At 39.3% G+C, this 57,671-nt stretch carries 45 protein-coding genes (2 of these 45 cut by a window edge); 20 read left to right on the top strand and 25 right to left on the bottom strand.

The genetic code is table 11. The annotated features are described in order from the left end of the window. On the bottom strand, positions 1-1,752 hold the 5' portion of the coding sequence (locus tag UABAM_RS05215; RefSeq protein WP_151966945.1) for a DUF4062 domain-containing protein. The gene continues 1,620 nt to the left of window position 1, outside the view; 1,752 of the gene's 3,372 nt are visible here — the first part of the coding sequence; it begins with the start codon at positions 1,750-1,752; its stop codon lies beyond the left edge, outside the window. A gap of 514 nt (positions 1,753-2,266) precedes the next feature. Here UABAM_RS05215 and panB point away from each other — a divergent pair. The 4 genes from panB to UABAM_RS05195 are packed head-to-tail and all read left to right on the top strand — an operon-like array spanning position 2,267 to position 6,119. Further along, on the top strand, positions 2,267-3,055 hold the full coding sequence (gene panB / locus UABAM_RS05210; protein WP_151966944.1) for a 3-methyl-2-oxobutanoate hydroxymethyltransferase: 789 nt from the start codon (positions 2,267-2,269) through the stop codon (positions 3,053-3,055). Continuing rightward, the gene (panC, locus tag UABAM_RS05205; protein ID WP_151966943.1) at positions 3,052-3,822 is read left to right on the top strand and encodes a pantoate--beta-alanine ligase; all 771 of its coding nucleotides are present in this window, start codon (positions 3,052-3,054) and stop codon (positions 3,820-3,822) included. The genes panB and panC overlap by 4 nt, the downstream gene beginning before the upstream one ends. After that, positions 3,806-4,576 (top strand): type III pantothenate kinase, encoded by a 771-nt coding sequence (locus UABAM_RS05200; protein WP_151966942.1) that lies wholly within the window; start codon positions 3,806-3,808, stop codon positions 4,574-4,576. Before panC ends, UABAM_RS05200 begins: the two co-directional genes overlap by 17 nt. Positions 4,577-4,583: 7 nt before the next feature. Beyond that, entirely contained in the window at positions 4,584-6,119 is a 1,536-nt protein-coding gene (locus UABAM_RS05195) for an aminotransferase class V-fold PLP-dependent enzyme (protein ID WP_151966941.1), read from the top strand. Between the two features lie 76 nt (positions 6,120-6,195). On the opposite strand, the gene UABAM_RS05190 is transcribed toward UABAM_RS05195, so the two are convergent. Then, positions 6,196-7,137 carry an alpha-ketoglutarate-dependent dioxygenase AlkB gene (locus tag UABAM_RS05190; protein ID WP_151966940.1) on the bottom strand — a complete coding sequence of 314 codons (942 nt, stop codon included), beginning with the start codon at positions 7,135-7,137 and terminating at the stop codon, positions 6,196-6,198. Positions 7,138-7,265: 128 nt separating this feature from the next. On the opposite strand from UABAM_RS05190, the gene UABAM_RS05185 reads away from it, so the two are divergent. Further along, positions 7,266-8,384 carry a hypothetical protein gene (locus UABAM_RS05185; RefSeq protein ID WP_151966939.1) on the top strand — a complete coding sequence of 373 codons (1,119 nt, stop codon included), beginning with the start codon at positions 7,266-7,268 and terminating at the stop codon, positions 8,382-8,384. Between the two features lie 234 nt (positions 8,385-8,618). Here the strand turns inward: UABAM_RS05185 and UABAM_RS05180 are convergent, their stop codons facing one another. Continuing rightward, positions 8,619-11,432: an alkaline phosphatase family protein gene (locus tag UABAM_RS05180; RefSeq protein ID WP_173013143.1), complete on the bottom strand. Its 2,814-nt coding sequence runs from the start codon at positions 11,430-11,432 to the stop codon at positions 8,619-8,621. A 119-nt stretch (positions 11,433-11,551) separates the two neighbouring features. Here UABAM_RS05180 and UABAM_RS05175 point away from each other — a divergent pair, with 119 nt between their 5' ends. Continuing rightward, the gene (locus UABAM_RS05175; RefSeq protein WP_151966937.1) at positions 11,552-11,746 is read left to right on the top strand and encodes a hypothetical protein; all 195 of its coding nucleotides are present in this window, start codon (positions 11,552-11,554) and stop codon (positions 11,744-11,746) included. Between the two features lie 15 nt (positions 11,747-11,761). Next, positions 11,762-12,349: a DUF1990 family protein gene (locus UABAM_RS05170; RefSeq protein ID WP_151966936.1), complete on the top strand. Its 588-nt coding sequence runs from the start codon at positions 11,762-11,764 to the stop codon at positions 12,347-12,349. A 64-nt stretch (positions 12,350-12,413) separates the two neighbouring features. Here the strand turns inward: UABAM_RS05170 and UABAM_RS05165 are convergent, their stop codons facing one another. Both UABAM_RS05165 and UABAM_RS05160 read right to left on the bottom strand, forming a co-directional pair. Continuing rightward, on the bottom strand, positions 12,414-12,716 hold the full coding sequence (locus tag UABAM_RS05165) for a hypothetical protein (protein WP_151966935.1): 303 nt from the start codon (positions 12,714-12,716) through the stop codon (positions 12,414-12,416). Next, the gene (locus tag UABAM_RS05160) at positions 12,716-13,984 is read right to left on the bottom strand and encodes an NPCBM/NEW2 domain-containing protein (protein ID WP_151966934.1); all 1,269 of its coding nucleotides are present in this window, start codon (positions 13,982-13,984) and stop codon (positions 12,716-12,718) included. The genes UABAM_RS05165 and UABAM_RS05160 overlap by 1 nt, the downstream gene beginning before the upstream one ends. Positions 13,985-14,340: 356 nt before the next feature. Here UABAM_RS05160 and UABAM_RS05155 point away from each other — a divergent pair, with 356 nt between their 5' ends. The 3 genes from UABAM_RS05155 to UABAM_RS05145 are packed head-to-tail and all read left to right on the top strand — an operon-like array spanning position 14,341 to position 18,476. Next, a complete protein-coding gene (locus UABAM_RS05155) occupies positions 14,341-15,852 on the top strand; it encodes a serine/threonine protein kinase (protein WP_151966933.1) in 1,512 nt (503 codons plus the stop codon). Between the two features lie 20 nt (positions 15,853-15,872). After that, positions 15,873-16,859 (top strand): hypothetical protein, encoded by a 987-nt coding sequence (locus UABAM_RS05150; protein ID WP_151966932.1) that lies wholly within the window; start codon positions 15,873-15,875, stop codon positions 16,857-16,859. A gap of 24 nt (positions 16,860-16,883) precedes the next feature. After that, a complete protein-coding gene (locus UABAM_RS05145; RefSeq protein WP_151966931.1) occupies positions 16,884-18,476 on the top strand; it encodes an ArnT family glycosyltransferase in 1,593 nt (530 codons plus the stop codon). On the opposite strand, the gene UABAM_RS05140 is transcribed toward UABAM_RS05145, so the two are convergent. Next, positions 18,451-22,407: a serine/threonine-protein kinase gene (locus UABAM_RS05140; protein ID WP_151966930.1), complete on the bottom strand. Its 3,957-nt coding sequence runs from the start codon at positions 22,405-22,407 to the stop codon at positions 18,451-18,453. The genes UABAM_RS05145 and UABAM_RS05140 overlap by 26 nt on opposite strands. Positions 22,408-22,560: 153 nt before the next feature. On the opposite strand from UABAM_RS05140, the gene UABAM_RS05135 reads away from it, so the two are divergent. Beyond that, entirely contained in the window at positions 22,561-23,919 is a 1,359-nt protein-coding gene (locus tag UABAM_RS05135; RefSeq protein ID WP_151966929.1) for an aminopeptidase P family protein, read from the top strand. 77 nt (positions 23,920-23,996) lie between these two features. Here UABAM_RS05135 and UABAM_RS05130 read toward each other — a convergent pair whose 3' ends face one another. Continuing rightward, positions 23,997-25,139, bottom strand: coding sequence for an NAD(P)H-dependent glycerol-3-phosphate dehydrogenase (locus UABAM_RS05130; protein ID WP_151966928.1), 1,143 nt, complete (start codon positions 25,137-25,139; stop codon positions 23,997-23,999). Positions 25,140-25,295: 156 nt separating this feature from the next. Here UABAM_RS05130 and UABAM_RS05125 point away from each other — a divergent pair, with 156 nt between their 5' ends. Genes UABAM_RS05125 through mutS form a run of 4 tightly spaced genes read left to right on the top strand, consistent with a single transcriptional unit; the run spans position 25,296 to position 33,060 of the window. Further along, the gene (locus UABAM_RS05125; protein ID WP_151966927.1) at positions 25,296-27,806 is read left to right on the top strand and encodes a tetratricopeptide repeat protein; all 2,511 of its coding nucleotides are present in this window, start codon (positions 25,296-25,298) and stop codon (positions 27,804-27,806) included. 41 nt (positions 27,807-27,847) lie between these two features. Continuing rightward, a complete protein-coding gene (locus UABAM_RS05120) occupies positions 27,848-29,329 on the top strand; it encodes a TolC family protein (protein WP_151966926.1) in 1,482 nt (493 codons plus the stop codon). 10 nt (positions 29,330-29,339) lie between these two features. Then, positions 29,340-30,464 (top strand): cysteine desulfurase family protein, encoded by a 1,125-nt coding sequence (locus tag UABAM_RS05115; RefSeq protein ID WP_151966925.1) that lies wholly within the window; start codon positions 29,340-29,342, stop codon positions 30,462-30,464. 1 nt (position 30,465) lies between these two features. Then, positions 30,466-33,060, top strand: coding sequence for a DNA mismatch repair protein MutS (gene mutS, locus UABAM_RS05110; protein ID WP_151966924.1), 2,595 nt, complete (start codon positions 30,466-30,468; stop codon positions 33,058-33,060). A gap of 25 nt (positions 33,061-33,085) precedes the next feature. Here mutS and UABAM_RS05105 read toward each other — a convergent pair whose 3' ends face one another. From UABAM_RS05105 to ygeW, 3 genes are all read right to left on the bottom strand, one after another. Further along, entirely contained in the window at positions 33,086-33,538 is a 453-nt protein-coding gene (locus tag UABAM_RS05105) for a hypothetical protein (RefSeq protein ID WP_151966923.1), read from the bottom strand. 149 nt (positions 33,539-33,687) lie between these two features. After that, positions 33,688-34,845 carry a leucine-rich repeat domain-containing protein gene (locus UABAM_RS05100; RefSeq protein WP_151966922.1) on the bottom strand — a complete coding sequence of 386 codons (1,158 nt, stop codon included), beginning with the start codon at positions 34,843-34,845 and terminating at the stop codon, positions 33,688-33,690. A gap of 376 nt (positions 34,846-35,221) precedes the next feature. Further along, the gene (gene ygeW / locus UABAM_RS05095; RefSeq protein WP_151966921.1) at positions 35,222-36,406 is read right to left on the bottom strand and encodes a knotted carbamoyltransferase YgeW; all 1,185 of its coding nucleotides are present in this window, start codon (positions 36,404-36,406) and stop codon (positions 35,222-35,224) included. A gap of 276 nt (positions 36,407-36,682) precedes the next feature. On the opposite strand from ygeW, the gene UABAM_RS05090 reads away from it, so the two are divergent. After that, positions 36,683-38,071, top strand: a complete 1,389-nt coding sequence (locus UABAM_RS05090; RefSeq protein WP_151966920.1) for a M20/M25/M40 family metallo-hydrolase — start codon at positions 36,683-36,685, stop codon at positions 38,069-38,071. 79 nt (positions 38,072-38,150) lie between these two features. Here the strand turns inward: UABAM_RS05090 and UABAM_RS05085 are convergent, their stop codons facing one another. The 6 genes from UABAM_RS05085 to UABAM_RS05060 form a co-directional block, all read right to left on the bottom strand. Next, complete coding sequence (locus tag UABAM_RS05085; protein WP_151966919.1) at positions 38,151-38,699, bottom strand: hypothetical protein; 549 nt, start codon at positions 38,697-38,699, stop codon at positions 38,151-38,153. Between the two features lie 301 nt (positions 38,700-39,000). After that, positions 39,001-40,356 (bottom strand): endonuclease domain-containing protein, encoded by a 1,356-nt coding sequence (locus UABAM_RS05080; RefSeq protein WP_151966918.1) that lies wholly within the window; start codon positions 40,354-40,356, stop codon positions 39,001-39,003. Positions 40,357-40,370: 14 nt separating this feature from the next. After that, positions 40,371-41,624, bottom strand: a complete 1,254-nt coding sequence (locus UABAM_RS05075) for an AAA family ATPase (protein WP_151966917.1) — start codon at positions 41,622-41,624, stop codon at positions 40,371-40,373. A 5-nt stretch (positions 41,625-41,629) separates the two neighbouring features. Further along, positions 41,630-43,084, bottom strand: a complete 1,455-nt coding sequence (locus UABAM_RS05070) for a methylmalonyl-CoA mutase family protein (protein WP_151966916.1) — start codon at positions 43,082-43,084, stop codon at positions 41,630-41,632. Between the two features lie 191 nt (positions 43,085-43,275). Continuing rightward, positions 43,276-47,022 carry a protein kinase domain-containing protein gene (locus UABAM_RS05065; RefSeq protein WP_151966915.1) on the bottom strand — a complete coding sequence of 1,249 codons (3,747 nt, stop codon included), beginning with the start codon at positions 47,020-47,022 and terminating at the stop codon, positions 43,276-43,278. 5 nt (positions 47,023-47,027) lie between these two features. Beyond that, complete coding sequence (locus UABAM_RS05060) at positions 47,028-48,374, bottom strand: serine/threonine-protein kinase (protein ID WP_151966914.1); 1,347 nt, start codon at positions 48,372-48,374, stop codon at positions 47,028-47,030. A gap of 146 nt (positions 48,375-48,520) precedes the next feature. Between UABAM_RS05060 and UABAM_RS05055 the strand changes: the two genes are divergently transcribed. From UABAM_RS05055 to UABAM_RS05040, 4 genes are read left to right on the top strand one after another with little or no spacing between them, the layout of a single operon-like run. Continuing rightward, on the top strand, positions 48,521-49,639 hold the full coding sequence (locus UABAM_RS05055) for an aminopeptidase (protein ID WP_151966913.1): 1,119 nt from the start codon (positions 48,521-48,523) through the stop codon (positions 49,637-49,639). Continuing rightward, entirely contained in the window at positions 49,629-50,006 is a 378-nt protein-coding gene (locus tag UABAM_RS05050; protein ID WP_151966912.1) for an acyl-CoA thioesterase, read from the top strand. The genes UABAM_RS05055 and UABAM_RS05050 overlap by 11 nt, the downstream gene beginning before the upstream one ends. A 1-nt stretch (position 50,007) precedes the next feature. Further along, a complete protein-coding gene (locus UABAM_RS05045; protein ID WP_151966911.1) occupies positions 50,008-50,901 on the top strand; it encodes a UbiA family prenyltransferase in 894 nt (297 codons plus the stop codon). Positions 50,902-50,955: 54 nt separating this feature from the next. Continuing rightward, on the top strand, positions 50,956-51,129 hold the full coding sequence (locus UABAM_RS05040; RefSeq protein WP_151966910.1) for an Rdx family protein: 174 nt from the start codon (positions 50,956-50,958) through the stop codon (positions 51,127-51,129). A 448-nt stretch (positions 51,130-51,577) separates the two neighbouring features. Here the strand turns inward: UABAM_RS05040 and UABAM_RS05035 are convergent, their stop codons facing one another. The 9 genes from UABAM_RS05035 to UABAM_RS04990 form a co-directional block, all read right to left on the bottom strand. Next, a complete protein-coding gene (locus tag UABAM_RS05035) occupies positions 51,578-51,793 on the bottom strand; it encodes a hypothetical protein (RefSeq protein WP_151966909.1) in 216 nt (71 codons plus the stop codon). After that, on the bottom strand, positions 51,794-52,822 hold the full coding sequence (locus UABAM_RS33330; RefSeq protein ID WP_173013141.1) for a tetratricopeptide repeat protein: 1,029 nt from the start codon (positions 52,820-52,822) through the stop codon (positions 51,794-51,796). It abuts the gene before it with no gap. Between the two features lie 8 nt (positions 52,823-52,830). After that, on the bottom strand, positions 52,831-53,487 hold the full coding sequence (locus tag UABAM_RS05020; protein ID WP_151966906.1) for an MBL fold metallo-hydrolase: 657 nt from the start codon (positions 53,485-53,487) through the stop codon (positions 52,831-52,833). Between the two features lie 192 nt (positions 53,488-53,679). After that, positions 53,680-54,201, bottom strand: a complete 522-nt coding sequence (locus tag UABAM_RS05015) for a hypothetical protein (protein ID WP_151966905.1) — start codon at positions 54,199-54,201, stop codon at positions 53,680-53,682. Between the two features lie 8 nt (positions 54,202-54,209). Next, positions 54,210-54,818 carry a hypothetical protein gene (locus UABAM_RS05010; RefSeq protein ID WP_151966904.1) on the bottom strand — a complete coding sequence of 203 codons (609 nt, stop codon included), beginning with the start codon at positions 54,816-54,818 and terminating at the stop codon, positions 54,210-54,212. A gap of 1 nt (position 54,819) precedes the next feature. After that, a complete protein-coding gene (amaB, locus tag UABAM_RS05005) occupies positions 54,820-56,352 on the bottom strand; it encodes an L-piperidine-6-carboxylate dehydrogenase (protein ID WP_151966903.1) in 1,533 nt (510 codons plus the stop codon). 92 nt (positions 56,353-56,444) lie between these two features. Further along, positions 56,445-57,056, bottom strand: coding sequence for a superoxide dismutase (locus UABAM_RS05000; protein ID WP_151966902.1), 612 nt, complete (start codon positions 57,054-57,056; stop codon positions 56,445-56,447). A gap of 111 nt (positions 57,057-57,167) precedes the next feature. Beyond that, the gene (locus UABAM_RS04995) at positions 57,168-57,629 is read right to left on the bottom strand and encodes a HEAT repeat domain-containing protein (RefSeq protein ID WP_173013140.1); all 462 of its coding nucleotides are present in this window, start codon (positions 57,627-57,629) and stop codon (positions 57,168-57,170) included. 19 nt (positions 57,630-57,648) lie between these two features. After that, positions 57,649-57,671, bottom strand: the 3' portion of a protein-coding gene (locus UABAM_RS04990) for a C40 family peptidase (RefSeq protein ID WP_173013139.1). Its footprint extends 1,147 nt past the window's final position; only the last 23 of its 1,170 coding nucleotides appear in the window; the start codon falls outside the window, past its right edge; the stop codon is at positions 57,649-57,651.

Raw genomic sequence — 57,671 nt, 5'->3', positions numbered from 1 at the left:
GTTTAGCAAAATATTGTTGCCACATTTGGCTTCAAGAAATTTTAAATCACTAAGCGTTTTCAAAAGCGTATCGTATTTTTCGGCCCATTGTAGTTGGTAAGGTAACTCAAAGAGAGAACGCTCATACTCATACGTTTGTTGTAAAAGGTAATGTGAAAAACGATTGTGCGCCCAACGCATTCCCGCTTTACCAAGAAACATTTTTACTGTTCTTTCGAATTCAGGGTGGAAAAAATTCAAAAGACCTTCGCGCTTCACAATAAAATTGTCAAGAGATTTATGAATGCGAATCATGAAATCGTCGGATATAGACCGTTGATGTTCTTCTAACATAATTTGTTCTAGCTCAATTTCGGCAATACCACCACGTCCAGAAGCAATCAACCCCAGGTAATTCTCAATGGCCTTCTCTCCGTATGACTGTTGCAAACGTTTGAGTATTTGATGAAATAAACCATCCACGGTTTCTGCTAACTGTGCAATAGCAGTTCCGCCCGCAGTCATTTCATCAAGTGCCACCTTTAAAAATAATGGATTTCCCGTAGCTCTTTTCAGTAAAATATCTTTTTCTGTAGGGGTAAGCGAAATGTTGCGTTCACGCTGATAATTATCGATGATTTCTAAAATTTCTTGGTCCTGTAGTGTCGGTAAGTCTAACTGCTCCACTTGTGGATAGCTTTTTAGTTTTTCCCAAGCTCCCACAGCGCGTGTGGTAATCACCATACGTATATTATGTGGTAGATTTTCAGGAAGCCACGATAACTCGTCTTCTTCCATTTCATCAAGACCATCGATCGCAATGACGACGTGCCGCTTTGTATTCATCAAACCACTACGTAAAAAGTAAATCATTTCCTCTGTGGTCGTTTGTGATTTTTCTTCTAGTATGTTTAGTCTAATGAGTTGCTGAGTAAGACTATGGACGATACCACTGACACTACGACTGTCTCCCGCCATACTCATATAATGAGCCGCAATAGGTATTTGCATATTTTTGCGCCAGCGACAAATAAAGTTGGCCAGCAGGGCGGACTTTCCTGTTCCCGCAACCGCGTTTACCGCAAGGTAGTTTTTTTCGTTTTGTTTTTCGCAAAAATCTTCGAGTTTATTCAGATATGATACGCGACCGACGAAACCCTTGTTTTTTTCATTGATAATTTCTTGCAGTGCGCTCTCACGATCAACAACGCCAGTTTCGACTTGTTTACCAGGGCGAAAATCGCTATCGATGATTGTTTGTAGTTCTTTATGCATATGCTGTAAAACGCTTTGTGAGTCTTTGTAACTAAAAACTTTTTCATTGCGTAAGTCATCTTTGAGTTTTTGTAGTGACTCTAAATCTTCAGGGGCTTCACTCGCAAGTTGTTCCTCGTTGTACTGTTGCAAGTCACCAAAGCAAAAAAAGCGTTTACTTGGAGGTATTACCTCTAGGGCTTTGCGAATTTCCATTTCGGTAATGGATAATTTTTGGTTATTGGGTTTGCCTTCTGCTGTATGTGGAGGTCGCCATCCATAACGATATCCTAAAATGCCGATAAAGTAATCGCACTCTTCGACCATGTCCAAACACCAATTTACCAAGTCTTTCTCACTTCGCTCGCGCCACCTTAAGTCGTAGGGAATAAGTTGCAATTTTCGTGAAAATATAGAACGTTGTATTTCGGCAAACACTTTTGCAAGTTGATCGCGTTCCAATTCGAGATCCTTAAACGTCGAGCTGACAAAGACTTTCAAAGTTTTCCATGGTTGCATGGTATTTCCTTTTGTATATGGTTATTTGATTCTTATTTATCGCAAGCCTCATCTAACTGAGATTAGTGTTTGTTGTGAGTTTATAGAAAAAGACATGCTAATATTTATTTCTCATTTAAACGTACAAAAAAAGTGAGTGTTTGTTTATATCTAAATTCTTTCAATGAGTAACTTTGATGCTGTATATGGATTTTTGATTTTAGAGGTCTCATTGACAAATAAATGTTTTTAATGTATTATTTGAGTACGAGTTGATCTCTTAGAGACGGCTACGTAGTAAAAACCCAAAAACAAAAAACAATTAGGACTTGATCCAGAAAGGACAGGTACCATGTTCAATATAATCATACAAAACTACACATCACAAACCAACATATATTCTTCTTACAATTATCTACACTTTTTTTCCCAAACTAACATACGCGTTTTTTTATCGATGCGATAAAAAGCCATACATTTTAGATAAATACCGTTATGTTAATTTGTATTCAATTTTATTGAGCGAGGAAAAAGTATGGATAGTATCTATGACTTTGGCAAAGCCAAACAAAAAAATCGTAAAATCTCCATGGTAACTTGCTATGACTTTTGGAGTGCTAAAATTATTGACGCATCGCAAATCGACTGTGTTTTAGTTGGAGACAGTTTGGCGATGGTTATGCACGGTTTCGAATCTACATTACATGCCACAACAGAGATGATGGCTTTACATGCAAGTGCTGTTTGCCGTGGAACATCTAAGTTTGTTGTTGTTGATATGCCTTTTCTTTCTTACCGTAAGGGCGTTGCTCAGGCAATAGACCATGTACAAACTCTCATGCACAGTGGAGCAAAAGCCATCAAATTGGAAGGTGTTACCGGACATGAAGACGTAATACAACATATTGTTCACTCTGGTGTACCGGTCATGGGTCATATTGGCCTTACTCCACAATCCATTCACCAAATAGGTGGTTTTCGCGTCCAAGGTAAAAATGAGGAAAGTGCAAAAATATTGCTACAAGAAGCGCAAACATTGGAAGAGCTGGGGTGCTTTGCTATTGTCCTGGAGTGCGTTCCTTCTCATGTTGCCGATGAGATTACCAAAAAACTACAAATTCCGACAATTGGAATTGGTGCAGGAATCGAAACCGATGGCCAAGTACTGGTTTTACAGGATCTTCTGGGAATGGATGACCAATTTCGTCCTAAATTTTTGAAACATTACTTGGCAGGGAAAACACATTTGTCATCTGCCCTCAATCAGTTTGATACAGAAGTAAAGGAACGAATATTCCCTAGTAAAAAGGAGAGTTATTCGTGAAAATCATTACCTCTATTGAGCAGTGGAAAGCCGTACGCAAAAACGGTGATATTGGCTTTGTGCCAACAATGGGTGCTTTACATCGCGGCCATATATCGCTTGTAGAAAGAGCACGCCACGAAAATTCCACATGTGTTGTGAGTATTTTCGTCAATCCAACACAATTCAATGATAAAGCGGATTTCAATACATACCCCCAAACCTGGGAGGAAGATATTGCCAAATTAGAAAAGGCAGATATTGACTACGTGTTTTCTCCAAAATATGAAGAACTTTATCGCGATAATTATCGTTATAAAGTGGCTGAAAATGAAATGTCCTCTGTGTTATGTGGGGAAAGTCGTCCAGGACATTTCGATGGGGTACTCACCGTTGTGATGAAGCTGCTAAACATTGTGTGCCCTACACGTGCATACTTCGGGAAAAAAGATTACCAACAATATATGCTCATTTGCGATATGGTGGAGGCCTTTTTTATGAATATCGAAATCGTTGGTTGCGAAATTATTCGCGAAGAGGATGGCCTGGCGATGAGTTCGCGCAATTTGTTACTTTCCAATGAACAACGAGTGATAGCGCCACAGTTACACCAAATTATTTGTAAAGCGACTAGCACCGAAGAAGCAAAGCACATGCTGACGAAATCAGGTTTTCGCGTTGATTATGTTGTCGAACTTTGGCAACGCCGATTTGCCGCTGCTTTTTTGGGAAATGTACGCCTAATTGACAATATTCCTTTAGGAGAACAACATGATTCTAGTTCTTGATGTTGGTAACACGCAAATACATGGAGGAGTTTTTGTCAAAGACGAGCTACGTTTACAGTTTCGTACGGGGACAAAAGAAGGACTCACCTCCGACGATTTAGGAGTTTTTCTGCGTCAGGTACTGCGCGAAAATAGTTTTCAAACAAAAGAATTGCAAAAAATAGCCATATGCTCCGTTGTGCCAGACTTAACACATTCTATCCGCAACTGTACATTGAAGTACTTTGCGATGGAACCATTTTTTCTACAAGCAGGTGTTAAGACAGGACTTAAAATCAAATACCGCAATCCCATTGAAGTGGGAGCGGATCGTATAGCAAATGCCATTGCAGCAACAACTTTATATCCCAAACAAGATATTGTCATTGTCGATTTTGGTACAGCGACAACCGTATGTGCCATCTCACAAAAAAAAGAATATCTTGGGGGCATTATTCTACCTGGGCTGCGCATTGCAATGGAGATGCTGGACCTCAAAACGGCAAAATTGCCCAAAGTACAAATTCTAAAACCCAAAGAACTCGTAGGACGTTCTACAGAAGAGAGTATACAATCAGGCCTTTACTATGGATATCTAGCGATGGCCACACAACTAACATCCGAAATAAAACGCGATTACTTTGCGGGCAACGATGTGGTTATTATTGGTACAGGGGGATTCGCTCGCCTTTACGAAAATGAAAAAGTCTTCGATGATTTTGTCCCCACACTCTCTTTACAAGGGCTCAAAATCGCATTGTCTTTAAACAGTTGAGGTAAATATGGAGAATACAATAAAAAAACTTTTCTCTTCCACGTTTACCTATGATATACCTAAGGACCAAGTGACACGGAAGAGTATTGTCGATATAAATGGCGGTGAAATAGAAGATATCTCAGAAAATGCCATGGGGTTTTCTGAATATTGGCAAAAATTACAACAGGATATTGTTCCTAGAACTGTCGAGGTAACAAATCCCAAGTTTATTGGACATATGACCTCGTCGCTTCCAAGTTTTTTTGGCGAAATATCTAAGCTGATTACCAGCCTTAACCAGAACGTAGTTAAGACGGAAACATCTCATATTTTAACTTTTATTGAACGAAAGTGTCTCGAATATATCCATCGTTGTGTATACGGCGATACGGAATATCCATTAGCAGCACGATGTGGAAATCACATGTTGGGTACCATTACTTCCAATGGTTCACTATCGAATACCATGGCGATGTGGATCGCACGTAACCGTGCTCTTGATAGCGAACACTTTTCTTGCGCTGAAGATGGAATGAGTGCATGTCTCTTAGAAAAAAAATATCGCAAAGCGGTGATTATATGCTCTTCTCTTGCCCATTATTCCGTCAAGAAAATAGCTTCGTTAATTGGAATAGGTACCAACAACATTATCTCTATAGATGTCGATAGCAATGGGCGTATGCCCACAGACATACTCAAAAAACAAATATTGCAGTGTAAAAAAAATAATATTTGTATTATTTCTATTTGGGGCATTGCCGGCACAACAGAGCTAGGGTCAATTGATCCTATCGATGAGATGGCGGAGATTGCACAGCAACACAATGTGCATTTTCACGTGGACGCTGCCTGGGGCGGAGTTTTGGCGTTGACAAAATATAAAATGCTTTTGCGCGGTGTGGAAAAAGCCGACACCGTCACAATTTGTGGGCACAAACAATTCTATTTACCACAGGGAATTTCGATGATGTTGGCAAAGAAAACACAGTATATGAACTTTATTGAAACCCAAGCGAAATACCAAGCGCGTTCCAATTCGTTTGATCTCGGCCGTTGGACATTAGAAGGTTCGCGTCCTGCCAATTCATTGTTCTTACACGCAGCACTCAATTGCATTGGTCCCAAGGGGTACGAGAGTTTGTTGCAACACAGTTTTTCTTTGTGCGATTATTTTGTCGATAAAATTGAGTCGACCCCAGAATTTGAACTCATTCTTCCACCGCAAATGAACATTGTAACCTATCGTTATATCCCGACAACACTACGCAACAAGGAATTTTACAATGATGCCCAACAGCAGTTCATCAACTCCATCAACAGTTCTTTGCAGAAAAAGCAATGGGAACAAGGTTCTTCTTTCATTTCAAAAACAACGGTAAATTTACCTCAGTATAACTTTGGCGACACGGTTATCTTACGTGCCGCGATTATCAATCCTCTCACAACCACATCACATTTAAAATCTATTTTAGCAGAACAACGTAAGATTGCTTTATCCCTGGAAAATGAAATTTTGCAACCTTCAACCCCTCAGGCGTATTCACCTAAAGCATTGATTTGAAATGACTTTTGTGACCTTCAGCATGAAGGTCACAAAATCTACACACATTTCCAAGTGCATTATCGAAGTTCTTTTTCTACAAGATAAAATCTCGTAACTGCTCTATGGTTGCCACAAAATTTTCATATTTGTAGGCCGTTATGTTTATTAGGTGATTTTTAGGACTGTGGATACAAATATTTTTTTGTGGATTAATAAAATACAAATTTTCGTGATGAAATTCTCGTATCATATTCAACACAATGTTTATATTGGCATCTCTTCTCACATATAAAAAATCTTTGTCGCGAGAATACCATTCACCGCTAGAGAATGGTAACTTTTGAGAAAAAACACCTACGGTATACACTATCCGATCTTGAGGAAGCAGACTTGATAAAATGTCCTCTAGCGAATTTCTATGTATCAAACGTGTTGCAGAAAATGGCTTCCACTCTGCGGTACGTAGTGTAATCGCAACACGTCTGTCGCGAACTATTTCCCTGTCTTCAATTACTTCGACTTCACTTTTCTTTATACCGTGACTCCATTTGTACCTGGCAATATCCTTCATCGCCACCATACTACCTGGTTCTAGTACTATGGCCACTTTCTCTTTTGTTTCTTTATTTTTAAACGTCATAAAACACTGTGAAACTAAACTAAGCGACACGATTTCTTCACCAAAACAAGCAATTGTATCGACATGTTCACCAATGCCTTGCCCCGATAAATATTCATTAATTAAAGCTTGTTGCGGCATCTCTTTTACAATCTCATTATGATATAGATTTTCAGCGACATGATGTAACCACTCCGGAAATTTTCCCAAATATGTAAATGGATAAATCATTCCTGTTTTAAAAAAATATCGATATCCATAGTGTTGTGTTCTGCGATGCAAATCGTGAATCCATTGTTGATTATCAATTGTTGTAATAAGTTGCTGCTGCTGCGCTTCGTCGAGATAATTTGCAATATAATATAGTCCAGGTATTTTTTCCATGGCTTGTTGCGACGAGACGAGCTGGGTGTCCATTTTTGACCTTTCTACTTCAATGGTTTATTTTTTTGTATACAATTACTATAATACATAAATGTTTATTTTTCTTAAAAATCGATTTATTTGCCGATTTTTAGATTTTGTATTAAATAAGGGGAGTTCAGATGAGATTAGTACTATTGATATTAGTAATGCTACCATGCTTTGCCAATCAAAGTTATATTTATGTAGAAAAGAATGAGTGGGAGTTTTTGGCGGAAATATCTCGCGGAGAACAACAAGTTATTCTTGCCCAAGTGCGCATAAATGGCAAAAACGTTCATGATGCACAAGTATGGGTAAACGGAATACTTTTGCAAAAAAAACTTGCGTTAAACGCGCAGCCTTCATCAAAGCAATCGTTTTCTCAGTTACAACTTTCACTTCCATTGTATAACGTTGTCACGCGAGATTTAACCGCCGCGAATGTCGATGTTGTTGTGGAATATTTGGGCGAAACACGCGAATTTAAAAATATAATTCCTGTGCCGGCAGTGAAAGAGCAACAGCCGCAAGTGATCAAAGAAGAGCCCACTGCTGATCCACTGACTTTAGATTTTGAAGATATTGCCATTCCTCTAGGTGGCGGAATTAAAGTCATCCACATCAAAATCTACGATCTTACCCAGATCGAATATCATGGTATTGTACGTATTCGCGGTAAAACAAAGAAATACAATCCTTTTTGCCTATTTGCTGTAGGAAGTATTGATTATAGTGGAAAAGTGAGTGCCTTGGCGTACTACCATAGTTTCAAAGGTAACAGATATTTAGAAACGGCGGTTGAAATGGACGGTTATGCACCTGTCGTGCTCGTGCACACCGGTTTGCGCTACCGTTTTGCAAAGTATGCTTCCTCAAAAATTAAACGCGTTTTAGTAAACAAAGCGTCCGCACCTATAAAAAACGTGCGCCTCGCGTTGAGTTATCGTCTAAATGAAAAAAATTACAACCACACGATGAAAATAGGCGACTTCAAAAACATGGTGATTGATCTCAATACACATTATCCACACAATCCTGTTCTTGGTAGAACAACTCCTGCATTAGCAGAGACATTAGAAAAACAAGAACTAAAATTTCCCGAACGTGCCGAAGAGTTGCCGAAAATTACCATCATCAACACCAGCAATGATGTGGCGCAAGATATCAAAATACAAGTCCTCTATTCTTCGGGAAAAGGAAACCAAAGTAAAGATGTCGACTTTGATGTTGCGGGTAATGAAGAGGTTATCATTGAGTAGTAAAGGTTTAAAATTCAAGCGTTGCATCGAATTTTCGTGACCGTAATCGTGACCGTATTCGTTACCGTTCCCTCAAATACAGATGGATACTCTCTGCTTACCCAAACGCCGCGTGGAAAATTGAGACCAATAGAATACAAATAGGAAACGTTTGTCTATCCGAATTTGGGAGACGGACGGACCTTGTGTCCGCCCGTTCCCTCAAATACAGATGCATACTCTCTACTTAAGTTTCTATTTGCGTAGTTTGTCCCAAACCGAGTCAAATCCCCAACCATTTTCTCCTTTCCTCGCTTGCCGTGAAGTCAAAAACTCATAAATGGTCGGTGCTAGACATCCTCCGGGTTCCGAGGGTAAATATTGTGAGGCGTTTGTTGCGCCTCCCCAAAAACCAACAAAAGCATCTTTTTCGTGAAAGTGCTCTCCGGCATGTCTTCCAGGCACTTTGGTGTTATATCCTATTCCTTCTCGGGGAAATAAATTTATCGTTCCGGCAATATCCACATCGTAAAGATGAGCTACTTGTACTATGCTGTCTGGTTTCGTCGTGTAACTGGTTAATTCGCGCCATTCTTGTTCCGTGGCCCACGTTTCGCGATTATCTTTGTGTGGTTTCTCGCAACACTTCTCAAGTAGTTGTTTGTATCGTTGTTGTTGCGACGGTGAGAATTTTATTACGGGATTTATGCGGTTTACTTCGAGAAGATTTCCGGCGCTTGCTTCATAGTAAATTTTATCTTTATCGCGTATAATCTGTTCATCGAAACGTTTGCCACCTCGTTGTGCCACAAGGCGGATGTGTGCTTGTTGTGTGTCACTTGTACCTTCGCGTACAACTAGGTAGTCTAAGGTTTGTGGTAAACGTGAAACAATTTCATTTACAATGTCTATTTCGATACCGCTGATTGTTCTCCATTTGACTAAATCGCGATACAGGGGTTGCGTTTTCCAATCTTCTCCCTGATTTTTGAATAGATCAATCATAAAATTTCCTCCCGCCGTGGAGGCTAGAATTACATCGAAATTTTTATTCGTTGAAGGGGAAATGTTATGGTTAATTTTTGGGCCTTCTCCCTCATCAGAAGAAAGCTTTTTTACGCGAATGGATGTCTGTAAATCACTGGCGAGTTTCTCAAAAACTTCCTTTTCGGGATTTAAGAAGTAGAATACAGGTGTAAGACCATGATCTCCGGCCATTGCAAACAACGTACGCTCGTATATCCCCAAATCCTTGTAAACATCTGAAATCTTTCCCAGCCAATAATCGAGTCGATTGAGTTCTCCGGTCATCGAAAGAATCTCATCGCTAAACGGTCCCACAAAATGTGCGAAATGGTCTGGCCACGGATTGTAGTAGAGTGCGTATTGTGGGATACCTTCATCATTTTTTGTTGCAAGTGTTAACAATAAACGCCGCAGATCACTTTTAAGACCATATTGCTTTAAAACGTTTATTTGCAATTGTTTTTTCAACTTACGTATACTTTCAATAATTGTGGTGCGTATTTTTCGAAGTTCGCGCTCTGCTTCGGCGCGTTTTTGTAAATCCCCCAAAAGCAATACTTCCCCAAAATCGCGATCAATCTCGCCTTTTGCAAGATTTACGAATGAGTCATAAGAGGTTTGTGTCCACCAATCATATTGAGCATAATAATTTATGTTATTCAAAGAACTTAGACGTTGAAACATCGTTTGCAGACCGTTGTCACTGGTAATTTTTTCCAGTAGCAAAGCATCGTTGCCATAAAAGTAGTATCCGCGGTCTATCTTACGATCGACAAAATGAAAGTTGGGCATTCCCGTTGCTTTTTTGCCCGCAACCTCTGCGCCCGTTTTAACCATAGGAAGGTTGCGAACGCTAATGGTTGGTGTTGTTGCTAGCCCTTGGAGTGAAATGGTTTTTTCTTTATACAGCGAACGAAAAAATGGTAAATAGCGTGGTTCACTAAAATCTTTTTTGGCAATATGATATAAAAATTTAAAATTTTGTTCTGTGGTGATTGGTTGCAAATTTTCTTGAGGGTATTTGTATTGTTGTTGATTTTTGTGCATGTCATACAACGATTGAATAAATGGGTTTTGCGATGAATGAGCTTCGACCAGACTTTTCATCAGTAGTCCCTGTAAACCATCCACAACAATGTGCATCGCGTAGCGCTTATTCGTATTCTCGTTTTGCAAAAATTGAATCAACGCACCGTCTGTGGACGACTTCATTTCTTCGGTCAATGCTTGAGTCAACCACTTATGAAAACGCTCTTTACGATGATATTTCTGTGTAAACATCCGGTAGTTTTTCAGTACCATCATCCGTAGTAAATCTATCACCGAAATTGTCAATGCTTCGCGTTTATTTTTATGACGAAGAATACTCAGTACCAATTCTTTGTATTCCCCCTCCTCCATAGCATTTGCGACCTTAGTCAATAAATCAATAATAAACGTTTGCGTACGCGTAATTAATTTTTGATCTTTCTTGGTGAGATATGAGTATGTACTCTGTAATTTTTCATCGATGATACTTTCATTTTGCAAAAATATACTGTCGTATATTTGTAATCCTTTTACGATAAGCTCTGTCTGTGTGAGTGTATTTTTTTTCTCTTCTTTTTCTTCTTTCTCTCCTTGATGAGCAACTTCTGTAGTAGAAGCACTACCAACTATTTTGTCAAACTCATATTGTTTCGCGTACTGCGAAAATTTTTGGATATCATTTTGTGATGTATATTGATCTTTTAGAAATAATATAAACGCCAAAAGCTTTGCGGAATACCGCGGATTGCGCAAGCGTGTGACGATACGCGTTACAACATCTTTTTTTAGTGGTAACGTACGAACATATGCTTCTATACCCATCGCCGTAATCATATCGCGAACAAACTCATAGGGAACATCCAGTAAATATTGCGTACCTTCGTATATATCTGAAGTCAGTGAAAAACTACTGTGAGTAATCGCTCCAACAACGGGCATTTCATTCATTGTGTTTTTCACGTTGTGGTAACAGCCACCCAACAGTAAAAAAACTATCATCAGTATTTTTTGCATTTTTTTTCCATTCGTAGTTATTTTAGCAAACATTTTTGATAGAAATACGTACTCCTATACATAATCCTAATTTTTTAATCGCAATACTAAACATTTCATATTAACTAAGGAAGAAAATTATGTTTCATAAGTTTATTATCGCAATACTAATATTCATAAGTGGACTATTCTTACTTAACGAGAAAAAACGTTTTGATCAGGCACAGAATGCCAAAAATCATCAAGTCTATTCATTGATTTCCAAAAAAGATCAAGGTCATGTTATTGTAGGAAATTACTATGTAGACGAATATGGAGAGGTTGTGTGGCTGTAATCTCACAAAATAAAAATGTTACATATACTACGCCCTAGTGCGAAAAAAATGCCAAAACTTATTGAAGAATGGCGCAGTAAACCACTTACCTATACAGAGATTGGTTGCACGCGTTTTGAGCAAGTACCTCCCGGTTACAACAAAGACAAGCATCGTATATTGTTGGGCAAGGGAGAAAGTACATTTGACAAAGCAAAGTGCGCGATACAAAATTGGAAGATGTACGATTTAGGATGGATGGATGTACACCGGCCTGTTGCTCCTATACAAGAAGGAGAGGTTAGCGTTACATTTATTAAGCTATTCGGTATATGGTTTAGCGCCATTCCATGTCGTATTGTTTACACCATAGACGAAACTAACAACAACAAAAGTCTATTTGGATTTGGTTTTGGCACCGTACAAGACCACCCAGAAATAGGTGAAGAAAAATTTCTCATAGAGTGGGATCATAATAGCGATAGTGTTTACTACGAGGTTTGTGCCATTTCTCGATCGGGCCATTTTTTGACAAAGTGTGGTTACCCAGTAATGCGTTGTTTACAAAAACGTTTTTTTCGTGATACTCTTCAATCAATATTGCGCAATAGCAAAGTGGATTAGTGCTCTATTTCGATCTCGAATCCGATCCCGCTCACGACTTTTCGGGATCAGGATCGGTTCAGGATCAGTAAAAAATCCACCATGATAAATACAAAAGACTAGTTCCAAGCAAAACCACATTTGCAACAACAACTGCCAGCTTTTTGTTTTTGCGTAAACTATGAAATACCACAAAAAAGACCAACAAATACAACAATCCATTACAGATATCCAACAACCACGATAAAATTCGTATCACAAGGTAGTCGCTAGACATGAAAGTATTCGTTAGATAGAAAAACACCCCTTGTATCGCTAAAAAAATACATGCGAGCATGATTCCCGAAATAAAACCGGTGATGAGTTGTATCCATTTTTCTACTGTCATTAGCGCACCAGTATGGCATCTCCCCAATTCGCATAGTCATTTACGTGTGCATTGTCACCAAAATCGACAACGAGAGTCATGCTATTCTTATTGGCAACATTCAGGTCAATGGATATTGGTTTTGAAAAGTGATACACTATATTGCTCTGGTAAGCGGTTTTTCCATCGAGAAGAATACGGAATACCACGCTTCCCCCAAGAAAGTTACTCTGTTTTTTATAGCGTTCCGCAATTTCATCATCAACACCGGCATAACAACGGAATTTTTTAAATTTACCGTTTAGGCGTAGGTTAATTTCTGTTTTTGATATAACCCCTAAACCCTTGAAAAAACGTTGCCCACGAATGCGCAGTGGTTTACCACCATAACTTTGGTCGCGCTTGACCACGTTGTCTATTTTCATGTTTGGAAAATAGGGAACATATCTTGTTCGCAGTTTCTTTTCGGGTAGGTCCGAAACATAAACAAAACGTCCGTTTTTAAAAAACATAAAGCGTACTTTGCTAAGGGGAATACGTAAAGTGTCTTGCATGACCGTTTTTAGGGAAATAATACCACCATTGATGTCTTCAATGTTTCCAGAAAGGTTACTATTGTCAAACCCAACAATGTTCGTTGAAAATTCTTGTTTTTCTAAAGGCTCTAATGCCGCAAAACTTACTCTGTTTAGTTTGCTAAATAATTCTTTACGTTTTCCGAGTTGCTCGTGCTCAATTTCAACAAAGTCTTGACCAAATTGTTCAATAATGCCTCTCATGACGTCACCAGACTTGAAGTATAAAACGTCATTTTCTGAGGAGTTGGCAGGTCCTTGTGTTGCAGAACCGTCAAAGTAGATATCTTTTATATACATTAGGTCAATATCTTTGAATTCAAGTAGATTTGTCTGAACACCGATTGCTTGAGAGGAGCCGTCTGTAATTTTACCGTAAAGTACAGACGAATCACTCAATACTATTTTTTCAGTACCGTTGACTTTTGTCAAACTAGCGGTGTTCTCTATTTTTATAATATCTTGGCAAAAAATATTCACCACTTGGTTACCCGTGGTAGAGAAAGATATTTGTTGTCTATTTTTATCAAACTTTATAATATTTCCTGTATAGGTTTTGTTGCCCAAGGTAGAAATTTCAAAATTGGCATTTAGTTGTACAATGCACAAGCACGACATGACAAAAAATAGTGTATACTTCATCGTTTTTATAGCGAGGGATTGTAATGTATGATATTGCCTATTCTGTAGAGAAAGAACATCTAGGTCCCTCATCTCCCTTCTGAGATTCAATAATATTTGGCGCGAACGAAATTAAGTATCGCTTTGTTTTGCATTTTAAACTTGACAAATTGTTTGAGATTCCTATAGTACCATACTTAAATGGAATTTTCTTACCAAAAAACATTATTTACATTTATGATTAAGAATGTTATAGTATAGTATGCTAAAGCTATCTTTGAATTAAGATCATATTATCTTCTTAAACTTTTACTTATGTAAACATTCTTTTCAAGTAAAGTCTAAAATATTTTGATATTGGATTGTATATCTGTACAATTTAGATACAGACTCATTAAATCTAATCAATAATAACAAATCACTATACATCTTTATGGAAAGTTAGTCGTATGCCATACAGGATTGGAGACTACGAGGTAGTTGAAAAAATCGGTAGTGGAGCAATGGGTGACGTCTTCAAAGGACGCGATATAAAAAATGATAACCTGGTTGCTATTAAGATATTGTCGGATGACTTATCTGGTAACCCACGTGCTGTAGATCGTTTTAAAAGAGAAATTCGTCAAACAATACAGCTAAATCACCCCAATATCATCTCTGCATGTGCTGCCGGAGAATTTAAGGGACGCCTGTACTATGTGATGGAATTTATTGATGGTACAACCGTAAAAAAGAAAATTATCACCAATGGCTCTTACGAAGAACAAAAAGCCCTTGAGATTATTTTGCAGATAGCCAGTGCTTTGGAATACGCAGCTAAATTTGGTATTATCCACCGTGATATAAAACCTGATAATATTATGATCACTGTAGATAGCAAAGCAAAACTTTGCGATCTTGGACTTGCAAAATCTACAGAAAGTGATAACAAGCTTACTGTAATGGGTACAGTGTTGGGAACTCCCCACTACATGTCACCTGAACAAGCACAAGGGGAAGATAATCTAGACGAGAGAAGTGATATTTTTAGTCTGGGTGCCACTTTCTATCATATGTTAACAGGCTCGCCTCCTTTTGATGGACCAGATCCGATCACCATCATGACTAGACTTTTAGAATCGTCTCCGCCACACATACAAGAGCGAAACCCAAAGGTATCGAATGAAACATGTCAAGTTGTTGACATGATGATGAAAAAGAATAAAAATGAACGCTACCAAAGTTTTGCCGAGCTAGTCAAAGATCTGAAGAAGCGTATTAGCGAACCAGTGAAAAAGCGCGTTATCCCCGCAAAATTTTATGAATGTTATGTTCCAAGTCAGAGTGATGTTCTATTGGGACAAATAGCTGTGCACAATAAAGTCACAGTACCTGCAAAAATGGAAGCATGCCTCAATCGGCAGGAAAATCTATACCTAATGGGCGTAGAACTCGATATATCCGATATTATGGTTGAACAAAAAATTATTTCCAACCAACAGCGAAGTTTACTACACAAAGCGAAAATTCAATTTCTTTTAGATCGTTTTGATGAGTGCTTTTTTAAATCATGTGAATCCAATAATCTTTTGTCTCCTATAGAGATTAACGAAGCAAAAACATTTAAGGCAAGTGGACACAAAGGGGTTGGTGCCTTTTTGTTATCTCAAGGTAAAATCTCAGAAGACAAACGACAAAAAATACACGCGAACATCAAAATGCTACTTATGAGTGAAGAAGGAAAAATGGTTCTGAAGTGCGCATTAGATAATAAAGTACTGACACAAACGCAAATAGAGAGAACATCGCGTATTTATTCGAATACCATTGTAATGGGGAAATATCGTTCTGTCGGGCAAATTCTAGTAGAAAAAGAGTATCTACACGCTAACGATTTTCAGGCATTACTACGTGGAGTTCGACGTAGTATGATTACTGGACAGCCCGCGACAAAATACATTCAAGAAAAACGAATTCTATAAAAAATTCCTTAGGTGTGATGATGGATAAAGAAAAAAAAAGTATTTTTGGTGTTAATCGCAAACAGCTTTCTAAAGCGCTGAAAAAAAATACTTTATCCTCACAAGATTCTGGAGTAGACAAGGGAAGTAAATCTCCTACTTCAGTTTCTCCCAACCAAGGTATCAATTCTGGGCAGGTTCCCAAAGTAAAGACAATACCACGCCCTAACTCTGGACAAGTCCCTCAAGTGAAGACAATTCCACGACCTAACTCTGGACAAGTTCCTCAAGTGAAGACAATACCACGACCTAACTCTGGACAAGTCCCTCAAGTGAAGACAATTCCGCGACCTAACTCTGGACAAGTCCCTCAAGTGAAGACAATACCACGACCTAACTCTGGACAAGTCCCTCAAGTGAAGACAATACCACGACCTAACTCCGGACAAGCTCCTCAAGTGAAGACAATACCACGACCTAACTCCGGACAATCTTCTCAAGTGAAGACAATACCGCGATCCAACTCTGGGCAAGTTCATCAAGCGAAAACAACAACACAGCCCAACTCTGCGCAAAACTCGCAAGTAAAAAGAACACCACAAACCAATTCGGGACAGTCCTCACAAGTGAAGTTGCCTCAAAAAACACAACCATCACAAAATTTGCAAGTGAAAACAGGTCAACAAACTTCGAATCAAGTGTCTCAAACGCAAACGGCAAAGGTAAAAGAAGTAGACTCTTCAAACAAAAAAGCAAAAAATAAGTACCAAGACCATCGCATATACGATGTCTCAGAACACAAAGTAGTCGGCGGCGGCAAAAAGTATCAAGACCATCGCATCTACGATGTCTCAGAACACAAAGTACCTAACAAGGGAAAAAAGTACCAAGACCATCGCATATACGATGTCTCAGAACACAAAGTAGCCAGCGGCGGCAAAAAATACCAAGATCATCGCATCTACGATGTCTCAGAACACAAAGTGCCCAGTGGCGGCAAAAAGTACCAGGACCATCGCCTAACATAAATCACCAATGGAAATGCCTCTTATATGAGAAAAAAGTTTGTGTACCTGGCCACGGCGGTTTTGATATTTATGACACTTTGCATCTTCTTTAAATACAGTGGTTTGCGAGTCCAAGATGGTTATGACTATGCTCAAATGGCGCGAAACATAAATGATGGTAATTTTTTTCACAGCCATGTGATCATACCCCTTACTGTAGAAAAACAGACAACCTCAAACAACCATGATATGTGGCGTCCTCCTGTATTTCCTTTGATGATAGCCGCTTTTTTTCTTTTGCTAGGTACCTCAGAAGTCACCATTTTGGTCATGTGTGTCACAGCATATTGCATTTTTTTGGTGATGGTCTATATCCTAGCGAAACACATGTATAATGAAAAAGCCGCTATTCTTTCGCTGATCTTTGTTGGATTTTCTCCTGAAATTTGCTGGTACACACTCAATTGCTTACGTGAACCGGTTTTTTGCGCTTTCCTAGTAGGTAGCATTTACTGTTTATATACGTGTCGCAATGCTTACATTTTGGGGATTCTTTGCGCAACGACATATCTAACCCGCTATAACTTTTTATTTTTGCTACCGTCTTTTGCGATATATTTGCTGGTAAAATATAAACGCAAAGATATAAATAAGGCGTTTATTTTAAAGGTAGCGATGGCCTTTTTCATTACTCTTAGCCCGTGGTGTGTACGCAATATAAGTTGTGGACTCTCCCCTTTTTTTACATTACAGCGCTATGAAGTCTCGTTGTTCACCAAGGACTATCCTCACTATACTGTATATCGACATGTTCACGTACCACAACCACTTGAATACACAGTAAACAACCATGACGATGTATTAGAGAAAGGTCTTTATTACAGTGCACTATACTATTGGCCTCAAGCGTTGGGAATAGGACCTTTACATACGCAGAATATTCCCCGATATTTTTTTCCAAAAAGCCTGGAGTTTGCGGAACTAAAAACAGCAACATGGGGTGATTTTTTTCGCGTTCAAAGTCGTCAATTCTCTTTACATGCATTGGTATTTATCGTTGCTGCGTTTTCTTTACTTTTTTACAGTAAGAAGCGTATATTTTATGCTCTAATCATCATGGGAATTTTATTACAAGTTTTGGTGCTGTCTTTTGTTCATCCAGTTATGAGACATTGCATTCCTTTTGTGTTACTCTGTACTGTTTTTGTTTGTGGTGAATACCTACAGAAAATCTCGTGGGGAAAGCTAAGACTGATGATTGCGGTGTTTGTCACTTTTTCCTTCGTCGTGATGATGGGTACAAGAAGCGCATCGCCGGCATGGCAACAACCAACGCAACAATCCATGGATTTCGTCAAATCGAGTACACAGGAAACTGATTGCATCGCCACAAATGTTCCTTTTGAATTATCTTGGAGGACACAACGTTTTGCACTATGGCTACCAGTTACCGTAGAGGATTACCAATTCTTAGAAAAAGCATACCCTAACTGCCGTTATTTTTACTATCATTCTCGTAAAAACAACGCCTGGCTCAACACGTCCTCCCCGCTCAAAGAGTATCTACAAAACAACTATCAATTGATTTATCAATATGAAAAAGGTTCGCTGCTTATTTACTTTTTTCGAAAGAAATAAGATTGTCGTAAGCGATCTTTTTGTCTAACGCGAATTTCTGGTTATTCAATAATGTATAAAACAAATAATTCTGGCGCAAGATACGGTGTATTTCGGGAGTCGTAATATGCAAAAGTTCTCCTAGCATTCCAGGATAAACTTTGCGTTGTTTGACGATTTCCAACATTTTAGAAGTTATTTCTTTAGGGATTTTCCGATCTCTTTTCCACAAAATGTTCACCAATTCAACAAAAAAGAGAAAGCGATCTTCTTTGTCGATGGCTTTGTACAAATATTTTTCTGCATCTTGTGAATTTCCCTGTGCCAGATGTACGAGAGCCATGTAATAATTGGCACTGGGGTAGTTGGGGTCTAACATTAAAATTCTCGATAGGCCTTGTTGATAGTATGCAAGTCTTTGTTTATTTTTTAGTTGTTTTTTGTATATACGTGAAAACAAGTAGTCTTTTTTGGCAAAACTAATGATTCCCAAATAAAATTCAAATTGTGCGCGTAGGTCAAGATGTTCTATTTTGTCACGAATGCGATAAAAAAGAGCCATGGCGACTCCTTTTTTTCCGTTATCATTGCGTGAATCTTTTACCTTTTGGTAGATCTTTTTGCGTAGGGCGTTACTACCGTAGTATGCACATCCAAAATGAGCGCTTAGATTCAAATTCGCTGAACTAGAATCTAAGAATTTCTTGATGATTTCCATTTTTTCTTGTTGGTGTTTGCGTGGTGCAACTTTGCGTTTGAAAAACCTACGTACAAAATTTTGTGCCAATTTGAGAAATGAGGAACCAGAGGCCCCTTCACCAATAGAAGAACTCAGTATAATGGCCCCTCGAACATTGTTGTCCTGCTCTTTGTCGATAAAGTTGAGTACCTCTCCCAACATCGCACTGTATATCATATATCCATACGCACGTAAAAATATATTGTCACTTTGCAAAAAGACATCAATATCCACAAAATTTTCGCGAACAAATTCTTGCATGATTTTTTTGTTGGACAATAGAGCCATACGCATAAGTGTCACCACTTGCTTATCGAGTGCGTACATACGGATAATCGGGTCTTCCTGTTTGTCTTCGTAATACAAGTTCAAAGACTCAAGACAATACTTGTCCGCCAATGTCTTGATAATTTTAATTTTTTCGAGTGTGGCTAAATTTCTATTGGGTTTTAAATCATTTAGCAAAGCTCTTATCTTATTCGTTATTAAATATTTAGGTGTTTTTTCCATGATGGCAAGACGTACATTTTCGTCAGGGTCTTGCATTCCATGTAACCATAATTCTTCTAACAATGGTAGCGCGTCCTTTTGAGGTTGCCAAAAATGCGAAAATAGGCAATAGTAAGCATTACTGCGTATTTGGGGATTGCGACTTTTGGTGAGAGCCACTAATTTTTTTCTAGCTTTTTCGGCCAATGAATGGGAAGTATTCACAAGAGATCTGGCGATAAAAAAGGCCTTTTCTTCGCTACGGCTCTCTAAGACTTTTTGTGCATATTGCGAATCACTAGACAGAGTTTTCACAGAGAGAATTTGAGAAAATTCATCGCTAAATTTTTGCGGTGGGATGTCTGTTTTTATTTGAATATCTGCATATTGCAATGCGGCGCAACATATGATCTTTTGTATGCCTTCGGTTGCCAACATTTTTACTTTTTGGAATTGTAATTTACGAATTAATGCCAGAGCAGCTAAGTAACGATACATCACAAGCTCTTGGGCGTTCTCAACGGTGGCAACAAGAGTTTGCTGTGAGATCTTCTCTAACATATGCGATTGGAAATGTGCTTCTAGGAGCATATAACGCAAAACTTTTTGTTGCTCTTGTTTTTTGAAATCCAAAATCTTATTGCATAAGGCGCTATTTTTTTTCCCCAATACTTCTTGTAGCCTTGGATTATAGCGCGATAAAAACAAAGCTTTTTCAGCACTATCAAGGATATTACGGTCTTTAGATTCCAATTTTATAAGCAATTGTTTTAAATCGACATCGTAATGCAAAAGTTTTTGCTGAAGTTTGTAGTCGCTTGCGTACTTTCCACGTTTGGAAACGAAGTATTTTTCGAGTATCTTCGGAGGGGTAAATGATGCACCTTCTAATTCTTGGAGGATCATCGCGTAGTAACGTTCCATCTGTGGCATATTTTTTGACACCACTTGCGCAATACCATTCATAGCCTCAATGTTTTTATTGTTGATACGGCGTGCTTTGTGATATGTTGATAACGCTTGGGCATATCTCCCTTGGCGCTGTAAAATATCGGCAACACAAACATATGCGCGATCATCTCGTTCGTTTATACTCAAACATTTTTGTAAAAAATCTAAGGCTTTCTCATCATTGCTATTCCGCGAATGCATTCGTCCTAAATACAAATAGAGTGGCGCAAAATTAGGCAGCTTTGGTAACGCTTCTTGCAAATTTTTCAGGTTGTTTTTACCTAAATGAAACTCCGTTTTCCCTAAGAAAAACAACAATTGGTGGTGAAATAGGAAACTTTCATTTTGTATTTTTTGTTTGGTTTTTAACAAGATATCAAAAGCCTGCTGGTAGTCTTGCTCATGTAAATACAATTGTCCGAGATAGTAACCGGCGTATGCTTGTTGGATTTCTTCGCGTGCGTTTTTCCATACGAATAAGAATTGATCACGAGCCCCTTGTGCATTTTTTTCGTGGTATAAGACCTCTCCCTTTGCCAGCCGCATCATCATCGCGTTTTTTTGCGATAAATTGATGTTTGCGTAATGTTTGTGAAATAGTTTTGTATTGCGTAGTCTTGCATAAACAAAGGCCATGTACATGTTGTAATCGTTTACAGAAAGTTGTTCACTTTTATGTGCAAGATGCAATTCTCGCACAGCTTCATCATAAAAACCGTTGCGTATGGATTTTAATGCGCTTTCTTTTTGTGTTATACTAATCGCCAGCTCCTGACGACGATTACCTAATTTCCACGTAACAAAGCTCACGGCAAAACAGCAAATCAATAGCCAAGAGATAACTTTACGCCTGTGGCGTATCCACCACAAATGCTTGCGCCCAACGGAAATGTTACCGCTTTTTAAATAGGAACGTAAGTCATCGCCCAGTTGTTGTGCACTTTGATAACGATTTTCGGGATTTTTTTGTAACGCTTTTAAACAGATTCTCTCCAGCGGTTCAGGCATTTCAGGACATATGTTTCGCGGGGGTTCCACTTGGGCCTCTACGGAATTCCATAAAATCTCCACAGCACTTCCACCACGAATCGGAGGTTGTCCGCAACACATGAAGTACAGCACCCCACCTAAAGAGTATACGTCAGATAGGGTATTGATTTTGCGACGTAGTCCTTCCGCTTGTTCTGGTGACATATAACCAGGACTACCTATTGTTACCCCAGTTTTGGTAAGTGACTTATCGGCGACATTGGTAATTTTTGCCAACCCAAAATCCATCAAGTAAGGAGTCCCTTCGCGACTCACTAAAATGTTCGATGGTTTTATATCGCGGTGAATGACGTTGTGGCTATGCGCGTAGGCCACCGCATCCACGATGGAAAGGAATAAACGTACTCGGTCATCGAAAGCCATCGAGCTGTGATCTATGTAGTCTGTTAAATCACAGCCGTCAACATATTCCATTTCAATGTAAGGGTTTTCATCTTCGAAATCGAGATGGTGTATTTTGGTAATATTCGGATGAGAAAGACGTGCGATTGCCTTGGCTTCGCGCAAAAAACGTTTTTGAGATGTGGCGTCGAGAACGAATTTTATTGCAATATTGCGCATCAGATCGTTATTTCGTGCAAGGTAAACAACCCCCATACCTCCACGGCCTAACTCTTTAATAATTGTATATTTATCATTTGTGTTTTCTTGTTGTTCTTGTTGTTCTTCGACATTTTTAGGTGTTTCGAAGAAAGAGTCATCAAGATCATCGTTCTCAATCATAGTACCGCTCCATTGCCATTTGCCCAAAAAATAACATAAAAACTTTCTAGCTTTGACTTTAGTAAAAACCAAATGTTACAATTTGTCAAATTGATTCCCAGCAATGATGTTTTTTATCGATGAATTACTCTGATTTTTACTTGGGAGAACTCCATGAGACTACTCACCATTATGGTAATATGTTCGACTTTCCTATTCGCGCAACAAAACGAAATAACAAGCGAAAGAAAAAAACGGCGTTCACGCCTGGCTGCACAAATGCAAAATAACAGCGTACTGATGATTTTTAGTCCAGAAGTGAAACACAAAAACAGTGACATACATTATGAGTATCGTACTTCGAGTAATTTATATTACTTAACGGGAATTACACAGCCGCAAACAATTCTCATTATTGAAAAACAACCACAAAAAGTGATTGAACATTTATTTATTGCGCCCAAAGATTGGTACGATGAAATGTGGGAAGGAAAAAGGCTAACACCTCAACAGGCACAGAATATTAGTGGGATTTCATCGGTACACTCCCACAAAAAATTCTCCTCTTTTACCCAAACACTGCATGCTACCTCACAACTGTATCTCGAAATCGAAGACGCCGCATGGATTTCGCGCAAACTCTATGACAAATATAATGGAAGTGCTATACTCCTAAAAAAAGACACGACGAGCTGTAAAAGCCTAGTTGCCAACCTGCGTTTTCTGAAATCAAAGTACGAGATAGATTGTTTACGTAAAGCCATTGTTATTACCGAAAGCGGTTTACGAAAAGCCGTTAAAATGATGACCCCTGGTATGTATGAATATCAAATCGAAGCACAAATTGAATATGCTTACAAAGAAAACAATGCCGATTGGGGATTTCCTTCTATTGTTGCCGCAGGGGAAAATGCCGCGATACTACACTATACAAAAAGTCAAGGGGTTCTCGAAGCAAATGACTTGGTATTAATGGATGTGGGGGCCGCATATAAATACTACAGCGCTGACATTACCAGGACTGTGCCAGCGAGTGGGAAATTCACCGTAAGGCAAAAGCAAATATACGAACTGGTGTTGCAAGCGAATATAGATGCTCTACAGGCGGTCAAGTTGGGAGCTTCGCTTTATGATATACATCGTCGAGCTGTAAAAACAATCAAAAACGGGCTTTACGAATTGGGCCTAACCACCAAAAGAGATAGTGACCAATACCGCATCTTTTTTATGCATGGAACTTGCCACTGGTTAGGACTAGACACGCATGACGTCGCCGGAGACATTAAGACAATTTCTGTGGGAAGCGTATTTACGATAGAGCCAGGCATATACATTGGTCCGAATACCATCACCATGGCACGTATGTTTTATGGTGATGATTTTGCAATGAAAATAGCTTCGAAGGTGAAAGAATACATGAACACATGTGTGCGCATTGAAGACGACATTTGGATGAGCGAAAATGGACCAGTGGTGTTGTCAACCGGTATTCCCAAAGCAGTGACAGAAATAGAAGAATTGATGGCCAAATAATACTAGAGAGGCGTTTCATCTATATTGCGCAGCTAATCATTCAATCGAGCAACAAATTGCTGCGCAACATGGAAATGCTATAAATTTTTGACTCCAAAAAAACCGCGCTCGCGGCGATACCATATTCGCGGAAACAAAAAAGACAACACGCGCGAAATAGTTAGGCGTGCTTCACGTGACCGAATTTTATCGCGTATGCGATAACGATGTACCGCCTCTTCTGGCGAACAATCGTTTTTGTACAGCATCTTATATAAATTATTGACAATCGGAACAAACATATTGATCGACTCACACAATTGATACAAAGGATCTAGAGTATAAAATCCTTCTACAGTTTTAATGTTGAGGGCTTCTAGAGTATTTTGTAGCAATTCGTCTATGGGTAAACTACTATTTTTTTGGTGTTGCTTGGCAAATTCTCGACCAAAACGAAAGTTCCGACTACCTTCGGTACAGGTAATCGCCAAGTCTCCCAAACCAGCACGACCATCTAGTGTCGCACGCCTTGCGCCCATAAACGAAGCGATGGCTTTCATATCGACAATACTTCGCGTCAGGTAATCACCGTTAATGCTACTTCCCATATCTGTACCCGACATAATTCCCGCCATAATACCAAAAACGTTTTTGAGTGCTCCGCCCAATTCGACGCCAATAACATCTTTGGTAATTTTTACATCAAACGTTTCGGTATCAAAAAGAAGACGAATTTCATGGAGAATTTTATTATTTTTTCCACCGAGCGCTACTCCAATAGGATGGTGAGCAAATATATCCTTAGAGAATGCGGGACCTCCCAAAGAAGTTATACTACACAAATGTTTGACCGCTTGTAACTCTTCGCTAATTATTTGAGACATTCGCTTGAAAGATCCCACCTCCAAGCCTTTCGCCAAATTAATGATGATGGTTTTATGACGAATAATGGGAGCCAACTCTTTCGCTACGCTACGCATAGATTGTGCTGGTACACCCATAATTGTGTAGTCGGCCTTATCCACAGCCTGCTGTAAATTGTCATGCGCAACTAGATTATGTGGTAAAGGAGTTTGGGTATATTTTTTATTGGTGTGATCGCGATTGATTTCTTCTACGATTTTTTTGTCGCGTGCATAGATACAAATGCTATAATTTGCGTCGTTTTCATATTTCTTTGCTAGATGATATGCTGTTGCTGTTCCATAACTTCCAGCGCCCAACACTGCTATTTTTTTCATTTTTTGCCTCAAGTGTTTGTCACATAAGTTTTTATATGATATTTTTGTTGTCAAACTGCGGTCGTACTAGTAGTATATTATTTCTTTATAACATAGAATCTATCATAGATAAAACGTTTTTCGCGTAACAACTCAGGTTTTGTGGAGAGAGATACAATGAAGAAATACATCATTTTGCTTGTGCTACTTACTTCATGTGATTGGGCCGTAAAAGACCAACCACATGAGAACGTTCAAAATCGTTCTCCGCAGGATATTGTTATTAAAACGCTAGACGATGATCAACCACTTGAGGAAGAAATAAAAATTCTTCCATACGATGGGAAATACTCTCTACGCAACCGTTTTTGGAATTTGTCTAAAATCACCAAAATAAAGAAAGATATAGAGCTTGCACTTGCTGACAAGCTGGGCTATTTGCAAAATGACTCGTTGTTTATAGAAATCGAGTACCGCGATTGGGAAAGCGAGTATGAAAAAAAACCTTTTGTGATTGCTCCGTTGGTAAAAGAAGGGCAAGAAATATGGCGTATTACCTATGTTTCTGAACATCTGCAAAATGGTAGTGTCCCTCTTTCCATTATTTACAAAACAGCGATTGCACAGATTTTACTGCGCGATGCTGTGGGAGATCATTATGGAGAAATCCCTGATTTTTTATGGCAAAGTCTTGTACATTACGGATGCGGGTTAGAAGAATACACAGTAAAGAAGGCTTTATTGCGTATTGTAAATGGCAACAAAGTTTTTCTTGAAAACGCGATCGTGGGTCTTGATAGTAATGTTCAACCTTTTCCTCAACTAGAGTCATTGTTTCTTCTGATTTTTCTGGAAGAAAAATACGGGGCAAAAAATGCGGTAAAGGACTTTACTTACAACGTGCTCTTCAACAAAAAAAACTGGGAAGAGCAATTAGCTTTGTCATCCGGAGAGGACTTTTCCACTTTTTCGCAAAAAGTGGTACTGTTTGCGAAACAATATCTCATCAGTCGTTATCGTAGTTTAATCTCTAAATACAACGGTGCGCTAAAGGAATACTTAGCGGAAAACTATGGCGCCGCGATCTCTAAGGGACAAACCTTTATTTTAAACTACCATGACAGTGTGTTGGTATACGACATGCACTTCTGGATGGCCATGTGCTATTACGAATTAAAAAACTACACGCAATGTCTGGAACAGTTACAAAATATTTTTTCCGACAAACGTTATTTTTGCCACAACCTGTCCCTGGCAAACTATCGTCATGCCATGTCTTTGTATCGTTTGCAAAAACTCTCGGTAGCCATTGATATTTTTGCTGATTTTCGACGTGATTTTCCCTGGGAAACCAAGTTTGTGGGGAGCGCTTTATTTTTTCAAGCACAAAGTTTTTTAGCCAACAATCAATCGGAGCGCGCTATTTACCATTTTGAAGACTTTATTCGCGACTACCCACAGCACTATCGTCGTGCAGTTGTCGTGGAAAAAATGGCGTATTTGTACTTGCAAATGGAAAGATATCAACGTGCAAAAGTTTTGTTTGCTGAGTTAAAACAACTTGATACCGATGATAAAATTAAACGTCTTGCACAACAATCCATACAGAGAATTAGAAGTCTAGAAGAACAAGAACCCTCCGCAAAATTACGTCAACATTTGCAAGAAACAGCACAAAATTTCGCGACACTGACGAAAAATCAAAAACAAGAAACACTACGTGACTTGGGTCATATCGGCCAAATAGCACTACCATGTTTAGAAAGTATATATAAAGATAGCCAAGACGTACTAGCAGACTTTATTGAATGTATAGCCGATATACAATCGCCGAAAGGTATCTCGCTATTGTTGAGTACCTTGCGTTCACAAAAAGAATATGACACGCAAATTTTTATTGCTCTTGCAAACATCGGCATCCCTATCCTAGAGTTAGAAACGATTATTGAACAAGAGTTTCAAGATGTTTCCTCGCAAAGACGCAAAGAAATTTCGCAAAATTTTCGCGATTTATTCTGGGGGGCAACAAACGTCGTTGTGCAAAAAATCCCTTCATTTGTGGAAGATATTAACTCTGATGCTAAAAAACAATACGCGATTATCGAAAAAATGAACTTGGCATTGGGAAAAGAGCAAATTCCCGTACTCAAAAAATTAGTTTTGCATGGCAAAAGTGAAAAGGTTAAAATTCACGCTTTAGAAAACCTGATTGTGTGGCAAGATGAAACGACACCTGAGTTTTTAAATGGTCTACTTTTTCATTCGAACAAGTATGTTCGCCACCTAGCACTAACAGCGCTGAAAAAACAAAAATATTATCGCATTACAAATTTTACAAAGTTATTTTCTGACTCGTATGTCAAAGTAAGAGAGGAGGCTCTTAATTTATTGCCATTTGTCGATATTTCGGATAAAATAAACATACTCGTCTCTGTTCTTGATGACGAAAATTATGACATTCGCAACCGCGCGCGTCAGACTTTAATTGATGCGAAAGATACAGGGGTAAATTTGGTTTTGGCAAAGGGTTTGGCGAAAGATACACAAAATATTAGCTACTACAACTACATCGTACAAATTTTGCGAGTACGTACCAACGATTTTGAGTTATTACAGACGTATCACCCGCAAATGAGCCCGACACAACGAAAGGAATTAGCCCAAGAGTTAGCAACTAAATGGAAATAGACATGTTTTTTTAGCCTTAAACAAAATACAGAGGTGTTATTATGCGCGTAATGTTGTTTACTACAACTTTGTTATTTCTATGTTTGGCGAATGCCCAACAACATGTAGAATCTATCACAATGAAAGACAGCTTAATTCAAGCGCTTCGCAATAATATTGAATTAAAAATAGAAAGTTATAATCCAAAACTTAGTGAGTTTGACCTCACTATTGCCAAAAGTAATTTTGACACCACTTTCACTAGTGGTTTCTCGTATACAAGTTCTAATCGTGCGGCCCTCAACAACTTTGCCTCCAATGAAAACCTCGCTGGACGCTTTAATCTTGGCTTGCGAAAAGCGAATACACTGGGCGGGGTGGCATCGATCGACTATCAACTAAATTACAACAAAGATCTTGAGGCAAATGGAATCTTTGCCATTGATACGGCTTGGTCGGGAACCTTGACCCTGACACTTACTCAGCCGTTGCTACGTAACTTTGGAGTTGGTACAAATACAACCGGTATTCGCACCGCAGAGAATGACCTTAAGTCTTCTTACTATGCTTTTGAGCAACAGTCGCTTAACTTAGTCACCAGTGTACAACAAGCGTATTGGGATCTGATCAATGCACGAGAAAACTACGAATTACAACGCCAATCGCTACGGCAAACACAAAATCTGTACAAAATTACCCAGGCGCGTATCAAAGCAGGTTCTCTCGCTGCCGCAGATATTTTAAATGCAGAGCGAAATGTGGCACAAGTGCGTGACAGTCTCATTGTCGCGGAGCAACAGGTTCTCTTGGCCGAGGATCAACTAAAACGATTTATTCGTCCTCTAGACACCCGTTACTACGCCAATGTAAGATTGATACCTGTGGAGCGTCCATATTTTACCCCCATAGAAACGAATTTCGACAGTAGCCTGCGCTATGCATTAAAACATCGCCAAGATTTAAAACAAAATTTGTTGGCGATTGAAAATTCAACGCTAAATGTTGATTTCCAAAAAAATCAGTTACTCCCTACTTTAGATCTAACAGGAAGCATCAACTTTACAGGGGTACAAGAAAATCATCCCGACGCGTTAGATGATGTTTTTGATGGCGATTTTCCCACGTGGTCTGTCCAGTTACAGCTAGAGGTGCCTCTTGGAAACCGCGCTGCGCGCTCGCGCTATCAACAAGCGCTCATGCAAAGAAAGCAACTAGAATTGCAACATAACCAAATACAAAGTCAAATTATTTGGGACTTACGCCGTGCAATTCTCAATTTGAATATTGCTTCACGCCGCGTATACACAGCGCGTAAAACTAGAGAATTGGCTGAAAAGCAATTGGCCAACGAAGAGAATAAATTTCGTGCGGGTATTATACCTCTGTTTCAAGTACAAGAAACAGAACAAGATCTAACATCTGCGCGTATCAATGAGATCAATACAATTATCACTTATCAAAAAGCAATATATGCCTTAGACCAAGCAGAAGGCGCATTAGATAGAGTATTAAACAAATATAATATTCGCATATCTCCCAAGTAAAGGAAACACCGTGATTTATTTTGATAACAATGCGACAACAGCAGTATCCGAAGAAGTATTTTCACACATGCTACCTTTTTTACAAGGGAATTTTGCAAATCCCTCCAGTAGTCATCAGTGGGGACAAAAAAATCGCCATGCGATTGAAGAAGCACGACAACAAGTAGCGAGTTTACTTGAATGTGAAGCCGATGAGATATACTTTACCGGTTGTGCCTCAGAGGCAAACAATACTTTGATAAAGGGAATTGCTCATAGCCATAAGCATAAAGGTAAGCACCTTATCACTTCGAGTTTTGAACACCCCAGTGTGCTACGCAGTTGCGCGTATTTAGAAAAAAATGGTTATGAAGTAACGTACTTACCCGTAAGTAGGGATGGTCAGGTGAGTCTCGAAGATTTGGAGAAGAGCATACGTCCCGATACCATACTAATATCCATCATGCATGCCAATAATGAAGTCGGTACTATTCAAGATATTGCCCCAATGAGTGCACTGGCGGCGCAAAAAGGAATTTTATTTCATAGTGATGCGGCACAAAGTGTTGGCAAAGAAAAAGTAAGTGTAAAGGACTTGGGGGTCCATATGCTTACGATCGCAGGCCATAAGTTCCATGCACCGAAAGGAATTGGTGCTTTCTACTTAAAACGCGATGTTGAAATAGAACCTTTAATACATGGAACAGGACATGAAAGAGGCAAGCGCGCTGGTACAGAAAATCTTCCGTTTTGTATCGCACTGGGCAAGGCATGTGCGATTATCGAAAATACAATGGAGAGTTACCGCGAACGTTTGTGTGAAATGCGCGACTTACTATGGAATACCATTCACCACAGTTGCCCCGATGCAGTGATAAATGGCGGGCAACAACGTCTATCAAATACCGTCAATCTTTCGTTTCCTGGATTAATCGGTGCCGAAGTTTTGTCACTAGCTCCCGATATCGCCGCATCCACAGGTGCTGCATGTACAAAAAAACCAGGATCTTTCGTATTGCGTGCAATGGGAATTGAAGATGAAGTTGCACGTGGGGCAATACGTTTTAGTTTGAGTAAGTACAATACACAAGACGAAGTGCTCGTTGCCAGCGAACAAATCGTTACCGCAGTAAAAAAGTTACAAAATAAGGAATAATATGTCTGAAACTCCAATGATGAAGCAGTATCACACTGCGAAAAAAAACCATCAGGATTCTATTTTATTTTTTCGTATGGGGGATTTTTACGAAGTATTTTATGAGGACGCAGAGTTGTGTTCACGGGTTTTGGGAATTGCTCTTACCGCGCGCAATAAAGGAGAGAAAGCTGTACCAATGGCCGGGGTACCAGTGAAATCTCTGGATACTTACCTTACAAAACTTATTCATCAAGGGTATCGTGTTGCCATTTGCGAGCAGATCCAAGATGCATCAGAGGCCCAAGGGCTAGTAGAACGCGATGTAGTTCGGGTGATCACACCTGGTACTGTGACAGAAGAAGCGGTTCTCAATGAAAAAAGTCACAACTTTTTACTTGCCATCGCTCCCCAAAAAAAACTCATTGGTTTGGCATGGGTGGATATATCTACGGGGACATTTGAAGTTCACGAAGTTCCCAGTGAATTCTTGGCGGATGAGATCGCACGCATTGATCCGGCGGAATGTCTCGTTCCTGATAAGAAACGCGACACTCTCATACGTGTTTGGGAAAGTGATTTAACAATCACCGAGATCATCAAACACCAAAAAGCGGCTCTGACCTATCGTCCAGATTGGTTTTTTGCAAAAAGTAACGCAAAACGTACTTTAGAAGAGCATTTGCAAGTAAGTTCCTTGGAAGGGTTTGGTTGCGAAGATATGACCGTAGGCTTAGGAGCTGCTGGTGCTTTATTCCATTATGTAAAGGAAACACAAAAAAGCACTCTCCCACACATTACAAAAATAGTACGTTACAATGCCCAAGAAAAAATGCTTCTAGATGCTGCGACACGTAATTGCTTAGAATTGACAAAGTCACTGCGTTCATCTAAAAAAAACACTCTTTTGCATGTCATCGATAAAACGCAAACGGCAATGGGAGGACGACTTTTAAGTGACTGGATAACCTCTCCGTTGATTGTTCTCGAAAAGATTCGTGCGCGACAAGAAGGTGTACTTGAGCTGATCGAACATTCCGATCAGCATCAAAATATTTGCAAAGTCCTTACCTCTATACAAGACATTGAGAGACTGTGTGCGCGTATTGCCAGTAAGAGAGCTGACGCACGCGACCTTCTTTCATTGAAAAACTCGCTACAAGTACTACCAAACTTACAACAAGAGCTACATTCATTTTCATCACTTATCATAAACAACATCCTACAAAATTTGGTTTCTCTTGCTTCTTTAACTGATCTTCTCGAAAAAGCCATTCACCCACAACCAAAGCCAACACTAAAAGATGGAGAAATTATACGCGATGGCTACAACGAAGAACTCGATAAATTGCGCCAAGTGCAATCCTCAGGGGACAAATGGTTAGAAGATTTTCAAAAACGCGAAGTCGAAAGCACGGGTATTCCTTCGTTAAAGGTAAGCTTTAACAAAGTTTTTAATTACTACATCGAAGTAACACATACCCATAGTCACCGCGTACCACAACACTATATACGCAAACAAACTCTCAAAAATGCAGAACGCTATATTACAGCCGAACTCAAGGAGTATGAAAGCGATGTATTGTCGGCAAATGATCGCAGCAAAGATTTAGAGTACAAATTATTTCAAGAAGTTCGCGATGAAGTACAGAAATATCTGCGTGAATTGCGCAATGTTGCCGAGGCAATTGCGTGCCTTGATGTTTTGTGTTCTATGGCCACTGTTGCAAAACAGCGCAATTATGTTTGTCCACAACTACTAAACAATAACACTCTTGAAATTGAAGAAGGTCGCCACCCTGTATTAGAGGCCACATTGGATACGCCCTTTATTGCAAATAATTTACACATGGGGCCTGGTCGCGAAATTATGATTATCACCGGGCCGAATATGGCAGGAAAATCGACATACATTCGCCAAAATGCCTTGATTGTTTTACTGGCTCAAATCGGTTCTTTTGTTCCAGCAAAAAAAGTAAAAATAGGGATCGCTGATCGCATTTTTACGCGAATAGGCTCGGCAGATGAAATTGCCAAAGGTCGCAGTACGTTTATGGTCGAGATGATTGAAACAGCAAATATACTCAATAACGCTAAGGCATCTAGTTTCATTGCTTTAGATGAGGTAGGACGAGGCACAAGTACATTTGATGGTGTGTCATTGGCTTGGTCGATTATTGAGCACATACAGAAAAAAATAGGCGCGCGTACATTGTTCGCCACCCATTATCATGAAATGGCCGATTTGGCGGATATTTATCCTAATGTTCTCAATTACAACGTTGCCATCCAAGAGTGGAATGGACAGGTCGCTTTTTTACATAAAATATTGGAAGGAAGCGCTGACCGTAGTTACGGAATCGAGGTTGCCAAACTCGCCGGTATTCCGCAACAAGTCATTCATAATTCTCGTAAAATTTTAACACGCTTGGAAAGACATGCCATTGACGTTCGCAATTTTACAGGTAAGGCCTGTCGTGATAGTGGGGAAAACCTTTTTTCCATGGTTGGTGAGGATTTGATAGATACACTATCTAATTTGAATATTGAGGCTTTAACCCCGATCGATGCACTAAATCTTTTGAAAGAGTTGCAAGTAGAAGCACAAAATTTATAGGCATATCATCGTTATGATGATGTGCCTAGTTGATGGTCGAGATAATCTTGTTGGTGCTGTTAACAATCGTCTCCATAACATCAGAAGGACTTAGCTCCGATACGGCCAACACTTGCTCGACAAATTCGATAAACTCAAATGGATAACGAATATAAAAAACCTCTTCTTGATTACCGGTATTGGCATAAATAATGGCAGGTCCTTTACCGGTAATTGCCCACAGCTTTTCTTTATTATCGACTCTTTGTGTTGCCAACACAATTTGATAACCAGTGATTCGCAATAACGTGAGAACATCGCCTCCCAAAGGGGAACGGATAAAATTTTCCAATGTCTTGGCAAAAAACTTTACTTCTTCAAAACTTTTATCAAGTTGCATTTTTCCTGAATGTTCTATCCACAAGTTTTTTAGAGTGCTCTTAAGTGAAGCATGATCTACTTGAAATAGTATTTCGCTTATATTTCCACTATTTGTCATTCGCTTACCTTTTCAAAAAACGCTTGGAGTTTTTTAGGGATGACCGTGCCCAACAGTTCGCTGTACAACTTGGTCGTATAAAGTGTTGTATAATTATCACTTATGGTCAAAATTACAAAACCATTTTGTTTTGTGTCATACAACACTTCCTAATTTGCCAATCCATTTACTTTGCGTATCTTCCAGTCATCATCCAAATATTCAATCTTACATGTGTGTGGAAGAATACTTTGTAGCTGTGCTATATTACAGATTTCTGTACCGCAAATATTTACATACTCTAAGTGAGTAAGTTGCTCAAAGTACTTTAATCCTTTGTCACTTACGCGTGTTTCTGATAAATCAAGTCGTTTAAGACTGTGCATATCTTTTATGTGATAGCGTAGTGCATTGTCCGTTATTTTTGTTCCACGTAGGCTAAGGATGCTTAGTTGTGGAAAATGTTTAATATATTTTAAGCCTTTATCTCCGATTCCGGCAAGATGCGATAAATTGAGTTCGTTAATTTCAGTGTTGGAAATCAAGTAGCGCAGACCTTCGTCGGTAATCATCGAGCGTTCTAAATTGAGTTGCTGTAGACTCTCCAAGTTGCGTAGATACTTTAATCCATCATTATCGACCTTGGTTCTTGGTAAAGCAAGTTTGACCAGCTTGGGCAAAGACTGTAAATATTGTAATCCATGAGAAGTGACTCCATCCCCCAAATACAAATCTTCAAGATGACGAAGACTCTCTATGTATTTTAGCCAACGACTGCGCATTTTCGATTTGAAAAACATCAACTTTTTTAAATTAGGAAGGCTTCTCACACCTGAAAATCCAGTGTTATTGATATTTTCGTATTTAAATATAAGAGATTCGATAGAAGGTATTTGTGCGAGTAAATTTCGAAAGTCTTTATTGCGTATTCCTGTACCTTTTATCGACAGTTCCTTCAATTGTGATAACTGATACAAATTGCGCCATTGTTCTTTTTTGATAGATGAGTATCGGGAACCGATCAGTTCTAGTGTATTTAAAAACTGAATTTTTTTTAGGCAGGAAATACTTTGCTCGAAAAGTCTCAAGACTTCGATGTAGCCACTCAAATCAAAATCTTTAACCCCATAGCCAATTTTGATCGTACGAAAATTGCAGTTTAAAAATGAGAAATTTGAGCAGTAGTTGATTTCTAAATTTTTTCGAAAACTACAATTATCAAAAAAACAGTTCGTTTTATCGTAGATTTCTTCTATGTATAAAGCGCAGGCCATATATTTGGTATTACTAGCTATTTGAGTTATATTTTCCCTGTTTATAGTTATCATATATATTCCTCACAAACAGCTAAAATTTACCAGTGTTTTTCGCGTAATCAAAACCATGAAGTGTTGCAATATCGACGAGTGTATTACTTAATTACATTATAAATTATAACATTCTCCATACGTAATTAAAAACGTAATTTTACCAGATTTTTTCAATTTAAAGATTTATTTTTTTAGGGAATGTTGACATTTAAATTTTCAAATTGATCCTGAACCCAATTCGGAGATTTGTATTGTATGCAAGGTGCTACAAAACGCCCTTACATACAATATTTTAAATAAATACAACGTATCAAAACGCATTACTACTTGTCTGTAGCTGGTTTTGAACGAAATGGTGTTGCAATTTTGAGCGTAGCAATTTACTGCGTCTCATTTACGACAAAAGTGCAGAATTACATTGCAATAATTTATGCAGTGTTTTCGCAGGATCTTTACTTTGTCCGAGTAGAATCATCGCGGCAATGACAAAAGGTTTATAGCTTGCCTCTTGGTATAGTTCTTTGCGATAGCGATCAAATACAGAACTTTCCACTTCACCTTCTTTGCAGCTAACACCTGTTATGTCTGCTGGTAAACAGTGCATATACAAAGCGTTGTTGGTTAAGGACATCATTTTTTCTGTACATTCCCAGTCTTTGTGACTTGCATTTTCTGCCAGAGCTTCTTTTTCTAAATTCTCATAGGCATTCTTGTCACCACTGTTTAAAAGCTCTGTTCTTTTTTCCATAATAGAATATGAAGCCCAAGACTTAGGATACACGATATCGGCATCTTTAAACGCTTCTTCCATTGAATTTGTCATGTGAAACGTTCCACCCGACTGTTGTGCGTTGTTTTTTGAAGTCTCCACAATATCAGGAATCAAGTCAAAATTTTGTGGATGCGCCAGAGTCACATTTGCCCCAAAACGCGTCATCAGTCCAATAATTCCCTGTGGAACAGACAACGGTTTGCCATAGCTAGGAGAATATGCCCAAGTCATGGCAATTTTTTTTCCACGCAAATTCTCTAAACCACCAAAGTGCTCTTCCAAATGCGCAAGGTCTGCCATACTTTGTGTAGGGTGATCACGGTCACTCTGTAGATTGATGACGGCAGGTCTATTATGTAGAACTCCTTCATCAAAACCTTGTTGAACAAACTGTGCTACCTCTGAAATATAGTTATGTCCAATTCCGAGATATATGTCATCGCGAATACCAATAGTTCGTGTCAAAAACGAAACCATATTAACAGTTTCCTTAGTGGTTTCCCCATGAGCGACTTGCGACTTGCCTAAATCCAATTCAATAGGATTTAAACCCAAGAAATTTGTCGCGCTATCAAAACTATATCTGGTGCGCGTTGACTGATCTTTAAAAATAGAAATAGCTGTACCACTTGCAAATGCTTTTGCCGAAATACCATGCTTGTGCATTTGTCGTAATATCTTTGTCGCAAGAAGAGTTGCTTTTATGTCAGAATCACTTTTATCCCATGATTGTAAAAAATCGTGTCCATAATTACTACTAAAGGTGCTTCCAAGGTTTTCAATTAAATTTTCAATATCTTTGTGCATTTTTTCTCACTTTACAAAAACGTATATAAACAAGCCGCTATTATTTCAAATTTCTCGAAAAATGTAAATGTAAATTAAACGCGTTTCACTGCCCATTTACTACGAAAATTTCGAACCTTGTATGTATTGTCGTTGTCTATTTGCATTTCCGTAAAATTTTTTTTCATACACAAGGTGTTTCGTATAGTTTTGTAACGTTTTTTTCCTTATAATGAAAGGCGAAAAGATTTAGCTATTTAAGAAAAAGCCTATTACAATTTTAATTAAAGGAATCATATGCCGACACACGAAGAGATAAAAACAAAATCAAGAGGATTACACGAGTATTCGGTTAAACTACTTTCTGAACTAATCGCCGCAGGGGCTGGCGATGGTGGTATAAGTGGCAAAGAAGGTCCTCGAGGTGACATCATCGAACGTGAGTTCAAAACAATGACCGACCTTGTCTGTAAAGACAAATTTGGTAATATTTGCGCTGCGATTGGTGAAGGTAAAAATCCACAAACAATTGTTTGGTTAATTGGACATTTTGACACTGTTGGACCAGGAGAGTGGAAAGAGGCTTATACTCCTAAACTGGATGGCGATAAACTTTATGGTCGTGGATCTTCGGACCAACTTGCGGGTGTTGTTTCTTCGATTGCTGCCATGAAAATACTAAAAGAATCGGAAGAAAAGCTTATCGAAAAAGGCGTACGTTTTGTCGTTACCGCAAATCCTCATGAAGAGGAATGCGAAGGCGAAAATATAAAATATATGCTGAAAAATATTGCCAATACATCGCGTGAATACCCTGATTGGATGCAAAAACTTCCCAATATCATGGTAACAACAGAACCAACTTCAACACGTGATGGAATGCCTAGACCATATTTTGGACATCGTGGTCGTTATCTCTATGAAATTCGCATGCAAGGAGAAACAGGGCATGGTTCCATTCCAGTGAAAGTTCCCGTAGCCGAGGTATTTTCGAGAACCATCCACAATATCTTCCAAAAAGTCACAGGACCAAATTCTCCCAAATTTGGGCGAGACACTTATGCCTTTACCACAGGAAAGATAACTTCACCATCGGGAAATGCTCATACCGAAGTAGCTGCCTGGAATATAGATTTGCGCATCGCGCCTACTTCAGATCCAGAACATATACTCAAAGATATGCGCAAAGTGGCCGAAGAGGTTACCCATGAAGTTGCAAAAGAAAAAAATGTTACTGTTGAAGAGATGCCGCAAGTCGCATTTTCAGTGGTAGCGCCTGAAGACCAAACCTACAATGGTTATAACTTTGTTGCGCTTCAGGAATTGCCGGGGCCATGGCTTGCTCCAACGCACCCTATATATAAGAGGGTTATGGATGTCTACACCAGTTTGTTTTCCACACCTCCGTATGACAAACGCGATGTGGCAAGCGATGGTGGAAATCCCGATGAGGGAGATTGCTCCGTACGTGACTATTATAATTTTTCAACAGATTTGACAGGGTTGGCACAGATGATTCGTCGTGCACAAAAAGAAGGAACTGATATACCTGATATTGCTTACTTTGGTTTAGGATCGGGTATTGAAGAGGAAGCTCACCGACAAGATGAGTACTGCCCTGTGAATTCACTAGATCATGCCACCATGTATTATGTGGCCTTCATAAATAGTTTCCTCGATGAGTAATCACCTGTCGTCAGACGACAAAAAATAAATACAAAGAAGCGGGCAAAATGCATGTATCTTGCCCGCCTCTTTACACCACTTATTTTGGTATCATATATTTACTTTTTTTCAAACTAACAATCACCACATTTCTACCAACGCTACCATAAAGCACTCCACCTCTCAATGATAAAGCAATCGTAAATTTTTGCTTCCACGTAATCATATGCAGAAACATCTTGCCGTTGCTGTGTAGTTCAATATTCCATTTTTCTGCTTTGCGATAGTCAAAAAGTTGTGGTTTTGTCGGTAGCAGGCCACCAGATTTTTTGGGGTCCCAGCGGCGGTCACTGAAATATACTTTTGCAGAGCCACCTCTGGTACTTAGTTTTGTTTTGCTTTTATTCAAGAGTAATTGTCCTTCGCAAAAGCCTACCCACTTTGCAGGCGTTTCCATATACGCCAAATGGAAAAATACTTGGTGTTTATAACCAGGCGTTGGCTTTTTTAACCAATTAATGGCTGATTGAATTTCAGTAGATGCATTCTTGAATTTTCTTTTATCCACGTTTTTAAGTTTTAGTTTATTATCCGCAGAAACGTTCATTACAAGAAACGCACAAATCATACACACGAGTAATTTTTTCATGAAAATATCCCCTTTTGTTAAATCAGCAATTCATTTGTCATCACATGTAATGTTAGAGCAAAATATATGCCTTGGGGATGAGTTGAAGTGCAGAATTTGTCGATGCCTGCAGTCAATAAAGGTTTGTAACGCATACCACTTTCATCTTTTCCTGTACACGTTAGATGTATTAGGCTCCCCCTGTGGGGGAGCAATCGCTACTTTGCAGTGATGTGGGGGCATCGCACACCAATAAAATTTCTATACTTTTTGAATGCCCGCAGAAAAAAGGGTTAACATTGTTAATAAAAAATTCAAACCCTCAAATATTCATATTCTCAAGAAGCAAATCTTTTTCATTTTTTTCGAGTAAGTGGTTTTCGGAAAAAAGTAATGCATTCTCGACATATGTTTCCGGTAAAGTTAACGTGGGAAGAATCTCTTCGGTAAAATGTGCAACGACCACATTGTCTTTCCATTCGTTGTTACTACTCAAAATAACAAATGCGGCGATCGTTTCTTCTGATTCGCCAATGCAGGAAAAAGGCTTATGTTTTCCAAGTCCCATAATCTCGCGAAATCCAGAGATCTGTTCGCTGTCGTCTAATAAGTTTTTACCAAAAATTTGCACAAGCTTTTCTTTGGGCATAAACGGGGCCATCATTGCAAATACAAAACGACATTTCGCACAATTTAAACACCAGCGTCCTTCTAAGGACTTCGTAAGGCGAAATGCCATGCTGCAACTGGCAAAAATATCGTGATATGGTTGACAGTTGTCACAGAACACTTTTGATATCATCAGCTCTGATAGTGGACGCAAAAAGGAAAAGTATCGCAAGTTATCTAATACATGATTGTGTAAATAACGAGAGATGTCTTTTTCAAACTCTAAACTTTTACTATACTGATGGTTAATTTCTAGGCCATCATGCCATAGATTTCCAATATTCGCAGATCTTTCATTTGACATCACAATATAATTAAAGTCATAGAGAACAGCAGCAACAGAAATGGCAAAAGAAATAATAGCAGAAATAGGTACGTGGCCGTTCAAAGCCCCTTTTTCATTTAGTTCCAAAAGTAGTGGAGATAGTTCGCGTTTGATGGCTACATGGGGAAGTTGAGCAATTTCAGCCGTTTTTGCGATGGGAGATGCGTTACCTATGGATATGAGTAAAAGTGGTATAGAAAGTTTTTTCAACATTTCAATAGTGACAATAGAATCCTTTCCACCGCCAACAGGTATTGCCGTACGATGTCCTAGCTCTATTTTGGAAGCGGAAGGAAATGGTTCATTTACATATGGAAACGATATATGGCCTTGTAAATCTACTTTATTCTTATAGGCAAATTCTCCCAAGCCATACAAATACAACTTATTAAAAAAACGTGCTGTTTCTGGTGAAATGACATAATTCTCAATGGAAATTTTACTGGGAATCGCTGCTTTATAGTAGCTAATGCCCGCCGCGAGGTGCAAATTTTGCAAACACATTTCCAGTGCGCCGCGTTTTTCGTCTGTTAAAGCAAATGTTGGGGTAGGAAAGATAAACTTTTCTGTAAAAATATAGTCATTGTCGAAAGCATATCGCAAGGACGCCGTGTAGGTTTTTTCGTCGAACTGCCAGTCGAGAAAGCGAAACTCCTCAACGGTTTTTGGATTAAAAGTACTCATAAATAATGCTCAACTTAATTTTTTGTCTTATAGTAGTTTTTATTTGCGTTTACTGTAACTACATTTTTTTCTGGATAACGTAGAGCGCATAGCTGCCCGCCACAGGCAACGTCTAGGTTGATGTTCATTGTGCGGTTTTTCCAATGCGCAACTTTTGTGTGTGGATGGCCATAAACAATATGTGCTTTGCCATGATAATTCTTGTACCAAGGACTGCGTTTTACATCACCATGCATACAGAAAGATTTGATTTTTTTATTAAGTTGGCCGATCCATTTTCCGAGGATTCCACCATGAGATACAACGAGATTTCCATCTGCAAGTATCAAGTATGGGGACGACCTTTCATATAATTCTTTAAACTGTGTGGTGAACTCGCATATTTGTTGTTGTGATAGATCTTCAAGTTCGCATTGGGTAGATTGCAAACTACGTGATTTTATAACCCTATCGCCCTTTAGAAAATTGTATAATTTTTCGCACTCATCACCTGGCACATAATAGGCGCAATTATTTTGCCACATGTTGTATATCAACTGCAATGTTTCGGCATTGCATGGACCTTTGTTGCAAATATCACCTAAAACAACGAGCTTCCTACGTTCTGGGTGGTAATACTCGCTTTTCCCGTTTTGTTGGTAACCCAATTTACGCAACAGTACTTGCAATTCATCGTAACAGCCATTGATACTGCTTATGATGTCAAACGGTCCGAGATCCTTTTTTTCTACATCGGGATGCGTAAAACGAAAATGCATAGAGCGCGCTTGTTGGGAACTATTAAATATAATTACCTGATCGTATTTTTCTTCATGTATTTGCATTTTGGTTTTTTGTAAATTTTTGTATTGCTGCTCGATCACTTTCTCACCAACAGCGTATTGCTTGCGTTTTTTGTCTTGATTCATACAAATGTGAAGTGGCAGATCAAAAAGTATGAGTACCGTTTTGAATTTATACTTTTGCGCTATTTTTACCAAACGTTGGCGATATTTTCTTTTTAATGCCGTCGAGTCGGCCACTGTAGGATTGCCATTTTTAAGTCTTTTTTCAATAATGGTATAAAAAATATCAAAGGCGTCTTCCGATACTCTTTGATTTAGATGCGATCCACAAATCATGCGCCGACATTCATCTGTAGAAACGCGCATACTTTCGGAAAAATTTTTTCCCACAAATGTCGATTTTCCAGATCCCGAAGGGCCAACAAGTATCATCAGCGAATTGTGATGTACGGCGACGTTTTCTACTTCGTATTTGAAGTTCATACCTCTTATTCCGCTAGTGTTGTTGGTGCATATTTCGGTAGTGAATTTTCTATGGAATAAGAGCACAACGATTTGGCAATAGTGTTATAGTCATGCATTTTCAATGCCTCTTTTACTTGCTGTGGAGTAATTAGCGGCTTACCATATGTTGTTGTCGTTTCTTCTACAGGTTGACTTACTTTTTCAGGCTTGTTGTCCATCTCGTATTTATTGACGCCAACCAAGATCGCCTTTTTTTGTAAAAAATCTTGTTCTTTCTTCTGGCGTTGTGCTGTGATGGATTCGCGAATAAAATCCGTCGCTTGTAAAAAGCCACCTTTTTCTTCTACCTGTTGTATTAGTTTCCAAGCACTGTTTGCGAGTTGTTGGGTAAGCTGTTCAATATAATATGCTCCTGAAGCAGCATTTAAGCATTGATCAAAAAAAGCCTCTTCTTTGAGTATATGGTGTATATTTTTTGCGATGCGAAGGCCTTGTTTCGATGAAGTAGGGTAATCATAGGGATAAATTGTCAGTCCGTGACATCCACCACTAATTGCTGCCATTGCTTCAATCGTCGCACGAATAATATTGTTATGACTATCCTGCAGCGATTTGTTATATATGCTGGTTTTTCCATGTAGTAAAATAGGAAAACATTGCGACATGTTCAATTGCGATGCTATATTTGCCCACAACAATTTTGCGGCGCGCAACTTGGCTATTTCTAAGAAATAATTCCCTGAAATTCCAAAACTAAACTGCATATTGCTCACGATTGTTTCATATGACAATCCTAAATCTGTCAGTTTGTCGCAGTATTCGATAGCTGCTGTGAAAGTGAATGCCAATTCTTGCACTTTATTGGCACCTAATTCCTGAAAATTCTGTCCCTGTACACTCAGGCCGGTAAAATTTTCAAGTTTCGCACAACTTTCGACAACATTTTTACAGCGTGTTATATCATCCGATGAGGCTATTTGACCACGAATAAAAAGTTCGATAATAGGATCGTTGTCTATACTACCACGAATCGTGGTATTGTGCTTTTGATTGTATTTCTTGATGAGTTCAAGTGTCGCGATGGATTGCAATCCAGCTGTAAAACACAAATCAACATTTTGTACCTGGATATTTTTGAGCACAAGATCTAAATCTTGCTCGATAGAAATCCCCGAATTACCTTGAAAATTATCAAAAATAAGTTCTAAGTTTTGCGTGCCATGTTCTAATGAATTGTTATTGATCGGCAGGAATGATTTCCAAGTATTTTGAGGATAAAAACATTCTTTGCTATGTGAAAAACAATTCATGTCTAGATGAGCAGTATCTGCTTGTTGGTAAAATGGAAGGATATCGAAGTTTTCATCTGTTTGTGAGACGATTTCGGAGAAATCGCGTTCTTTTAATTCTTGTGAAATTTTATCTTTCCATTGTTGATGGGACGCAGGTTGAAAATCTGAGAAGAGCATAGTTTCCATTTCCGTTACATAATCTATAAAAACTAAATTTTAAAACTGTTTGTTGGTTGGAATTTGCTAGTGTACGGTTACTCCTGTGGAGTAACCGGCCCGATTGTAGGTAAGGCAAACTAGCGAATTATTGTACTTTAGGGCGTGCCATCAATTAACAAACTTTAATTGATGGCACGCCCTAATCGAAGTCAAAAAAATTACTTTTTCCCAATACGTATCTGTGGTGAATTCTTACGGCTAGGTTCTTCGTTGTTTGAAGATTTGGGAGACAAACCAATGTCGTTGATTGTTTCTCCCAGAGAACGATCCTTATTCGCTAACCGCAATCCACTGCAACTTTCATTGTAAAAGTTAGAATTATATTCTGGAGTCGTTTTGCGCAAATTTTTGTCGATGGTAATAGGCAAATCTTTGACACCTTTTAGATCGATACGCGAAGTCATTTTAAAAGAAGAAGTGGCCTTATTAGAAATTGCCAAATGACGATTGTTGAGATCTTCTTTTTTCAGCTCAAGTTTTTTGTCTGGCGAAATACTTAGGTACGAGCTCGTGATTTTCTTATTAATTTCACGAACGTTAAAGTCTTTGGCGACAGAATGCATCAAATTATAAATAGCTTTTGAACCAAGTTGTTCTAATATTTCGGCGCAACGATAACTAATAGAAGAGGGACCATTGACAAAGTAATGTATGAGTTTGTCTGTGGCTTTTTTTCCTTTACGTGTAACGATTGATTTGCACACTTTACGCACTTTACGATTATGATGAGATAGTGATTGAATAAATATATCAATATCTTCTTCTACGCGATGACTTATGTGTTGTAATGTATCTAAACAAATGTCAGAAAATGACAAGTCCATGTTGTCAATTCCATCAATTAAATTAGGTATCACAGCTAGGGCATCTTGTTTATTACGTACCGTATCACGCAATCTTTTTGCGCAAATTAAACGCAACCGTGGATGATTGTGTCGTAGTCCTATGCACAATAAATTATTTGAATACGTCTTCTTTACGATGAGAAGTATTGCCTTTAAAACTTCTTTGTTATTGCAAGTGGTAATCTCGCTAAACAAAAATGGAATCGCTTTGTCTTTTAGACGTACCAATGCAAGATTGACCGACTGATTCACCGAATTATTTTTACTGTCTAACTTGGAAGTTAAAGCCGCAACCACATGTTTGTCGACATAAGCAAAAGTGCTGATAATCTGCGCGCTAGCAACTTGCAGTTGTGGATTGTCACCTTTGATAAGTTGCAGCACCCGCGCAACGATTTTTTTGACTATCTTGCGTTGCGAAGTTGACACTTGTGCAAGAGCCTTCAAGCAAATCAACTGAAAGCGTACATAACGGCTCTGTAATTGTTTTAGCAAGAAATATATATGCGCTTCGTCTAGTTGTTCCGGAGTAATAGAACTCACATAAGAAATGCGCATATTCGCATTTTCTTGTTGTATTTGTGTAAGAGTTTGTATTGTTTTGGATTTATTTTCTAAAACAATACTCCAAAACTGTTGGGCGTTTTCATCGAAATTGTCAATGCGCTTCATGAAATGTAGCGCATCTTCCGTGGTAAAATTGTCCATTAAAGCCAAGCAGTTGGCATATTCCATACGAACATCGCGATACTTTTCAGAGTATCCACAGCTAATCAATTCAATGGTTTTGTTATCAACACCCTCGATTTTTGTAAGAGCGCGTAGTATTTCTACCCGAGTTTGGGCATCGCCATCTTTTAGATTTTGATAAATCGCCGGTATACAATTAATCCCAAGTAAAGGCAGCAAATCCCATTCTTTATTCTCTACTAAAAACCACGCGTAATTTTCACGAGTATTTGCTTGCCACTTCAAATTTTCAAGTGCTTTTGCGCAAGCACGACGGTATTTCTTACTACGGGTGTTCTTTAACCCAAGAATTAAAAGTGGTATATAAACGTCTAAATATTCCACATCTTTTTCCGCGATTTTAACACAGGAAATACGTATGTTATTATCGGTGTCGAGAAGTAAATATTCAATAATATCGCGTGCGTGTTGGTAACGATCTGCCAAATATGACCAATTTTCTTTTGCTGCTTGCCACCATAACATTTGCTGACCGTTCACTGGTACCCACTTCAAAGAATCTAGTGCTTGTGCACAACTTTTGCGTACAGAACTATCGCGGTCTGCCAAACATTCGACAAGATTTTCAATCACTTGCGGAATTGCCTGTCCAATTTTTCCTAGAGATTTCGCACAAGCTTTACGTACCATAGCATTCGGATCATATAGGCCTGTCGTCAAAGCAGATACCTCGGTAATACCTCTGTTTTTTGTTCCCAATGCCAATGCACAGGCACAACGTACGGTATGCGAAGGATCTAAAAGTCCGGATAGTAAGTACGGAAGTACTTCGCTGCTGTAAGGCAACATCTTTCCAAGAGCCACTGCGCACATTTCACGAATATCTTGGTCATCCGAATTAAAAAATTTGGCAAAAACAACAGCAGTGCTCTCTAATGCTCGTGAAATAGAACTAAGAATTTCTAAGCACTTTTTTTGAATGGCTAAATCGTCACTTTTATGAAGTATATTTAAAACAATAGGAAAGGCTGCGTAATGATTTTCACCGTAAAACGTGTTGAGATTCGCATAGTTCTCATCGATGAGTTGCGACAGCATTTCTATTTGTTCTTCACTCCAGATTTGTTGTAGAGCTTTAGATATCTTTTTGCGTAGCATTTGATTTTGTGGATCAATGGCCAGCATATAAGTCATGAGTATTGCCGTATCATCATGGGCAGAGTGTATCACCAAATGGGTAATGAGATAACTCAACCATTTGCGATTACGTACACTACACAAGGCCTTTGCCAATTTTTCGTTCGAGGAAAGTGGTAATGCCGTTAAAAAACCAGGTATTTCATTGGCAATTAAATGCACGGGAAACGGTTTTAACTTACGCATTATTTCTAGCGTAATATCCTCGATAGAGTACTGCTCAATAAGATCCGTTATTTTTTGTAGGGCATTCACTATCTCACTACGGTGCAGTGAATTTCGATGAAAATGTTTGCCATACCACCAATCTTTGGCGTAGTACTTGAGTACGCTCAGCTTTTTCTTTGCACCACCATGACTTTCATATATCTTATCAACAACTTTTGACATTACAGGAATTCGATGCTCTTTTTCTGCAAGCATTGAAGAGCATAATTCCCACAAAAATGGATCGTATTCCAATGCCGAGAGAGCATTTTGTTTTTTCCAAAAGTCCGTTATCTGGTCGCCAATTTTTCGTCCCGTGATCATTTCAAACAGAATAAGACCCAATGCGAATATATCCACGCGCTTATCAAGTTTTTGGTTTAACAATTGTTCTGGGGCACAATAATAGAACGAGCCAATGATATCACCTTTTTGAGTTAAGAATATCTCAGGATCTTTTATCGTTCCAAAATCGCCTAATTTGGGTTTGCCATGTGCGTCAAAAAATATATTCTCTGGTTTTAAATCACGGTATATGCAACCTGTTTTATGGAAGTAATCTAAAGCACCCGCTATTTCGAGGACAATACTCAACGCTTCGTGTTTGCCTAAACGCAGCTTGTCGTTGAGTTTGTCACGTAGAGTTCCTCCACTGCAAAATTCCATACTGTAATATGGAATGGTTAAATCTTTGCAGTATTCTATTTCTCCGCGAGAAATTCCCTTAATGATTCGTGGGTGACTTAAATTAAATAGAACATCTCTTTCTACCTGGAAACGCATCATAAATTCGGCCATTTTGTTTTTGGAGGACAACGAAGGAATTTTGACACAAACCTTCTTACCTTCATAAATGGCTTCGTAGACCCATCCCATGCCACCTTGAGCCAAAACTTGCGCCTTTTGGTAACAAGACGGTAGGTATGCAAGTATATCTTCTGGATGTAGTTCATGTTCGAATAGCATAGTTATCACCGAGCATACAAATTATTGGCGAAAGGTTCCAAAGCTTTGATCAATTTTTCACACGACCAACGCTTTACGGGGTCGGGATTAAGAGTATGTTGAATTATTTTTTCTAGTTTTTTGATCACCTTGGTGATTTTTTTGGGTTGGGCAAAGTCAACAATGTTCATACGCCTTACCAAATGTATTTTGGAAGGGTTGTGATAATACATTCTTGCTTGCTCAGGTGTGGAGAAAAGAGTTTCTCCTGTTAAACACCAATATAGAGTCGCTCCCAATGAATAAACATCTTCTTTGGGGTCAGAGCAAAAACGTATTTCGTTAATAATTTGCTCCACTTCTTCCCAGGCGACTTCATCAATTTTTGGAGGTTTATTGTACAACCACTTATCAACAAATAATTTGGTTTTTATTTGTTTTATCTTTTTCTTCAGTGGTTTCATTTTTGTAGGGTATTCCAATAAAGGTTTCTTAACATTTCGCAAAAACTCCTCCCAAGACTTGTCCTGAATATCTTTTTGTAAGTGTAGAAGATCTATAAACGATAGCGCGGTTCCTGGATCCATAAACGGTGGAGTTCCGATATTTGAGGCCATACTACATATTGTGCGAAGATAGCCTTCGGCCTCTATTCGTTGTGCGATGCCAAAATCAATAAGAATGGGGACATCATCGCTAATGATGATATTTGTTGGTTTCACATCGCGGTGAACTAAACCTTTTTTATGTAAAGTTTGTAGTGCTTTTGCTATTGTACAAATATAACCAATATTACTTTGTAAGAGTTGATCGAGTTTTCTATTTTCCCTACGGCACATATCGTACCAATACAATCCTTTGCGTAGTGCAAATTCTTTTAGCGAACGCCCTTCGACATATTCCATGACGAGGCATATCGCGTCTTCACTAAATAGGTCGCCAAATTTTTCAATACGCAGGTCCTGATACTTAACGATATTCGGATGAACCTCATGAAGTCTCTTAAGTACCTCTCCTTCGCGTAATAAACGCCTATTTTCACCACTGGCGCTACACACTAATTTGGCTATTTTAAAGGCCACTACTTTCTGTTCTTGTGCATCCCAGAATGGGTATACTTCTCCCATTCCACCACTACCTATAGGAGTTTTACAAACAAGAGTATAGCGATTATCAATATATTGAGTATTCGTATGTATTTCTTTCGAGCCCTGTGCTTCCCACACTTCTTTTATAAAAGAATATATGTTATGTGGGTAGTTGTACATTCGTCGTAAAAAAAAGCCAGTTTCTTCTGTTAATTTTCCCTGAGAATGCAAATAATGTAAGTTGACTTCCAGCAATTCTCGATTGTTGTAGTTGCCTATATGCATAATAGTTAAATTTCATTGCCAAATTTGTTAGAAATATTTTCTGTAACATCTTTTGTTTTGATATGATTTCTTCTATATAATCATAACACAAACGCAAGTTAATATACAATTAAAAAGCTGTTCTTGTACAAAGGCTCACGAAAAAAATGAACAATATAGATTTTCCAAACATCTGTGAATTAGACAAAGTTGCAAAACACATTGTTAATAAATGCCTTAGGGTAAAAGAGAACGAAATAGTCAACATCCGTGGTGGAATACACCAATATCCACTTTTGGCAAAAATACAGGTTTATGTCCATAAAAGTGGTGGTTATGGCATTTTGGATATCCGCGATGATGAGACCACCGTATCTTTAGTCAACGATGTCGGAGATGATTACGTCGGGAAAATTCCCGAAGCCGTCCGCAATTTGCAAGACCACATTGATGTTGATTTTATTTTGCATCCTAACTATTCCTTGGAAGTAGAAAAACGCAAAGATACACAAAAGAACGCTCTGCGCAATAAACGCATTGCGCAATATGATAGAGAAAGAACATCCCGCGCTCTCATCATGGAATGGCCCACCATACCCAAAGCAAAAACTTACGGAATGAGTCTGGAGCAATTGCAAGAAATCTTTTGGCGCGCATTTTGGGTGGACTTAGATAAACTCACCGCAGAAGCGGCCACAATAAAAGAAAAATTGCAAGGTGCAAAAAAAGTGGTGGTGACTTCAGAAAACGGAAAAACCCTAGAGTTTGCGATTGGTGAACGCCCTATTTGGATTGATACGGGGTGCTTTACCGAAGAATTAGTCGCTGCGGGGGACCTAACAAAAAATTTACCGTGTGGTGAGGTGTACTGCTCTCCGATAGAAGATTCGGCAAATGGAACGGTGCTGTTCCAAAAAGTTTTCTACAATGGCAATTGGATTCGCAATCTAGAACTCACCTTTGAAGAAGGTCGCGTAACACAAGTAAACGCCGACGAAGGCGAGGAAATATTTGAAGAAGTACTCGGCATGCACAGTGGAGATAAAGACTGTATCGCTGAGCTAGGCATTGGATTAAACCCCAACGTCCCCGAAACAATAGGTAACATACTACTCGACGAAAAAGTCGTGGGTTCTATTCACATCGCGATAGGAAAGAATACGATGTATGGTGGAATTAATAAATCGTCTCTGCACTGGGACTTAGTGGCAATGCATCCCACTGTAACCGCAGATGGACGCACGATTATGCAAAATGGTAAATTGGAGCTAACACATGGAAACTAATCAACAACCCAGTATACGTTTAACAATGTTACCAAAAGACACCAATGGTGTCGGTACCATTTTTGGTGGTGTTATTTTGAGCAACATAGACCTAGCCGGAGCTGTGGAAGTGCGACGTCACACTGCCAAAAAAGTAGTGACGGTGTCTGTGAAAGAGGTCAAGTTTTTATCTCCGGTATTTGTCGGAGATATCGTGAGCTTCTACACGCAAACCACGAAAGTCGGAAATACCTCCATCACTGTAGAAGTTCGCGTAGTCGTAGATCGTTGGAAAGACGGCTACCAAACCACTCTAAACGTGACAGAAGCTACCGTGGTTTATGTTGCCGTAGACGAGAACAACAAGCCTATTTCCATTCGGAATTAAGATGAAAGCGTATATTGTACTCTTACGTCCATTTACTTTATTAGCACCCGCCATAGGGATCATGAGCGGCTCTTTTGTCGCTTGGGGTGTCGGCTATCATGAATTTCACGATCCACAGTGGTGGATTTTGTGCAAAGTACTGCTAGGTGGCTTTACCGGAGCCATTTTAAATGGTGCGAGCAATGCCATAAACCAAATCTACGATTATGAGATAGATTGCATCAACAAACCACAGCGACCTCTTCCCTCAGGTAAAGTGTCCATGCGCAGCGCATGGATAATTTCTGTTGTGTTATATGTAGCGTCGTTACTGATCGCATTTGCCTTGAGCTATGAATTTGCGATTATGGTATTTATCGCCGCTTTTTGTACCATCATCTACTCTGTGCCACCACTGCGTACCAAACGCTATTGGTGGTCGGCAACCCTTACCATCGTTATTCCACGAGGCTTACTGATGAAAGTTGCTGGCTGGGGAGTACTTTTGCCCATTTGGTATACCGAAGCTTGGTACATAGGCCTTATTTTCGGTCTTTTCTTATTGGGCGCTACGTCAACGAAAGATTACGCCGATATGGAAGGCGACAAACGCAATAACTGTATCACTCTCCCCATCGCTTTTGGGGTAAAAAAGAGCGCTCTGATGATCGCTCCATCGTTTATCGTACCTTTTCTATTGTTTCCCCTAGGGGTGTATTTGAAAGTTTTGCACGGTAACCCTTTGTTACTGATCTTTCTGGGAGTATCGATGTGCATATGGGGAAGCTATGTCGTATATTTAATTCTAAAAGATCCACATTCGCTAACAACAACCGAAAACCATCCTTCGTGGCGACACATGTACATGATGATGGTTTACGCACAAGTCGTGCTTGGAGTAGCATATTTTATATAGGAGAGAAAAATGAAAGTGTCGATTGAGTATTGCCAGAAGTGAGACTACTATCCCATAGCTGCCGGTTTGGCAGAAGAATTGAAGAAGCATTTTTCGATAGACGCAGAACTTATCGCCTCAGGAGGCGGAGTTTTTGAGGTGGTAAAAGACGGCGAACTGATTTTTTCCAAAAAGAAGTTAGGACGCCACGCGGAAGAGAATGAGGTAGTGAATTTGATTAAAGGGTAGTGGTTCGGATTCGGGATTCTTTTTCCGGATTGGTGTTCTCACTATTGTTTTGTGTGGGTTCGCTTTCGATTAGGGATTCTTTTTCCGTATTGGTGCCCTCACCATCGAATTTAAGGTTTTAGCTTCGCTAAAAGCCTTAATTCTCATGCCTCTCCCACAGGGAGAGGCGTAACACGTCTTAATTTGCTTCCATTTGCGTTATTTTGTGCTGCCGCATGCACAACCGCAATTGTCCCGCAACTCAAACGAATTTAGTTTTTTACAAAAGAGAAGCATTATACCTCTCCCTGTGGGAGAGGTATGAGAATAGCAGCTTACAGCGCAGCTGTAACTGCTAATTCGATGGTGAGGGCACCAATCAGGAAACAGAACCTATCACCTTAAATGAACCCGCTATTTCGATGGTGAGAAATCCCCATCTCAATTTTCTAACACAATAGTCAATTCACTAACGGCCAATATGCTCCATGAGTTGTTTATGATCGGTGATGTCTTCGATCTCTTCGTGGCATTTACTGCAAGTGCGAATGAGTCTTACGGGTTTTGCGCTAATCCCGATGGAGAGAAGAGTCCATCCCCAAAAGGAATACTTGTAATCGTCAAGTATATACGGGCACTCTCTTTTTTCCCCTTCCCAATCGCACGGTTGCTTTGCGTGTTGCAATTACTTTCTCCTCGTTGAAAAATTCTTCATCGCCATGGTGTAGGGAGACATACTTCCGCCGCGATCTGTGAGGTCTTGGAAAGCTGGCAGACTGCGAATGTTGTCTAAGTCGCTATCGCTGTTTAGTTTTTCGCGATCAAAAAAACCTTCGCGGAAAGCTTTTTCTAAAAATACCAACGCTTGGTCTTGCTCTTCTAAACGCGAATGTATACATGCAATGTTGTAGTAGTTAATCGAAAGATCTGCGTTGAGTTCTATAGCACGCGTAAAGTTTTGTAGAGCTTCTTGTAGTTTGCTTTGGCAGAAATACAACATACCTCTGTTATGAAAAGCTTCAGAGTAGTTCGGAGCTAGCTCTAGTGACTTGTTGTAATCCTCTTCTGCCTTGTCGTATTTTTTTGCTTCAAAAAACAGATTACCACGATTATTGTAAAACTCTGGTGCTCTTGGGTTAATGCTGATCGCGGTGCTGTAATCTTCAATGGCCTTATCGAATTGTTGTTGCTCGGTATACAATATAGCGCGGTTGTAATACGCCATTGCATAACCGGGATAGACCATGATGGCTTCGTTGTACATCTCTAACGCTTTGGCGAAATCTCTATTTTTCTTGCAGCGAATTCCGTTATTGTTGGCTTCCATCGATCTTTTTATGTCTTCTGTGGATATATTGTGGCTAGAAGAAATATTGGCGGGTTTTATTGTCGGAGAACTTACCTCTTCAAAGTCCTTTTGGCTAGCTATATTCTCACTTTTAGCGTCTTGCACGTCTTCAATATCATCGTCAACGTCGTCAATTTCGTCAATGTCATCGTCGAGTTCGTCAATTTCATCTATATCATCGAGTTCATCAACATCGCTAATATCTTCGTCAACCTCGCTAACATCATCGTCAACTTCGCTGACATCCTCATCCACTTCGTCGACTTGGTCACCTTCTGAATCGTCAATGTTAATGTCTTGATTCAGCTCTTCATTTGCTTTGACTTCGTCTTCTTTTTTCTTTTTGCGTTTACCAAATCCAAACATTTTGGTTCCTACCACAATTGTCTGTTGTTTTTTGTATCAGCCATTAATTCCGTAAAGTTTACATTTTCGCGCCGATCGTTTGCGTGTACGGAAAAGACACGATGGATGTTGTAATTGTAACGCTCTTCAAATGTTTCCATCTTTTGCACGGATTGCAAACGCGTTTCCATAGGGACGGCGTATTTTTTACCATCATGTACACTGCGAATTGTATTTAGTTCCCAGTCACCCGTAAACATAGTTCCGCGAAAGGCAACCATTGTATCAGTGGGACTGTGCTTGGGAGCATGGATCAATATTAGAGGTTCGTTTGCGAGATAAAGGCGTTGTTCGTCTTCAAAAAATTTTGTGCGCGCCTTATTTTTTATTCGTTTTTTAAAACCGTTTTGTAAATAAATTTTCGCCTGTGGAAAGTTTTTCTTGATCTCGTCGTATGTTTTTTGCCAAAAGTGATCTCCGTGAGCATGGGAACATAAAAAGTATTTTATCTTTAAATTATAATCTTCGCATAGTGTTTTACAAAGTTTATACGGAGGGACTTCACTCTTAAAATACGGTGGCATTTCTAGGATTGCTGCTTCATCTTGATGTTTTAGCAACCACAAACCAGTTTGGTAGCGATGATACTGCCCCAATAGATATATTCCCGCTCCCCACTTTTCCATACCTCTACTCCTAATTTTATCCTATGCTTGGTTTTTGTAAAACAGATTTTTCAAAAACATGAAAAATAAACGATATTACACCGCTGTTTTTTACGACAAGATGATTTTCCATCGTAATTAGGCAATACTTTGATATGTGATACCGGTCGTTTGAGACCAAAGGCATCACATACCAAAAATAATGCCAAAGCACTAATCGGCGTTTTCCGCTTTTTGTGCGACCCATTCTTTCATTTGTGGCAAGATATCTTTGTGCCACTCTTCCGAAATGCGTAGTTGTAGAAAAGTGGTGTATACCTTGTCAAATAACAACGTTACTTGTTCTAAATCGTCAGAAAGTTCGGCAAAGCGTTCTTCAATGTCCGACGTTGTGGGAGATATGAGTTTTAAAGAAGAAATGTTAAAATTGTCTCCACTAATGGTGAATGTCCATTCTTGTTGACCATGAACAAAAACAACACGTGTCGTAGAAACTTTTTTTCCTTCTAGTAAAGCCACTTGTGCTTCAGGGGCTTTGATGGGAACTGGACCTGATAACTTCTGCATACAATTGGCATCGTCACCTTGCATGACAAGAAGTTCATCCATTCCATATTCCATACTGTCGCCATCACTAAAGCTGAAGTGCCAGTTATTCTGTTCTCCGTAAAACCACAGCCATGTCAAAAATTCACGGCCTAAAAAATCTTTTGTTTCGCCTTCAGGAAGTAACATATGCATCCTTATTCATTAAATTCTGCTGGTTCTGTTTCTTGCAAAAGCTCATCTAAATTATTTTTTTCTGCCCATATATCAGCTAACGACCAAGGAGTGAGAGGCATTAATTCTAAACCAAAAGTCTCTAGAAATAGCTTATCAAATTTGTTGCGTAAACCTTTTCCAGTGGCAAATAATAAACAATGTTGTGTCTTGAAATTCCATAGCGCGCGATATAAACTGCTGTTAGGGCTAGTTCGCATCATTAACATGGTTTTCACCTGACGTTTTAGCTCTCGGCGACGATTAAGAGAAAGTCTCTCCTTGCCTTCTGCGGCTAGAGTTGCGCGTTCTTCAATGGCAAAATGTGCTTCGAGAAGAGCGGCGGGAATTTTTCTTTTATCGATGCGAAAAGTCAAACGAATATAAGGTTCCATCAACATAAGCGACAAGTCGGGTTCTTCAAGACAGTTTTCATGAGAAACCCAACCAATGGATTCTTCATGATCGGGTAGCTCGGATAGATCCACAAAAGAGTTTTGTACCAATGAGTTTTGGAATTCTTCATGAGCAAATGAGAAATTTCCAATTACTTTAAAACGAGTAAAGCTCAGAGAACTTTTTAAAAAATGCATTCTAATCTCCGAATTTTATACCTTGTGCGAGTGGCAATTCCTTTGACCAATTTATCGTATTCGTCTGGCGTCGCATGTATGCTTTCCATGAGTCAGACCCAGCTTCTCTTCCGCCGCCGGTTTCTTTTTCCCCGCCGAAGGCTCCGCCAATTTCTGCACCAGAGGTACCGATATTGATATTGGCGATTCCACAATCGCTTCCCATATGACTCAAGAAGGTTTCTGCTTCCAGTACGTTTGTGGTGAACATAGCCGATGATAAACCTTGAGGAACGGCATTGTGACTATGAAGTGCCTCTTCTATATTGTTGAACTTGAGTAAGTAAAGAATCGGAGCAAATGTTTCGTCTTGGACGATTTGTGATTGGTTTGGCATTTCAATAATACAAGGCTTTACATAATTCCCACAGGGGAAATCTTCCTGGAGAACTTCTCCACCACAAAGGACGGTACCTCCTTGTGATTTTGCTTCTGTAATCGCATCTTGCATCGATTGAACAGCAAGGTTGTCGATGAGAGGCCCCATTAACGTTCCTTCATCCAAAGGATTACCAATCGAAACTTGCTGATATGCACTCACGAGCTTTTCTTTTAATTCATCATAAATGTCTTCATGAATGAAAACACGGCGCGTTGATGTGCAACGTTGTCCCGCAGTTCCTACTGCGCCAAACAAAATAGCGCGCGTCACCATTTTCATATCGCTGTTATTACTCACAATGATCGCATTGTTACCACCTAACTCTAGGATCGTACGTCCAAGACGTCCGCCGACAACTTCGCCCACTCGTTTTCCCATACGCGTGCTGCCTGTGGCACTAATGAGTGGCAGTCGTTTATCGTGGATCATTTTTTCACCTACAGTTTCTGTTTCCCCAATGACTAGAGACATCACAGCAGGAGAAAGACCGTTGTCCACAAAAACTTTCGCGGCAATTTTTTGGCAGGCAATTGCGGTTAGTGGCGTTTTCGGAGAAGGTTTCCAAATCATCGTGTCTCCACAAACGGCTGCGATCATCGCATTCCATGACCATACAGCAACAGGAAAATTAAAAGCGCTGATGATACCAATTACACCCAGAGGATGCCACTGTTCGTACATGCGGTGTAAAGGACGTTCACTGTGCATAGTGCGTCCATACATTTGTCGCGATAGTCCCACAGCAAAGTCAGCGATATCGATCATTTCCTGAACTTCACCTTTTCCCTCTGCCCAAATCTTTCCCATTTCCAGAGTGACTAATGCTCCTAGGTCATCTTTGTGAGCGCGAAGTCCTTCGCCGATTTGCCGTACAATTTCGCCGCGTTTAGGGCCGGGCACCATTCGCCATTCTTTAAACGCTTTCTCTGCTTCACTATAGACTTTTTCATATTCTTCTGTGGTTGCCTGTACTACAGTTGCTATTTTTTTACCATCGATAGGAGAGATACTCTCTAACACTTCGCCGCTTCCAAACCATTCGCCGTTAAAAGCACCATAGTTTTGCGACTGAATACCTAAGTTTTCTAAAACTTTTGCTGTATCTATGCTCATATTTTTCTCCGATAAAGGGCATGGTATAAAACAAGGCGATAGATGGCATGAAACCAACTATCGCCCAGTAGATTAATTATATCTTAAAACTGTTATTTGCCCATGGCTTTTGCGTATTTTTCTGCAACAGCTTTCCAATTAACGACGTTCCACCATGACTTAACATAGTCTGGACGACGATTTTGGTAATTTAAATAATAAGCATGCTCCCACACATCTAGTCCAAGAATAGGGGTTGCACCTTCACTAAGAGGGTTGTCTTGGTTTGCAGTACTGCTAACAGCAAGTTTTCCATCTTTCACACTCAGCCATGCCCAGCCACTTCCAAAACGTGTACCAGCAGCTGTTGTGAATTTTTCTTGGAAAGCAGCAAAACTACCAAAGGTTTCATTAATTGCGGTAGCTAAATCACCTTCTGGTTCGCCACCAGCATTAGGAGCCATAACTTCCCAGAATAAATTATGGTTTACATAACCACCACCATTGTTACGAACAGCTGTTCTTATTGATTCTGGAACAGCATTTAAATCTTTGAGTAGAGCCTCAGCATCATCCGCAGCATGATTTGCACCTTCAAGAGCTGCGTTCAATTTCTTCGCATATCCTGCATGGTGTTTGCTGTGATGAATTTCCATTGTGCGTGCATCAATGTGAGGTTCCAATGCGTTGTAATCATATGGTAGATCTGGTATTGAAAATCCCATGATTGTACTCCCTCTTTTGAAATCAAGTATATTTTTTCTCCCCAGAGAACTGGGGAACAACATTTAATTTAATTCTGTTACTATACAGAAAATATTTACGCTTGCAAGTATCTATTTTCGCATTTGTAAATTTTTTGTCGCGAGGCTCTGTACTTCTTCATTGCCATCTTGAGAAAGTTTCTCAAGTGTGTCCGTAGGAGTTTTGGAGTTATCTGCAACTGTCAATCTTACCTCGTATTGCGAATCTTCCGCTAATTTTCGCAATGTGTTTTCATCGGTATTTTCATGAAATGCCACAACATCGCGCACAATCCAACTTTCATCGGAAGCCAACTGTTGTAATATTGCGGCGGTGGTGTTGGGGTTTTCGGCAACTGCTCTACGCACTGCTTCATCCTGATCTTTCGCCAATTTCTCTAAAATCGAAACAGGAGTGTTGGGATTTCCCGCCGTAGACTCACGTAGAAGAGGATCATCACTTTGCGCATAGCCTTCCATATCTTGCGCTGTGGCATCCGTACTACGTGCTTCATTCAAGTTAATTTGCGATGGAGAGCAAGCAATAACGATCATACAACTCATTATAGCGAATTTATTTAATACGTCCCGAAGCAT

It is taken from the genome of Candidatus Uabimicrobium amorphum, from assembly GCF_009002475.1.
GTDB lineage: Bacteria > Planctomycetota > Uabimicrobiia > Uabimicrobiales > Uabimicrobiaceae > Uabimicrobium > Uabimicrobium amorphum.
This window is presented reverse-complemented; position numbering and strand designations above follow the sequence as displayed.

Coding starts and splice junctions, on each gene's coding strand:
- panB (WP_151966944.1), top strand. CDS start 2,267: ATGGATAGTATCTATGACTTTGGCAAAGCCAAACAAAAAAATCGTAAA.
- UABAM_RS05200 (WP_151966942.1), top strand. CDS start 3,806: ATGATTCTAGTTCTTGATGTTGGTAACACGCAAATACATGGAGGAGTT.
- UABAM_RS05195 (WP_151966941.1), top strand. CDS start 4,584: ATGGAGAATACAATAAAAAAACTTTTCTCTTCCACGTTTACCTATGAT.
- UABAM_RS05190 (WP_151966940.1), bottom strand. CDS start 7,137: ATGGACACCCAGCTCGTCTCGTCGCAACAAGCCATGGAAAAAATACCT.
- UABAM_RS05185 (WP_151966939.1), top strand. CDS start 7,266: ATGAGATTAGTACTATTGATATTAGTAATGCTACCATGCTTTGCCAAT.
- UABAM_RS05180 (WP_173013143.1), bottom strand. CDS start 11,432: ATGCAAAAAATACTGATGATAGTTTTTTTACTGTTGGGTGGCTGTTAC.
- UABAM_RS05175 (WP_151966937.1), top strand. CDS start 11,552: ATGTTTCATAAGTTTATTATCGCAATACTAATATTCATAAGTGGACTA.
- UABAM_RS05170 (WP_151966936.1), top strand. CDS start 11,762: ATGTTACATATACTACGCCCTAGTGCGAAAAAAATGCCAAAACTTATT.
- UABAM_RS05165 (WP_151966935.1), bottom strand. CDS start 12,716: ATGACAGTAGAAAAATGGATACAACTCATCACCGGTTTTATTTCGGGA.
- UABAM_RS05160 (WP_151966934.1), bottom strand. CDS start 13,984: ATGAGGGACCTAGATGTTCTTTCTCTACAGAATAGGCAATATCATACA.
- UABAM_RS05155 (WP_151966933.1), top strand. CDS start 14,341: ATGCCATACAGGATTGGAGACTACGAGGTAGTTGAAAAAATCGGTAGT.
- UABAM_RS05150 (WP_151966932.1), top strand. CDS start 15,873: ATGGATAAAGAAAAAAAAAGTATTTTTGGTGTTAATCGCAAACAGCTT.
- UABAM_RS05145 (WP_151966931.1), top strand. CDS start 16,884: ATGAGAAAAAAGTTTGTGTACCTGGCCACGGCGGTTTTGATATTTATG.
- UABAM_RS05140 (WP_151966930.1), bottom strand. CDS start 22,407: ATGATTGAGAACGATGATCTTGATGACTCTTTCTTCGAAACACCTAAA.
- UABAM_RS05135 (WP_151966929.1), top strand. CDS start 22,561: ATGAGACTACTCACCATTATGGTAATATGTTCGACTTTCCTATTCGCG.
- UABAM_RS05130 (WP_151966928.1), bottom strand. CDS start 25,139: ATGAAAAAAATAGCAGTGTTGGGCGCTGGAAGTTATGGAACAGCAACA.
- UABAM_RS05125 (WP_151966927.1), top strand. CDS start 25,296: ATGAAGAAATACATCATTTTGCTTGTGCTACTTACTTCATGTGATTGG.
- UABAM_RS05120 (WP_151966926.1), top strand. CDS start 27,848: ATGCGCGTAATGTTGTTTACTACAACTTTGTTATTTCTATGTTTGGCG.
- mutS (WP_151966924.1), top strand. CDS start 30,466: ATGTCTGAAACTCCAATGATGAAGCAGTATCACACTGCGAAAAAAAAC.
- UABAM_RS05105 (WP_151966923.1), bottom strand. CDS start 33,538: ATGACAAATAGTGGAAATATAAGCGAAATACTATTTCAAGTAGATCAT.
- UABAM_RS05100 (WP_151966922.1), bottom strand. CDS start 34,845: ATGATAACTATAAACAGGGAAAATATAACTCAAATAGCTAGTAATACC.
- ygeW (WP_151966921.1), bottom strand. CDS start 36,406: ATGCACAAAGATATTGAAAATTTAATTGAAAACCTTGGAAGCACCTTT.
- UABAM_RS05090 (WP_151966920.1), top strand. CDS start 36,683: ATGCCGACACACGAAGAGATAAAAACAAAATCAAGAGGATTACACGAG.
- UABAM_RS05085 (WP_151966919.1), bottom strand. CDS start 38,699: ATGAAAAAATTACTCGTGTGTATGATTTGTGCGTTTCTTGTAATGAAC.
- UABAM_RS05080 (WP_151966918.1), bottom strand. CDS start 40,356: ATGAGTACTTTTAATCCAAAAACCGTTGAGGAGTTTCGCTTTCTCGAC.
- UABAM_RS05075 (WP_151966917.1), bottom strand. CDS start 41,624: ATGAACTTCAAATACGAAGTAGAAAACGTCGCCGTACATCACAATTCG.
- UABAM_RS05070 (WP_151966916.1), bottom strand. CDS start 43,084: ATGGAAACTATGCTCTTCTCAGATTTTCAACCTGCGTCCCATCAACAA.
- UABAM_RS05065 (WP_151966915.1), bottom strand. CDS start 47,022: ATGCTATTCGAACATGAACTACATCCAGAAGATATACTTGCATACCTA.
- UABAM_RS05060 (WP_151966914.1), bottom strand. CDS start 48,374: ATGCATATAGGCAACTACAACAATCGAGAATTGCTGGAAGTCAACTTA.
- UABAM_RS05055 (WP_151966913.1), top strand. CDS start 48,521: ATGAACAATATAGATTTTCCAAACATCTGTGAATTAGACAAAGTTGCA.
- UABAM_RS05050 (WP_151966912.1), top strand. CDS start 49,629: ATGGAAACTAATCAACAACCCAGTATACGTTTAACAATGTTACCAAAA.
- UABAM_RS05045 (WP_151966911.1), top strand. CDS start 50,008: ATGAAAGCGTATATTGTACTCTTACGTCCATTTACTTTATTAGCACCC.
- UABAM_RS33330 (WP_173013141.1), bottom strand. CDS start 52,822: ATGTTTGGATTTGGTAAACGCAAAAAGAAAAAAGAAGACGAAGTCAAA.
- UABAM_RS05020 (WP_151966906.1), bottom strand. CDS start 53,487: ATGGAAAAGTGGGGAGCGGGAATATATCTATTGGGGCAGTATCATCGC.
- UABAM_RS05015 (WP_151966905.1), bottom strand. CDS start 54,201: ATGTTACTTCCTGAAGGCGAAACAAAAGATTTTTTAGGCCGTGAATTT.
- UABAM_RS05010 (WP_151966904.1), bottom strand. CDS start 54,818: ATGCATTTTTTAAAAAGTTCTCTGAGCTTTACTCGTTTTAAAGTAATT.
- amaB (WP_151966903.1), bottom strand. CDS start 56,352: ATGAGCATAGATACAGCAAAAGTTTTAGAAAACTTAGGTATTCAGTCG.
- UABAM_RS05000 (WP_151966902.1), bottom strand. CDS start 57,056: ATGGGATTTTCAATACCAGATCTACCATATGATTACAACGCATTGGAA.
- UABAM_RS04995 (WP_173013140.1), bottom strand. CDS start 57,629: ATGATCGTTATTGCTTGCTCTCCATCGCAAATTAACTTGAATGAAGCA.